Annotated in this window: 63 protein-coding genes (1 of these 63 cut by a window edge); 22 read left to right on the top strand and 41 right to left on the bottom strand. The window is 68.7% G+C overall.

All coding sequences use genetic code 11. The features are described 5' to 3' along the window. Positions 1–483 carry the 3' portion of a hypothetical protein gene (locus tag CSIV_RS17925; protein WP_175627528.1) on the top strand. The gene continues 213 nt to the left of window position 1, outside the view, so the window shows 483 of its 696 coding nt (coding positions 214–696); its start codon lies beyond the left edge, outside the window; the stop codon is at positions 481–483. A gap of 279 nt (positions 484–762) precedes the next feature. Here CSIV_RS17925 and CSIV_RS00320 read toward each other — a convergent pair whose 3' ends face one another. Genes CSIV_RS00320 through CSIV_RS00310 form a run of 3 tightly spaced genes read right to left on the bottom strand, consistent with a single transcriptional unit; the run spans position 763 to position 2,815 of the window. Next, complete coding sequence (locus CSIV_RS00320; protein WP_202969662.1) at positions 763–1,500, bottom strand: ABC transporter permease; 738 nt, start codon at positions 1,498–1,500, stop codon at positions 763–765. A 20-nt stretch (positions 1,501–1,520) separates the two neighbouring features. Further along, positions 1,521–2,249: an ABC transporter ATP-binding protein gene (locus CSIV_RS00315; RefSeq protein WP_077049449.1), complete on the bottom strand. Its 729-nt coding sequence runs from the start codon at positions 2,247–2,249 to the stop codon at positions 1,521–1,523. Continuing rightward, entirely contained in the window at positions 2,246–2,815 is a 570-nt protein-coding gene (locus CSIV_RS00310) for a TetR/AcrR family transcriptional regulator (RefSeq protein WP_238592308.1), read from the bottom strand. The genes CSIV_RS00315 and CSIV_RS00310 overlap by 4 nt, the downstream gene beginning before the upstream one ends. A gap of 92 nt (positions 2,816–2,907) precedes the next feature. Here CSIV_RS00310 and CSIV_RS00305 point away from each other — a divergent pair, with 92 nt between their 5' ends. From CSIV_RS00305 to CSIV_RS00290, 4 genes are read left to right on the top strand one after another with little or no spacing between them, the layout of a single operon-like run. Further along, positions 2,908–4,269, top strand: coding sequence for a TrkH family potassium uptake protein (locus CSIV_RS00305; protein WP_077049495.1), 1,362 nt, complete (start codon positions 2,908–2,910; stop codon positions 4,267–4,269). Then, positions 4,262–4,966, top strand: a complete 705-nt coding sequence (locus CSIV_RS00300) for a potassium channel family protein (RefSeq protein WP_202969661.1) — start codon at positions 4,262–4,264, stop codon at positions 4,964–4,966. Before CSIV_RS00305 ends, CSIV_RS00300 begins: the two co-directional genes overlap by 8 nt. A 28-nt stretch (positions 4,967–4,994) precedes the next feature. Beyond that, positions 4,995–5,321 (top strand): hypothetical protein, encoded by a 327-nt coding sequence (locus tag CSIV_RS18195; protein ID WP_077049447.1) that lies wholly within the window; start codon positions 4,995–4,997, stop codon positions 5,319–5,321. Continuing rightward, positions 5,318–6,034 (top strand): alpha/beta fold hydrolase, encoded by a 717-nt coding sequence (locus CSIV_RS00290; protein WP_077049446.1) that lies wholly within the window; start codon positions 5,318–5,320, stop codon positions 6,032–6,034. Before CSIV_RS18195 ends, CSIV_RS00290 begins: the two co-directional genes overlap by 4 nt. An 82-nt stretch (positions 6,035–6,116) precedes the next feature. On the opposite strand, the gene CSIV_RS00285 is transcribed toward CSIV_RS00290, so the two are convergent. The 3 genes from CSIV_RS00285 to CSIV_RS00275 are packed head-to-tail and all read right to left on the bottom strand — an operon-like array spanning position 6,117 to position 8,625. Next, positions 6,117–6,947, bottom strand: a complete 831-nt coding sequence (locus CSIV_RS00285) for an ABC transporter permease subunit (RefSeq protein WP_077049445.1) — start codon at positions 6,945–6,947, stop codon at positions 6,117–6,119. Beyond that, on the bottom strand, positions 6,944–7,864 hold the full coding sequence (locus CSIV_RS00280) for an ABC transporter ATP-binding protein (protein WP_077049444.1): 921 nt from the start codon (positions 7,862–7,864) through the stop codon (positions 6,944–6,946). Before CSIV_RS00280 ends, CSIV_RS00285 begins: the two co-directional genes overlap by 4 nt. 41 nt (positions 7,865–7,905) lie before the next feature. Next, on the bottom strand, positions 7,906–8,625 hold the full coding sequence (locus CSIV_RS00275) for a TetR/AcrR family transcriptional regulator (RefSeq protein ID WP_083734897.1): 720 nt from the start codon (positions 8,623–8,625) through the stop codon (positions 7,906–7,908). 246 nt (positions 8,626–8,871) lie between these two features. Between CSIV_RS00275 and CSIV_RS00270 the strand changes: the two genes are divergently transcribed. Next, positions 8,872–9,390 carry a hypothetical protein gene (locus CSIV_RS00270; RefSeq protein ID WP_077049442.1) on the top strand — a complete coding sequence of 173 codons (519 nt, stop codon included), beginning with the start codon at positions 8,872–8,874 and terminating at the stop codon, positions 9,388–9,390. Positions 9,391–9,423: 33 nt separating this feature from the next. Here CSIV_RS00270 and CSIV_RS00265 read toward each other — a convergent pair whose 3' ends face one another. Then, positions 9,424–10,800 (bottom strand): TrkH family potassium uptake protein, encoded by a 1,377-nt coding sequence (locus tag CSIV_RS00265; RefSeq protein WP_083734896.1) that lies wholly within the window; start codon positions 10,798–10,800, stop codon positions 9,424–9,426. 255 nt (positions 10,801–11,055) lie between these two features. Between CSIV_RS00265 and nhaA the strand changes: the two genes are divergently transcribed. Next, complete coding sequence (gene nhaA / locus CSIV_RS00260) at positions 11,056–12,399, top strand: Na+/H+ antiporter NhaA (RefSeq protein WP_077049440.1); 1,344 nt, start codon at positions 11,056–11,058, stop codon at positions 12,397–12,399. A 169-nt stretch (positions 12,400–12,568) separates the two neighbouring features. Here nhaA and CSIV_RS00255 read toward each other — a convergent pair whose 3' ends face one another. Genes CSIV_RS00255 through CSIV_RS00230 form a run of 6 tightly spaced genes read right to left on the bottom strand, consistent with a single transcriptional unit; the run spans position 12,569 to position 20,395 of the window. Then, the gene (locus tag CSIV_RS00255; RefSeq protein ID WP_077049439.1) at positions 12,569–13,312 is read right to left on the bottom strand and encodes a response regulator transcription factor; all 744 of its coding nucleotides are present in this window, start codon (positions 13,310–13,312) and stop codon (positions 12,569–12,571) included. Beyond that, on the bottom strand, positions 13,309–15,819 hold the full coding sequence (locus tag CSIV_RS00250) for a sensor histidine kinase (RefSeq protein ID WP_077049438.1): 2,511 nt from the start codon (positions 15,817–15,819) through the stop codon (positions 13,309–13,311). Before CSIV_RS00250 ends, CSIV_RS00255 begins: the two co-directional genes overlap by 4 nt. 3 nt (positions 15,820–15,822) lie before the next feature. Continuing rightward, on the bottom strand, positions 15,823–16,437 hold the full coding sequence (gene kdpC / locus CSIV_RS00245) for a K(+)-transporting ATPase subunit C (protein WP_077049437.1): 615 nt from the start codon (positions 16,435–16,437) through the stop codon (positions 15,823–15,825). A 29-nt stretch (positions 16,438–16,466) separates the two neighbouring features. Then, positions 16,467–18,629 (bottom strand): potassium-transporting ATPase subunit KdpB, encoded by a 2,163-nt coding sequence (kdpB, locus tag CSIV_RS00240; protein ID WP_077049436.1) that lies wholly within the window; start codon positions 18,627–18,629, stop codon positions 16,467–16,469. 3 nt (positions 18,630–18,632) lie between these two features. After that, a complete protein-coding gene (kdpA, locus tag CSIV_RS00235) occupies positions 18,633–20,306 on the bottom strand; it encodes a potassium-transporting ATPase subunit KdpA (protein WP_077049435.1) in 1,674 nt (557 codons plus the stop codon). Beyond that, complete coding sequence (locus tag CSIV_RS00230; protein WP_077049434.1) at positions 20,306–20,395, bottom strand: potassium-transporting ATPase subunit F; 90 nt, start codon at positions 20,393–20,395, stop codon at positions 20,306–20,308. Before CSIV_RS00230 ends, kdpA begins: the two co-directional genes overlap by 1 nt. Positions 20,396–20,811: 416 nt before the next feature. Between CSIV_RS00230 and CSIV_RS00225 the strand changes: the two genes are divergently transcribed. The 3 genes from CSIV_RS00225 to CSIV_RS00215 all read left to right on the top strand — a co-directional run bounded on the left by CSIV_RS00225 (position 20,812) and on the right by CSIV_RS00215 (position 22,518). After that, positions 20,812–21,423 (top strand): hypothetical protein, encoded by a 612-nt coding sequence (locus tag CSIV_RS00225; RefSeq protein ID WP_139340550.1) that lies wholly within the window; start codon positions 20,812–20,814, stop codon positions 21,421–21,423. A 100-nt stretch (positions 21,424–21,523) separates the two neighbouring features. Then, positions 21,524–21,994: a hypothetical protein gene (locus tag CSIV_RS00220; RefSeq protein WP_077049432.1), complete on the top strand. Its 471-nt coding sequence runs from the start codon at positions 21,524–21,526 to the stop codon at positions 21,992–21,994. A gap of 107 nt (positions 21,995–22,101) precedes the next feature. Continuing rightward, entirely contained in the window at positions 22,102–22,518 is a 417-nt protein-coding gene (locus CSIV_RS00215) for a hypothetical protein (protein ID WP_175627527.1), read from the top strand. A gap of 65 nt (positions 22,519–22,583) precedes the next feature. Here the strand turns inward: CSIV_RS00215 and CSIV_RS00210 are convergent, their stop codons facing one another. Further along, positions 22,584–23,102, bottom strand: a complete 519-nt coding sequence (locus CSIV_RS00210) for a DUF6611 family protein (protein ID WP_077049430.1) — start codon at positions 23,100–23,102, stop codon at positions 22,584–22,586. 374 nt (positions 23,103–23,476) lie between these two features. Between CSIV_RS00210 and CSIV_RS00205 the strand changes: the two genes are divergently transcribed. The 8 genes from CSIV_RS00205 (at position 23,477) to CSIV_RS00175 (ending at position 29,565) form a co-directional block, all read left to right on the top strand. Beyond that, positions 23,477–25,948 carry a DNA translocase FtsK gene (locus CSIV_RS00205; RefSeq protein WP_077049429.1) on the top strand — a complete coding sequence of 824 codons (2,472 nt, stop codon included), beginning with the start codon at positions 23,477–23,479 and terminating at the stop codon, positions 25,946–25,948. Positions 25,949–26,044: 96 nt separating this feature from the next. Beyond that, on the top strand, positions 26,045–26,338 hold the full coding sequence (locus CSIV_RS00200; RefSeq protein WP_077049428.1) for a hypothetical protein: 294 nt from the start codon (positions 26,045–26,047) through the stop codon (positions 26,336–26,338). A gap of 4 nt (positions 26,339–26,342) precedes the next feature. Further along, positions 26,343–26,912 (top strand): hypothetical protein, encoded by a 570-nt coding sequence (locus CSIV_RS00195; protein WP_077049427.1) that lies wholly within the window; start codon positions 26,343–26,345, stop codon positions 26,910–26,912. Then, positions 26,912–27,076: a hypothetical protein gene (locus CSIV_RS18190; RefSeq protein ID WP_175627526.1), complete on the top strand. Its 165-nt coding sequence runs from the start codon at positions 26,912–26,914 to the stop codon at positions 27,074–27,076. The genes CSIV_RS00195 and CSIV_RS18190 overlap by 1 nt, the downstream gene beginning before the upstream one ends. Continuing rightward, entirely contained in the window at positions 27,076–27,618 is a 543-nt protein-coding gene (locus CSIV_RS00190) for a DUF6611 family protein (protein WP_077049426.1), read from the top strand. Before CSIV_RS18190 ends, CSIV_RS00190 begins: the two co-directional genes overlap by 1 nt. Next, on the top strand, positions 27,615–28,424 hold the full coding sequence (locus CSIV_RS00185; RefSeq protein WP_077049425.1) for a hypothetical protein: 810 nt from the start codon (positions 27,615–27,617) through the stop codon (positions 28,422–28,424). The genes CSIV_RS00190 and CSIV_RS00185 overlap by 4 nt, the downstream gene beginning before the upstream one ends. Further along, complete coding sequence (locus CSIV_RS00180) at positions 28,424–28,960, top strand: hypothetical protein (RefSeq protein ID WP_077049424.1); 537 nt, start codon at positions 28,424–28,426, stop codon at positions 28,958–28,960. The genes CSIV_RS00185 and CSIV_RS00180 overlap by 1 nt, the downstream gene beginning before the upstream one ends. Before the next feature lie 2 nt (positions 28,961–28,962). Beyond that, positions 28,963–29,565: a hypothetical protein gene (locus tag CSIV_RS00175; RefSeq protein WP_139340548.1), complete on the top strand. Its 603-nt coding sequence runs from the start codon at positions 28,963–28,965 to the stop codon at positions 29,563–29,565. Between the two features lie 7 nt (positions 29,566–29,572). On the opposite strand, the gene CSIV_RS00170 is transcribed toward CSIV_RS00175, so the two are convergent. From CSIV_RS00170 to CSIV_RS00100, 15 genes are all read right to left on the bottom strand, one after another. Next, positions 29,573–30,007, bottom strand: coding sequence for a hypothetical protein (locus CSIV_RS00170; protein ID WP_077049422.1), 435 nt, complete (start codon positions 30,005–30,007; stop codon positions 29,573–29,575). After that, a complete protein-coding gene (locus tag CSIV_RS00165) occupies positions 30,004–30,360 on the bottom strand; it encodes a DUF3846 domain-containing protein (RefSeq protein WP_077049421.1) in 357 nt (118 codons plus the stop codon). The genes CSIV_RS00170 and CSIV_RS00165 overlap by 4 nt, the downstream gene beginning before the upstream one ends. An 87-nt stretch (positions 30,361–30,447) precedes the next feature. Next, positions 30,448–31,509: a nucleotidyl transferase AbiEii/AbiGii toxin family protein gene (locus CSIV_RS00160; protein ID WP_077049420.1), complete on the bottom strand. Its 1,062-nt coding sequence runs from the start codon at positions 31,507–31,509 to the stop codon at positions 30,448–30,450. Next, the gene (locus tag CSIV_RS00155) at positions 31,502–32,161 is read right to left on the bottom strand and encodes a type IV toxin-antitoxin system AbiEi family antitoxin domain-containing protein (protein ID WP_077049419.1); all 660 of its coding nucleotides are present in this window, start codon (positions 32,159–32,161) and stop codon (positions 31,502–31,504) included. Before CSIV_RS00155 ends, CSIV_RS00160 begins: the two co-directional genes overlap by 8 nt. Positions 32,162–32,336: 175 nt before the next feature. After that, positions 32,337–32,615 carry a hypothetical protein gene (locus CSIV_RS00150; RefSeq protein WP_139340547.1) on the bottom strand — a complete coding sequence of 93 codons (279 nt, stop codon included), beginning with the start codon at positions 32,613–32,615 and terminating at the stop codon, positions 32,337–32,339. A 2-nt stretch (positions 32,616–32,617) separates the two neighbouring features. After that, positions 32,618–33,316, bottom strand: a complete 699-nt coding sequence (locus tag CSIV_RS00145; RefSeq protein ID WP_077049417.1) for a hypothetical protein — start codon at positions 33,314–33,316, stop codon at positions 32,618–32,620. Next, positions 33,313–33,555 (bottom strand): hypothetical protein, encoded by a 243-nt coding sequence (locus tag CSIV_RS00140; protein ID WP_077049416.1) that lies wholly within the window; start codon positions 33,553–33,555, stop codon positions 33,313–33,315. Before CSIV_RS00140 ends, CSIV_RS00145 begins: the two co-directional genes overlap by 4 nt. Then, positions 33,552–34,085, bottom strand: a complete 534-nt coding sequence (locus tag CSIV_RS00135; RefSeq protein WP_077049415.1) for a hypothetical protein — start codon at positions 34,083–34,085, stop codon at positions 33,552–33,554. The genes CSIV_RS00140 and CSIV_RS00135 overlap by 4 nt, the downstream gene beginning before the upstream one ends. Positions 34,086–34,223: 138 nt before the next feature. Beyond that, positions 34,224–35,504 (bottom strand): Y-family DNA polymerase, encoded by a 1,281-nt coding sequence (locus CSIV_RS00130; RefSeq protein WP_139340546.1) that lies wholly within the window; start codon positions 35,502–35,504, stop codon positions 34,224–34,226. A gap of 75 nt (positions 35,505–35,579) precedes the next feature. Beyond that, entirely contained in the window at positions 35,580–36,008 is a 429-nt protein-coding gene (locus CSIV_RS00125; RefSeq protein WP_077049413.1) for a LexA family protein, read from the bottom strand. Positions 36,009–36,257: 249 nt separating this feature from the next. Continuing rightward, a complete protein-coding gene (locus CSIV_RS00120) occupies positions 36,258–36,602 on the bottom strand; it encodes a hypothetical protein (protein WP_077049412.1) in 345 nt (114 codons plus the stop codon). After that, complete coding sequence (locus CSIV_RS00115; RefSeq protein WP_139340545.1) at positions 36,599–37,393, bottom strand: hypothetical protein; 795 nt, start codon at positions 37,391–37,393, stop codon at positions 36,599–36,601. Before CSIV_RS00115 ends, CSIV_RS00120 begins: the two co-directional genes overlap by 4 nt. Positions 37,394–37,614: 221 nt before the next feature. Next, entirely contained in the window at positions 37,615–38,094 is a 480-nt protein-coding gene (locus CSIV_RS00110) for a hypothetical protein (RefSeq protein WP_077049410.1), read from the bottom strand. A 2-nt stretch (positions 38,095–38,096) separates the two neighbouring features. Beyond that, positions 38,097–38,453 (bottom strand): HNH endonuclease family protein, encoded by a 357-nt coding sequence (locus tag CSIV_RS18585; protein ID WP_238592310.1) that lies wholly within the window; start codon positions 38,451–38,453, stop codon positions 38,097–38,099. Positions 38,454–39,074: 621 nt separating this feature from the next. Beyond that, on the bottom strand, positions 39,075–39,422 hold the full coding sequence (locus tag CSIV_RS00100; RefSeq protein WP_077049409.1) for a hypothetical protein: 348 nt from the start codon (positions 39,420–39,422) through the stop codon (positions 39,075–39,077). A 162-nt stretch (positions 39,423–39,584) separates the two neighbouring features. On the opposite strand from CSIV_RS00100, the gene CSIV_RS00095 reads away from it, so the two are divergent. After that, positions 39,585–40,895 (top strand): hypothetical protein, encoded by a 1,311-nt coding sequence (locus tag CSIV_RS00095; protein ID WP_077049408.1) that lies wholly within the window; start codon positions 39,585–39,587, stop codon positions 40,893–40,895. A gap of 18 nt (positions 40,896–40,913) precedes the next feature. On the opposite strand, the gene CSIV_RS00090 is transcribed toward CSIV_RS00095, so the two are convergent. Then, the gene (locus CSIV_RS00090; protein WP_077049407.1) at positions 40,914–41,261 is read right to left on the bottom strand and encodes a hypothetical protein; all 348 of its coding nucleotides are present in this window, start codon (positions 41,259–41,261) and stop codon (positions 40,914–40,916) included. Next, entirely contained in the window at positions 41,258–44,059 is a 2,802-nt protein-coding gene (locus CSIV_RS00085; protein WP_077049494.1) for a DNA methyltransferase, read from the bottom strand. Before CSIV_RS00085 ends, CSIV_RS00090 begins: the two co-directional genes overlap by 4 nt. A 245-nt stretch (positions 44,060–44,304) precedes the next feature. On the opposite strand from CSIV_RS00085, the gene CSIV_RS00080 reads away from it, so the two are divergent. Both CSIV_RS00080 and CSIV_RS00075 read left to right on the top strand, forming a co-directional pair. Beyond that, entirely contained in the window at positions 44,305–44,577 is a 273-nt protein-coding gene (locus CSIV_RS00080; RefSeq protein WP_077049406.1) for a hypothetical protein, read from the top strand. A 9-nt stretch (positions 44,578–44,586) separates the two neighbouring features. Next, positions 44,587–45,609 (top strand): hypothetical protein, encoded by a 1,023-nt coding sequence (locus CSIV_RS00075; RefSeq protein WP_077049405.1) that lies wholly within the window; start codon positions 44,587–44,589, stop codon positions 45,607–45,609. A 104-nt stretch (positions 45,610–45,713) separates the two neighbouring features. On the opposite strand, the gene CSIV_RS00070 is transcribed toward CSIV_RS00075, so the two are convergent. Continuing rightward, positions 45,714–46,640, bottom strand: a complete 927-nt coding sequence (locus CSIV_RS00070) for a DNA-processing protein DprA (protein WP_077049404.1) — start codon at positions 46,638–46,640, stop codon at positions 45,714–45,716. A gap of 163 nt (positions 46,641–46,803) precedes the next feature. Beyond that, positions 46,804–48,039: a hypothetical protein gene (locus CSIV_RS00065; RefSeq protein ID WP_077049493.1), complete on the bottom strand. Its 1,236-nt coding sequence runs from the start codon at positions 48,037–48,039 to the stop codon at positions 46,804–46,806. Positions 48,040–48,191: 152 nt separating this feature from the next. Here CSIV_RS00065 and CSIV_RS17920 point away from each other — a divergent pair, with 152 nt between their 5' ends. Continuing rightward, entirely contained in the window at positions 48,192–48,776 is a 585-nt protein-coding gene (locus tag CSIV_RS17920) for a hypothetical protein (RefSeq protein WP_077049403.1), read from the top strand. Positions 48,777–49,145: 369 nt separating this feature from the next. Here the strand turns inward: CSIV_RS17920 and CSIV_RS00055 are convergent, their stop codons facing one another. The 8 genes from CSIV_RS00055 to CSIV_RS00025 all read right to left on the bottom strand — a co-directional run bounded on the left by CSIV_RS00055 (position 49,146) and on the right by CSIV_RS00025 (position 54,002). After that, positions 49,146–50,153, bottom strand: a complete 1,008-nt coding sequence (locus CSIV_RS00055) for a DUF4192 family protein (protein WP_077049402.1) — start codon at positions 50,151–50,153, stop codon at positions 49,146–49,148. A gap of 142 nt (positions 50,154–50,295) precedes the next feature. Next, entirely contained in the window at positions 50,296–50,853 is a 558-nt protein-coding gene (locus CSIV_RS00050; protein ID WP_077049401.1) for a hypothetical protein, read from the bottom strand. A gap of 144 nt (positions 50,854–50,997) precedes the next feature. Next, complete coding sequence (locus tag CSIV_RS00045) at positions 50,998–51,480, bottom strand: hypothetical protein (protein WP_077049400.1); 483 nt, start codon at positions 51,478–51,480, stop codon at positions 50,998–51,000. Next, the gene (locus CSIV_RS00040; RefSeq protein WP_077049399.1) at positions 51,477–51,821 is read right to left on the bottom strand and encodes a hypothetical protein; all 345 of its coding nucleotides are present in this window, start codon (positions 51,819–51,821) and stop codon (positions 51,477–51,479) included. The genes CSIV_RS00045 and CSIV_RS00040 overlap by 4 nt, the downstream gene beginning before the upstream one ends. Before the next feature lie 57 nt (positions 51,822–51,878). Beyond that, positions 51,879–52,052: a hypothetical protein gene (locus CSIV_RS18185; RefSeq protein ID WP_175627525.1), complete on the bottom strand. Its 174-nt coding sequence runs from the start codon at positions 52,050–52,052 to the stop codon at positions 51,879–51,881. Positions 52,053–52,201: 149 nt separating this feature from the next. Then, on the bottom strand, positions 52,202–52,648 hold the full coding sequence (locus CSIV_RS00035; RefSeq protein ID WP_077049398.1) for a hypothetical protein: 447 nt from the start codon (positions 52,646–52,648) through the stop codon (positions 52,202–52,204). A gap of 148 nt (positions 52,649–52,796) precedes the next feature. Further along, positions 52,797–53,273: a hypothetical protein gene (locus CSIV_RS00030; protein ID WP_077049397.1), complete on the bottom strand. Its 477-nt coding sequence runs from the start codon at positions 53,271–53,273 to the stop codon at positions 52,797–52,799. 105 nt (positions 53,274–53,378) lie between these two features. Further along, positions 53,379–54,002 (bottom strand): hypothetical protein, encoded by a 624-nt coding sequence (locus CSIV_RS00025; RefSeq protein WP_139340544.1) that lies wholly within the window; start codon positions 54,000–54,002, stop codon positions 53,379–53,381. Positions 54,003–54,466: the final 464 nt, after the last annotated feature.

Below are 54,466 nucleotides of genomic sequence, written 5' to 3'. Positions count from 1 at the left end.
CGCGTCGCCGAACGCGTGGCTGCGCTCGGCGTCGATGAGCTCAGCTCCGAGACCGTCTTTCTCGTCGCGTATCCGGAGGTCGTGAACCTGACGACCGTCCTGACCGATCTGTCTTTCGCGAGCTACCTACTCAGCCCGCGGTTCAGCCTCGCAGAGCAGGTCTGGGCGCTCGAGGCCGCGGTCATCACGATCATGCGAGGCTCCACCACGCCACGGCTGCACCACGTGGCCGAGAAGATCGTCTCCCGCGGCAAGGCCGCCGTCGAGACCGCTTTCGGGATGCGTCAGAACGCGCACAACAAGCGGCCCGCGACTCTGGAGAAGGCGCTGATCGCCGCATCGCAGCGCCACCGCAGCTGCTTGCTGCGACACCTCAGCTCAGTTCGCATCCAAGTCCCGCCGTTCGAGCCCGGGGTGGCGGCACCAAGGAACGATGTCCTGGTGCGACGACGGCCGCTTCCCGATCTCGCGCTTCAGGAATAGGCGCTTCGCCTGCCGGTGTCGACTGTGCACCGGGGCGCTGCACAGTCTTGAGTGCGATCCCGGTCGGTTGCTCTCGAGGACATAGTCACGACGGAGGATCCGCCCACGCCGATCATCCCGATTGCCACGAAGGCTGGCGAATATAGCGAAATCTAGGGATGTCTAGCGTTTCCCTAGATTCTCCTAGACCTTGCTCCACCTTGGCGATGGTGCCGAAGATGCTCGGCCCGATGATCAAGCACGACGGCGGACGTTGCTCATGCTCGCAGCGACCGGTGGCTACTTGTCGAGTTGGAGGCGGTGCCAGGCGACGAGCGTCAGTGCTCCGAATAGGAAGGGGACGCTGGGGATCAGGGCGAGTTGTCCGGCTGTGACGCTGTCGGGGTTGATGGCCCAGAGTGCGGGGGTGACGATGGGGAACCATGCTCCGACGCCGATGAAGGCCATGACCTGTGCGATGACGAGGAGGCCGATCGCGGTCGCGATCCCAGGGAGCAATCCGCGGCCGAGGGTGGTGGCCCAGGCGGCGGGTGTGGCGGCGAGGCCGACGAAGATGGTCACCGGGATCTGGCGGGCGAGGGCTTGCCACTCGGTGGGGTCGGGCGCCCCGTGACCGAGCAGCAATCCGAGCGTCAGGAGCGTGGCACACAGTGCGAGCGAGACTGCGATCGTCCAGGCGAGGTAGATGAGCAGCTTGGCCAGGGCGATCGCCCATCGCGGCACGGGGAGGGCGAACAGTCCGGTGATCGTGCCGTCCGCGAACTCGCGGCCGATCATCCAGCTGAGCCCGATGCCGAGCGCGGGCATGACGCCGGCGGCGGTGATCTGCGCGGCGATCGCGAGCAGCGCGGACCACCCGTCGAGGTCCGCGATCGGGCCGAGCTTCGCCGTCAGTTGGGGGTCGCCGAGCTTCATCGCGGCGAGGATGCCGGCGACCAGCGCAGTCACGCTGACCAGGAGAAGCCCCGTGGTCCACCGCAGGACGCGGGACGTGACGGCCTTGCGTGTCTCGGTCACCAATGCAGAGCGGAAGATGCTCATGCCTGCCCCCGTTCCTGGTCGTCGGCGAGAACCGACGCGAAGAACGCCTGCTCGAGGTCGGCGCCCGTTGGGTCGAGCGTGCCGATGACGCGGCCGGCGTTGAGCACGGTGATGCGGTCGGCGATCCGGGCGACCTCGTCCAGGTGATGGCTGGACACGAGTACAGCGGCACCGGCGGCGCGGCGGGTGCGCAGTGCGTCGCGGAGCAGCAGCACCCCGGCGGGGTCGAGGGTGCTGGTGGGCTCGTCGAGCACGACGACGCGCGGGTGGTGCTGCATGGCGGCGGCGAGTCCGACCCGCTGCCGGTTGCCGGCGGAGAGCTGCCGTACCCTCACCTCGGCGTAGGGTTCCAGGCCGAACGCTCCGATGGCGGTGTCGACGGCTCCGGCGGCGACCCCAGCGGTCAGGCCGTGCAGCCGCGCGGATAGCAGCAGGTTCTCCCGTGCGGTGAGGTCGCCGTAGGCAAGCGGGTGCTCGATGACGTGGCCGACGCCCGACCATGCGGCAGCCGGCAGCTTTCGGAGGTCGGTCCCGCCCAGCAGGACGCGCCCTGCCGTGGGCCGGAGCATTCCGAGCAGCACCTTCATGAGGGTGGTCTTGCCGGCGCCGTTGAGCCCGACGAGCGCGTGGATCGTGCCCGGCCGCACCTCGATGTGGACGTCATGGATGCCGGCGCCGCCTCGGAACGTACGGGTCACGGCGGAGGCGCTGAGTCCGGCGCTCATCGTGTCACCGTGCGATCGAGGACGTCGAGGGCGAGCCGTATCGCGTCGTCGAGCGGGCCCGGGTCGTCCGTGACGGCCCAGGCGGTCAGCGACTCCATCAGCGCGGCCAGCGTGGCCGCTGCGGCGATCTGCGCGACGGTCGGGTCGGCGCCGGTGTCGGTGAGGGCCTGGGCGATCGCGTTCTCGGTGGCGCGGGTGTTGGCGCGGATGGCGCCGGTCAGCCCGGGGGTGCGGGCGGCGATCCGCATCCGCCGGCGCACCGCTTCTTCCGCGGGCCCGGGCACGGTGCGCCACGCGACGCGCACCCCGGCCGTCACCCGCGCAAGGGCGGGCATTGCTGGCGGCTGCGCGGCGACGGCCTCCGCGATGAGCGGATCGTAGGGGTCGTCCAGGAGCAGGCGATCCTTCGACGCGAAGTGACGGAACAGGGTCATCTCGCTCACCCCCGCCGTTGCGGCGATCTGCGCCGTCGTCGTCCGGTCGTAGCCGTGCGTCTCGAACAGCTCGAACGCTGTCTCGAGGATGCGCTGCCGCGTCCGGTTCCGCTTCGTCGGCTGCTCCGTCACGCCCATTATGTTAGCAACTAACAATCGCGGTGAGCGACTCGCCCACGGTGTCGTGGCTCGGGTGCTTCATCGATCACTACTATTGGCGGGTGCTGTTCGCTCGTGCGACGCGCGACGGGTCTACTTCGACCCGCCGGCTGCGTCCGGTGCAAGTCATCTTCCTGGGCTTCTTCGGCGCCGGCATCGTCGGCGCCGGACTACTGATGCTGCCTGTCGCGAAGACCGGACCGGGCGGGGCGAGCTTCCTCGAGGCGCTGTTCACCGCCACCTCCGCATTGTGCGTGACGGGCTTGGTCGTGGTCGACACGCCGACCTACTGGACCGGATTCGGGCAGGCCGTCATCCTGGCGCTGATCCAGGTCGGCGGGTTCGGGGTGATGACCTTTGCATCGGTGGTGGGCCTGGCCGTGCTGCGCCGGTTCTCGCTCCGCTCCCGCCTGGTCGCGGCGGCGGAGGTGAAGAGTCTCGGCCTGGAAGGTGTCGGATCGCTCGTTCGCGGCGTCGTGCTGATCTCACTGACGATCGAGGCCGCGGCGGCGATCATCCTCACGGCGCAGTTCGCGATCGCCTACGGATACGGGTTCGGCGAGGCCGTCTGGCTGGGGGTGTTCCACTCGGTGTCGTCGTTCAACAACGCCGGGTTCGCGTTGTACAGCGACAGCATGATGCGCTACGTCGCGGATCCGGTGATCTGCCTGACGATGTCGGCGGCGATCATCCTCGGCGGCCTCGGGTTCCCGGTGCTGGTGCAGCTGCGCCGTCACCTGCGTGAGCCGCGGCTGTGGTCGATGCACACCCGCCTCGTGCTCTGGGGGACGATCCTGCTGCTCGTCCTGGGCGCCGTCTACGTCACCGCACTGGAGTGGGCGAACCCGCGAACGCTGGGCCCGCTGGAGTGGCCGGCCAAGCTGCTGGCCGGGTTCTTCCAGTCCGTCCAGACCCGCACCGCGGGGTTCAACAGCGTCGACATCACCCAGCTGCACGAGGCGACCTGGTTCGGGATGGACGCGCTGATGTTCATCGGCGGTGGCCCTGCCGGCACCGCGGGCGGGATCAAGATCACCACGTTCGGGGTGCTGCTGTTCATCATCATCGCCGAGCTGCGCGGCGACGGGGTGGTGAACGTGTTCGGCAAACGGCTCTCCCGCGCCGTGCACCGACAGGCGATCACCGTCGCACTGCTCGCCGTCGCCCTTGTCGCCGGGAGCACCGGCCTGATGCTGCTGGTCACCGACCACCCGCTGGACAAGGTGCTGTTCGAAGTCACCTCCGCGTTCGGCACCGTCGGACTCTCAGCCGGGATCACCGCCGACATCCCCCCGATCGGGCAGGTGCTGCTCATCCTGCTGATGTTCATCGGCCGGCTCGGGCCGATCACCTTCGCCTCAGCGCTCGCCCTACGAGAGCGCCGGTTGCTGTACGAGCTCCCCAAGGAAAGGCCGATCATTGGCTGACAAGAAGATCCGCCTGTTCGGCGGCACCGACCCGTCCCGCGTCGCGTCCGCGAACGCCGTCGCCGTGCTCGGGCTGGGCCGGTTCGGCAGCTCCCTGGCACTCGAGCTCATGGCCAACGACACCGAAGTGCTCGGCATCGACACCCGGGAGGAGGTCGTGCAGGCCCTCAACGGCCGTCTCACGCATGTGGTCGCCGCCGACACCACCAGTGAGGATGTGCTCCGTCAACTCGCCGTACCCGAGTTCGACCGTGTGGTCGTCGCGATCGGCAGCGACCTGGAGGCGAGCATCCTCACCACGTCGCTGCTGCTGCGCTTCGGGATCCGGGATGTCTGGGCCAAGGCGGTCAGCGGCGCGCACGGCGCGATCCTCGAGCAGCTCGGTGTGCCGCATGTGATCTACCCGGAGCAGGACATGGGGCGCCGGGTCGCACACCTGGTGCGCGGCAGCATGCAGGACTACATCGAAGTCGACAACGACTTCGCCCTCGTGCGCACCACCCCGCACCGCGCGATCACCGGCATCCCGCTCGGCCAGACCGACCTGCGCGCCAAGCACGGCGTCACCATCGTCGCGGTCAAACCCCTCGGCAAACCCTGGACCCACGCGACAGCGGAGACGGTGCTCCGGCCCGAAGACGTCATCCTGGTCTCGGGACGAACCCGCACCGCTGAGGCGTTCAGCCAACTGCGCTGACAACTCCCTCTCTTGAGATGATCGGGCTGTGAAGATCCGCGCGGCGGCAATCGGGGCAGCAGTCGTGGCCCTGGCCGGTCTTGCCGGCCTGGCGCTCTGGTTCCTGCGCGGTGGGCCGAGGCTCCCGCCCGAGACGGACGCGATCATCGAGCGGGTGTCGGCGAGCGACCTGTCGCATGTCGTCGCCGGCGAGGCAGGGTATGCCGACTCGAGCGGCGTGCGCATCTGGTACGAGAGCATCCCTGCCGAGGCGCCCGAGAAGGGCGTGGTGCTGCTCAACATCTCGATGGCCGGGAACTCCCTGTTCGGCCGCCCGGCTTCATCCGAAGCCTCCGGCAGGCGGGGTATCGGGTGATCCGCTACGACCAGCGCGGCACCGGCGCCTCGGACTGGATGCCCGCGTGGCGCCGTGCGCACCCGTACGCGCTGGTCGACATGGCCGCCGATGCGACCGCGGCGCTCGACGCGCTGCGTGTCGAGCGGGCGCACGTCATCGGGCTCTCCCTCGGCGGATTCGTCGCCCAGGAGATCGCGATCGGCCATCCCGGCCGCGTGGCGTCCCTCACCCTGATGTCGACGGCCGCCGACCCCACCGACACGAGCCTCCCCGGGCCGCGGTTCGGCCGCATGCTGCGCGCCGGGCTCGCTGGCATCCCGCTGCTGCGATACCGCCTGCTCGGTGGCGAGAGGAACCTCGTCAAAGAGGTCGTGGCGAAGACCATCATCGGGATCGGCTACGAGAACCTCGACATCGAGGAGACCGCCGAACTCGTGCTCTACGACCTCCGCTACCGGCGCGGCATCAACTTCCGGGCCATCGGCCAGCACCAGGCCGCGGTGGCCGCCACCCGCTCCCGATACGAACTGCTTGGTGGTCTCCGGGTTCCCACCCTGGTCATCCACGGCACCGCTGACGACTTCCTCCCGATCGAGCATGCACGAAAGCTCGTCGAGCTGATCCCCGGCGCCCGGTCCCTCTGGCTCAAAGGGGTGGGGCACCTGTTCCCGTACCCCGATATGCCTGCGGTCACGCAGACGATCGTGTCGCATCTCGACGGCGCACGCTAGGCCGTGTTGAACCGACGCGAGACTAGCTGAGAAGAGGTGGGAACTGGGGTGGGCCGTCACACATGACGACTCACCCCATTCCTTAGCCGAGGATGTCGCGCCGTGCCAGTGCCGCGGTTCCGATCGCGACCAGCAGCGCGGAGCCGCCCCACAGCAGGACGAGGCCGGGCCAGTCGAATCCGTTGGTCAGCGGCGCTTCGCCGTACGCCCAGTGGAAGGGCGAGAGGACGCGCAGCCAGTCGAGGTCTTCGCTGTTGTTCGCGACAGCTTGCATGACGTACCCGGCGACGGCGACGCCTGCGCCGACTCCGACGCCCCACGACCGTCGGCCGGTGAGCGCACCGGCAGCGAAGCCGGCTGTTCCCGAGAAGAGGCCGAGCCCTATCCATGCCGTGGTGACGGCGACGAGGTTGCCGGCGTCGAGTTCCAGTTCGCCCGGGCCGTTCATCGCCCAGATGAGCAGCCATGCCACGACGCCCAGTACGAGCATCTTCGCCAGCAGGGCGAGGGCGCTTTCGAGAGCGTATTGCACGCGCCCGACGCCGTGGGCGAGGGTGAGCTCGAGGCGGCCGGATTCCTCGGCGCCGCCGGTGAACGCGCCGCCCCAGGTGATCGAGGCGATGGTGATGAGGAAGAAGCCGGTGAGGCCGAAGAACGTCGCCTGCGCGTAGCCGGCGCCGGTGGTGATGTTCTCGTATCCGATCGTGCGAACGAGTTCGGGAGGCAGCGAGTCCATCAGTCCGATGAGCTCGGGCGACTTCATGGCCGGGTACAGCGGTAGATAGAGGAATACGACGGCGGCCAGGCCGGCCGACCAGCCGATGAGTCCTCGCCACCCTTCGCTGAGCCAGCGGCGGAACACCGGGAGTGGGGTGGGGTGAACGGATGCGGTGCGCTGTGCGATGGCGGTCATGATGCTGCTCCGTTTCGGGCGTACAGATCCAGCACGGACTCTTCGAGGTCGGGTTCTTCCACGGTGAGGTCGCGGATCGTTCCGGCGGCGATGGCCCGGATCACGGGGTCGATGTCGCCGCGTGCGGTCGCGGAGACACGGACCAGGTCGCCTGCCGCGGCGACGTCCACGTCCTCGATACCGGATGCCGCGGCCAGAGCGTCGGCGACGGTCTCGGCCGCGACACCGGTGACGGTCGCGCGGACGCGGCGCACGCTCGCGATCCGCAGCGATGAGACCGGGCCCTCCGCGACGATGCGTCCCTGCGCGAGCACCGCGACGTCGTCGGCTGCCTGCTGGATCTCGCTGAGCACATGGGAGCTCAGCAGCACGGTCTGCCCCGCGTCGCGGGCCTCGCGCACCATCGCGAGGAACTCCCGCTGCACGAGCGGATCGAGGCCGCTGGTCGGCTCGTCGAGCACCAACAGATCGGGCCGGTGCATGAACGCCTGGACGAGTCCGAGCTTCTGCTTGTTGCCCTTCGACAGCGTCCGCACGGGCCGGGCCAGGTCGAGTCCGAGCCGCTCGGCGAGCTGCTCGATGGTGCCGGGTGCAACGGGGCCGCTGATCTCGGCGAGGTGGCGCAGCAGGGCGCGTCCTTTGACGCGTCCTTCCAGGCGCAGCTCGCCGGGGACGTACCCGATGCGGCGGCGAAGGGCGGCGCCGCCGGCTCGGGGTGATGCGCCCAGCACCGTGATGTCGCCTGAGGTGGGGCGGATGATGTCGAGCAGCGTCCGCAGGGTGGTGGTCTTGCCGGCCCCGTTCGGGCCGATCAGCCCGAACACCGAGCCGGACTGGACGGTCAGGTCGAGTCCGTGCAGCGCGGTGTGCGAGCCGTAGCGCTTGTGCAGCGCACGGGTGTGGATCGCCACGGTCATGGCGGTGGTTCCTTTCGAATCAGGGATGAGGATCGAGGACGCTACCGCGCCGCCGGGGGATCCGGATCCTGATTCGGGTCGCCGTCGCCCTTGTCGCTGCGGGGCCCGGCGGGCCGGGCGAGTGCTTCCTTCGCCGCCGTCAGCAGGCTGTCGTCCTGGAACAGCCCGTGGGTGAACAGCTCGAGGCCGGGAAGCGCCAGCCGCCGCGCCCCTTCCGGGCCTAGTGGGTCGACGCCCAGCACCCGAGCGATTTGACCCTGCAGCAGCAGCGGCGCCAGCCCGTAGGCGGTCAGCAGCAGCGCGGTGGCCTCGGGGTCGGACATCGTCTGCGTCTGCCACTTGTCTCCCACATCACGGAGCATCTTGCGGGTGTGCTCCAGGAACGCGTCGAACACCCGCCGACCGGCGTCGCCGGGATCGGCGAGCAGCCGAACCAAATAGCCCAACCTGCCCGCGTGGACGCCGACGCCCGCCAGCACCGCGTCGATCCCTTGCGCGGTGGGGTCGTCGATCGCGATGGTGCGGTCCGCGAGCAGTGTCGAGACCACGTGCTCATCGCACTCTTCACGCAAACCGGCCTTGGAGCCGTAGTGGTGCAGCACCAGGGCGGGGCTCGCGCCCGCGTGCGCCGCGATCTGCCGCACCGTGGCCCGATCGAAGCCCGCCTCGGCGAAGACCTCGATGGCGGCATCCCGGATGCGCGCACGCATCGTCAGGTCGCCAGCATCCCGGACTGAACTCACGTTCAGCATACTAATCATGCGTTCACCAATCTGTCCAGTGATGTCGTCCAGCTGCGGGGTTTCGTTGCGGAACGCCGCACCCGGCCTTGGCGGGCCGGGTCGCACAACGCAGGCTTCTTCTCACAGCACAGCCGTGGCGCGGTGTTTCTCGCGCCCGCTGCGGGTAGGGTGTCGTGGATCCCCCTCCGGGGTCACGGTGAGCCGGGAAGTCTGGTCGGCAGCGGTCGCGCGACCGCTCCGGCACACCGAACAGACGGAGAAGCGGTGACACACACCGTCGTCGCCCTGGGCGACCATCTCGATTCCCTACGCCAGCTGACCCCGCACCGCGGCGTGATCGACTCCGACGAGGACCTGGAGCCACGCGGCGGCGTGCGTGGGCTGGTCGTCGGGGTGGACCTGACGGGCGCCCGGTCTGCACGAGAGGTGCGGGCGGAACTGAAGCGACAGGTGACCCGGTGGGCCGAAGCGGCGCGCCGGTATCCCGGAGCGATCCACCTGCTGATCGCCTACCAGATCCCTCGGGGCCTGGACCCGAGCCGCGTTCAGGGAGCCGCCGACGGTGCCGCCCTGCGGGCGCACGCGATGCTGGAGCGCAGCGCCGCCCGCTACGTCGATGTGACCCTGCTCGATGTGACCGAGTGCGACGACACGACGGTTCTGGCGGATCGGATCATGGAGCGGATCAGTGGCCGGGCCGGTGCTTACTCGGCGGCGGCGCTGACGTGGGCGGATATCCGCGGCACTTCGATCGCGCGTGCCACAATGGCCGACTACTACTGACCAGCCTCTCACCCGCGACAAGGCCTCCGGGGTTCAGCCGATGATGGGGCGTTCCTCGGGGAGGGTGTAGAGCAGGTTCCGTTGCCGTAGCGCCAGGGCGGCGGCCAAGCCGATGGGGCCGATGCGGCCGGCGAGCATGAGCAGGCTGAGCACGTACTTCCCGAACGGCTCGAGCTCGGCGGACAGGCCGACCGAGAGTCCGCAGGTCGCGAACGCGGAGATCACCTCGAACAGGATCCGGTCCAGCGGCGCGGTGCTGACGGTCATCACCAGCCCGGTGGCGACGAGCACCAGGGTGGCGCCGAGGAAGGTGACGCTGATCGCGAGGCGGAGCGAGCCGTCGGGGATGTGGCGTCCTGCCGCGATGACGTGCCGGTCGCCGCGTGCTTCGGCGATGATGCCGAGGAACAGCACCGCGAGGGTGGCGACCTTGATGCCGCCGGCGGTGGACGCCGAGCCGCCGCCGACGAACATCAGCGCGTCGGAGACGAGCAAGGTGATCGGGGTGGACTCGTTCGTGTCGGTGAGCGCGAACCCGCCAGAGCGCATCATGACCGAGGCGAACAGCGCGTGGAACGCTTTCTCGGCGGGGTTCAGGTGGCCGATGGTGCGGTCGTTACCCCACTCGAGCAGACCCCACGCGAGCGCGCCGACCGCGAGCAGGATGGTGGTCGTGGTGAGGGTGAGTTTGGTGTGCAGGCTCCACTTGCGCCGGTGCCACTTGTGGATGATGAGAGTGAGGAACACTGGAAATCCGAAGCTGCCGACGAACACTCCGATCATGATCGGGACCAGGATCCACAGGTCGCCGTCGAACGGGGCGAGCCCGCCTTCGTGGATGGAGAACCCGGCGTTGTTGAACGCCGAGATGCCATAGAACAGGGCATTCCACAGCCCCTCCCACCAGTGTTCCTCGATCATCACGAACCGGGGGACTAGCGCGAGGACCAGGATCGCTTCGATGGTCAGGGTCGTGACCACGACGATGCGCAGCAGTTGCCCGACCTCGCCGAGCTTGGAGGCGCCGCCGATGCTCTGCTGCGCGAACAGCTTCCCTCGCACCCCGAGGTGGCGGGTGACGGCCCTCATCAGCAGCAGCGCGATCGTCACGATCCCCAGCCCGCCGGCCTGGATCGCGAGCAGGATCACGACCTGCCCGAAGAAGGACCACTGTGTGGCGGTATCGACACTGGTCAGCCCGGTGACGGTGACGGCGGAGGTGGCGGTGAACACGGCATCCTGCAGCGGCGCGGCGCGCCCATCTGCAGAGGAGACCGGCAGCGTGAGCAGGCCGGAGAACAGCACGGCGGCGAGAAAAAAGATCAGCACCGCCATCCGCGACGGCGACCGCTTCGCCAGGTCGCGGAGATAGCGACCCGGCCGCAGCACCGTCTCGGGCAACCATCGCATACCGCGGTCTCGCGCCACCGGGGTCTCCTCATCAGATCAGACGACCCGAGGGTCGCCGCCGACCAGGCTTCCCGGCACTCCGGCGACAAGCATAGTTCGGCTGATCCGAACCCCCTCCATGCCGCGGGGTTTTGGACCGCCGAGGATGTTCTGAAGACCTGCCAGGGCACCTCCATGCGGCCTCTTGTAGGCTGGGGGAGGCGCGTCGGGAAGCCTGGTCGACACCGTCCTTCGTCGACCCGATCGGAACCGCCTATGACCTCTCCCGACCCTGCCCGGAACACTCCCGCGAGTGCGCAGTTCCCTCTCCGCGGCAGCTACGCCGAAGCGCTGCGCATCGGCACACTGCTACGCAAGGAGACCGTCGGCGGCGGGCTTCTCGTGCTCATGGCCGCGATCGGCATCCTGTGGGCCAACTCGCCCTGGGCAGAGGCCTACTTCACCCTCCGCGACCTCGAGGTCGGCTACGAGCCGTGGCATCTGCAGCTCAGTCTGGGCGCGTGGGCCGCCGACGGGCTGCTGGCGATCTTCTTCTTCCTCATCGGCCTCGAGCTCAAACGCGAGTTCGTCGCCGGCGACCTGCGCCGCTTCAGCACCGCGATCGTCCCGGTCGTCGCCGCGGCCGGCGGCGTGATCATCCCCGCCCTGGTCTACGTGGCCATCGTCGCCCAGACTCCCGGTCTCCTGCGCGGATGGGCGATACCGACCGCGACCGACATCGCGTTCGCGGTCGCCGTTCTCGCGCTCATCGGCTCTCACTTGCCGGGCCCGCTGCGGATCTTCCTGCTCACCCTCGCCGTCGTCGACGATCTCATCGCGATCAGCATCATCGCGATCTTCTACACCGAGACGATCGCCATCGTGCCGCTGCTGATGGGCCTGCTCACGATCGCCGTGTACGCCGTACTCGCGCAGCGGTACCGGCAGTTCTTCCACCTCAAGCCCGCCGCCGCATGGCTGATCCTGCTGCCCATCGGCGTGGTCGCGTGGGCATTCGTCCACGCCTCCGGCATCCACGCCACCATCGCCGGCGTGCTGCTCGGCTTCACCATCCCCGTCATTCACCGCCGCCGCGACCAGGTGCCCGACACCGAACCAGGTCTCGCGGAGGAGTTCGAGCACCGTTTCCGCCCGCTCTCCGCCGGGTTCGCCGTACCGGTGTTCGCATTCTTCTCCGCAGGGGTCGCCATCGGCGGGGCGGAGGGCTTCCTCTCCGCGCTCACCGACCCGGTGACCATCGGGATCATCGCCGCACTGGTCGTCGGGAAGCCGGTCGGCATCGTCCTGGCGACCTGGCTGACCACCCGAGTCCGCGGCATCCGACTTGACCCCTCGCTGAGGTGGGTCGACATCACCGGCGTCGGCCTGCTCGCCGGGATCGGGTTCACGGTGTCGCTCCTGGTCACCGAACTCAGCTTCACCGCGACCGACCCGCACCACGACCACGCCAAGGTCGCGATCCTGCTCGCCTCCGTCGTCGCGGCCGTGATCGCCTCGGCCCTGCTCGCCAGCCGGAACCGCCGCTACCGCAAGATCGCCCAGAACGACGCGGAAGACACCGACAACGACGGCATCCCTGACGTCTACGATCGGCCGTAACTCGAGTGCGCCGAGCGACTTGAGAAGCTCCCCGGGGTCATCGGCGAGGGTCGCGCGTATACGCCCCATCACCCGTGTGGGGTGCGGTGGCGCGGACTGTGAGCACGGTGTCGTCCTCCTGACCTGGTCTCCTAGCGGATGTCCGGGGGCGACGTGTCGGGTATTCCGATCAGGGGTTGAGCGGCGGCGTGGTGTCTTCGGCCGTTATCGCGGCCGCGGTGTTGGGTCTGTCGATGTGGAGGCGGTAGCCCATGCCTGCTTCGGTGATGAGGTAGCGCGGGTGGGAGGGTTCGGGCTCGAGCTTCTTGCGCAGTTGAGACACGTAGAGGCGGAGGTAGCCGGTGTCGGTGGCGTGCTCGGTGCCCCAGATGCTGGTGAGCAGGGTTTGCCTGGTGACGAGGTTGCCGGTGTTGCGGATGAGGATCTCGATGACCTGCCATTCGGTCGGGGTCAGGCGGATCGGCGCGTCGTGTCCGTCACGGGTCCGTGTGGCGCTTCGGGCGGCGAGGTCGATGACGATGTCGCCGAGGTGGACAGCGGGGTTGCTGTCGTGTGGGGAGAGGCGGCGGGTGAGGGCTCGGATGCGGGCGAGGAGTTCTTCGACGGAGAAGGGTTTAGTGACGTAGTCGTCGGCGCCCGCGTCGAGGGCGTCCACTTTGTCGGCGGCGCCGGTGCGGCCGGAGACGACGAGGATGGGGGATTCTGACCAGCCGCGGATGCCGTGGATGACGTCGATGCCGTCGAGTTCGGGCATGCCGAGGTCGAGGAGGTAGATGTCGGGCTTGTGGTCGATAGCGGCGCTGATGGCTTCGGCGCCGTTGGTCGCGGTGATGATTTCGTACCCTTTGGCGGTCAGGGTGATGCGAAGGGCTCGGAGGATCTGAGGGTCGTCGTCGGCGATCAGGATCTTCATGACGGGGTGTCCTCTGGCTGGGCTGTGGTGCTGTTGTGGGTGGGGAGAGCGACGACCATGGTGAGTCCGCCGCCGGGCGTGTCTTCGGGGGTGAGGGTGCCGCCCATGCCCTCGACGAACCCTTTGGAGAGCGCGAGGCCGAGGCCGAGGCCGCTGGTGTTGTCGGTGTCGCCGAGGCGTTGGAAGGGAACGAAGACGTCGTCGATGCGGTCGGGTGGGATTCCAGGGCCGTGGTCGATGACGCGGATCTCGACGATGTCGTCTAAGGAGCTGGTGGTGATCCGGACCTTGGAGTCGTCTGGGGAGTGGCGCGTGGCGTTGGCGAGGAGGTTGACGACGACGCGTTGCAGCAGGCCTGGGTCGGCGGAGACTAGGGGGATCTCGGGGTTGAGGTCCAGCTCGAGCTCGTCGGGTCCGAGGCCGAGCTCATCGAGCGCGGGGACGATGACGTCGGCGGCGTCGACGTGGGTGGGGAGGATGGCGAGGACCCCGGCTTGAAGACGGCTGACGTCGAGAAGGTCGGTGACGAGGACGGAGAGGGTGGTGAGGCTTTCGCCGGCGGTGGTGACCAACTCAGCCATATCGGCAGGGGTGAGGGAGTCTCCGGCGGCTTGGAGGCCGCTGACGGCGGCGGTCGCGGCGGCTAGTGGCCGGCGGAGGTCGTGGCTGAGTGCGGACAGTAGGGCAGTGCGAATCTTGTCGGAGGCGGCGAGTGGGGCGATGCCGCTGGCAGTCTCGGTGAGCTCACGGTGTTCGAGCGCGACGGCGATTTGCGCGGCGACGACGGTCAGGAGGCGTTGTTCGCGGGCTGGGAGGTCAGGGCCGTGCAGTTCGAGCACGGTGCGTTTGCTTACTGGGACGGTCGAGTATCGGCCGTCGGCGAGGGGTTCGCCGGATGTTACCAGCACCGTGTCCCCTTCGCGCAGTCGCACGCCAGCCAAGGCGAACGCTTCGCGGGTGCGCTCCACGAGCGCCTCGATGGCGTTCTGTCCTCGCAGGACACTTCCGGCGATGGTTTGGATGAGTTCGGATTCGGCGGCAGCGCGACGTGCGACGCGTGTCTGTCGAGCTGCGCGGTCGACGATGAAGCTGACCAGCACTGCGATGGTGACGTACAGGGTGAGTGCAAGAAGATGGAGGGGATCGTCGATGGTGACGGTGTAGAACGGTTCGATGAAGAAGAAGTCCAGGGTGAGCCCGGACAGCACGGCAGCGAACAGGGCGGGCCAGATCCCTCCGACGAGAGCGACGATGACGACGAGCAGCTGGTAGCTGAGCACATCGCTGGTGATGGACTCGGGGCTGCGGAAGGTCGCGAGCAGCCAGGTGAGAGCGGGGCCGCCGATCAGGGCGAGGATCATCCCGGCGATGCGGCGTTTCATGGTCAGCGCGCCGCCGCTGCGGGGCAGGGCGAGGCGTCCGCCGGCGGCGGAGTGGGTGACGATGTGCACGTCGATGTCGCCGGACTCGCGGATGACCGTGGCACCGATACCGGGGCCGGTGAGCGCCGCGCTGAGCCGGCTGCGGCGGCTGACGCCGATCACGAGTTGTGTCGCGTTGAGGGACCGGGCGAACTCGACGAGCGAGTGGGGGATGTCGTCCCCGATGACCTGGTGATACGTACCGCCGAGCTTGTCAACGAGGGAGCGTTGCGCCGCTAACGCGGTGGGGCTGGAGGTGCGCAGTCCGTCCTGGCTGGTCACGTGCACCGCGATCAGCTCTCCGCCGGCGGAGCGGGCGGCGATACGGGCGCCGCGGCGGAGAAGGGTTTCACCTTCGGGTCCGCCGGTCAGGGCGACCACCACGCGTTCCCGGGCCTCCCATTGGCTGTCAATACCGTGCTCGTTGCGGTAGCTTTTCAGCGCCTGATCGACCTCGTCGGCGAGCCACAGCAGTGCGAGTTCGCGCAGCGCGGTCAGGTTACCGAGCCGGAAGTAGTTGGACAGGGCGGCGTCGATGCGTTCGGCGGGGTAGACGACGCCGCTTGCGAGGCGGTCTCGCAGGGCCTGCGGGGCGAGGTCGATGACTTCGACCTGGTCGGCTTCGCGGAGGATGCGGTCGGGGATGGTCTCTCGTTGGGGTACTCGGGTGATCTTTTCGACGACGTCGTTGAGAGATTCGATGTGTTGGATGTTGACGGTGGAGATGACGTCGATGCCTGCGTCCAGCAGTTCGTGGACGTCTTGCCACCGCTTTTCGTTGCGGGATCCGGGAGCGTTGGTGTGGGCGAGCTCATCAACGAGAGCGACAGCCGGGTTGCGTGCGAGGGTGGCGTCGATGTCCATCTCGGTGAGCTCGACGCCACGGTGGGAGACGACGCGGCGGGGGAGGATCTCCAAGCCTTCGGTCATCGCGGACGTGGCGGCGCGCCCGTGGGTTTCCACGACCGCGACGACCACGTCTTTGCCTTCGCTGAGAAGGCGTCTGCCCTCCTCGAGCATGGTGTAGGTCTTGCCGACGCCGGGGGCGGCGCCGAGGAGTACGCGAAGCCGCCCCCGTGTGCTCATCTGTCAGTCCTCCAACTGGTCTAGCGCCAGGTTAAGTTCCACGACGTTGACTGTCGGTTCTCCCAAGTATCCGAGGTCTCGACCTTGGGCGTGCTCGTCGAGGATGCCTTGCACCTGGTCTACGGTCAGGCCCCGCGCGTCGGAGACGCGCTGCACCTGCAGCTGTGCGTACTGGGGGCTGATGTGCGGGTCGAGTCCGGAACTGGATGCGGTGACCGCGTCCGCGGGGATCTCATCGGGAGAGACTCCGTTGAACTCGGCGATCTGTGCCTTGCGTTCCTCGATCGCCGCGATCAGGTCCTCGTTCTCGGGACCCCAGTTGGAACCTGAGGACGCGCCTCCGTCGTAGCCGTCGCCGGCTGCGGAGGGCCGGGGCTGGAAGTACTCCGGTAGCGGCTCACCGTCAGCGGCGGTGAAGTTCTGGCCGATCAAAGACGACCCGACGACCTCGCCTTCAGCGTTCCGGACGAGGCTTCCGTTGGCTTGTGCAGGGAAGGCGAGTTGACCGACCGCGGTGATCAGCAGGGTGTAGCCGATGCCGAGCACCACGGTGAACAGCAGGAGGGCACGGGTGGCGACCCAGAGGCTGCGGCCGGTGCTGCGGGTAGCGGTGTTCATGAACGTGTTGTCTCCTTGACGATCCCGGGTCAGAACCCGGGGATGAGGCGCACGACGAGGTCGATGAGCCAGATGCCGATGAAGGGGGTGATGATCCCGCCGAGTCCGTAGACGAGCAGGTTTCGGCCGAGGATCTTGGATGCGTTCGCCGCGCGGTACTTCACGCCGCGCAGCGCGAGGGGGACCAGGACGATGATCACGATCGCGTTGAAGATGATCGCCGAGAGCACCGCAGAGGCGGGGGAGTGCAGCCCCATGATGTTCAGCGCCGCCAGGCCCGGGAACACACCCATGAAGATCGCCGGGATGATCGCGAAGTACTTCGCGATGTCATTGGCGATCGAGAACGTGGTCAGCGCCCCGCGGGTGATGAGCAGTTGCTTGCCGATGCGCACGATGTCGATGAGCTTGGTCGGGTCGGAGTCGAGGTCGACCATGTTGCCGGCCTCCTTCGCGGCCGACGTGCCGGTGTTCATCGCCACCCCGACATCCGCCTGCGCGAGCGCGGGCGCGTCGTTCGTGCCGTCGCCGGTCATCGCGACGAGGTTGCCGCCCTCCTGCTCCTTGCGGATGTAGGCGAGCTTCTGTTCCGGAGTGGCCTCAGCGAGGAAGCCGTCCACGCCCGCCTCCCGTGCGATCGCGGCCGCGGTGAGCGGGTTGTCGCCGGTGACCATCACGGTGCGGATGCCCATCGCACGCAGTTCTGCGAACCGCCCGGTGAGTCCCTCCTTCACGATGTCCTTGAGGTGGACCACACCTAGCACCCGGCCCTCGCCGGAGGGGTCCTTCACGGCGACGACCAGCGGGGTGCCGCCGGACTGTGCGATGCGTTCGGTGTGGTCCTCGAGCTCGGCCAGCTCGCTGGACGGCAACCTCCTCCCCTCCGATTCCAACCATGCGGTGACGGCGGACCCGGCGCCCTTGCGGATCTGAGCACCGTCGGGAAGGTCGAGACCGGACATGCGGGTCTGCGCGGTGAACGGGACGATCTCGCCGGCGGTGCTCGTGTCGACGTCCTCGCCCTGGGCGCGGGCAAGGTCGACGATCGAGGTGCCTTCCGGTGTCGGGTCCGCGAGGGACGAGACGGCGGCAGCGTGGACCAGTTCTTGCTCACGCACCCCGTCCATCCGGACGAACTCGCTGGCGCGCCGGTTGCCGTAGGTGATGGTGCCGGTCTTGTCCAGCAGCAGGGTGGTCACGTCGCCGGCGGCTTCGACGGCGCGTCCGGACATGGCGAGCACGTTGCGCTGCACGAGCCGGTCCATGCCCGCTATGCCGATCGCAGAGAGCAGTGCACCGATCGTCGTTGGGATGAGGCACACCAGCAGCGCGATCAGCACCGTGATGCTGGCCGGGCTGGCGGCGTAAGACGCTATGGGGTTGAGGGTGAGCGCGACGACGACGAACACGATCGACAGGCTCGCCAGGAGGATGTTCAGCGCGATCTCGTTCGGCGTTTTCTGTCGAGCAGCGCCTTCGACCAGGGCGATCATGCGATCGACGAAGGTTTCGCCGGGCTTGGAGGTGATGCGCACGACGATCCGGTCGCTGAGCACCCGGGTGCCGCCCGTGACGGCGGAACGGTCGCCGCCCGATTCGCGGACCACGGGTGCGGACTCGCCGGTGATCGCGGACTCGTCCACGCTTGCGATTCCCCACACGATGTCCCCGTCCCCGGGGATCAGTTCACCGGCGGAGATCACCACGATGTCGCCGAGGCGCAGGTCCGCGGAGGACACATCAGTGGTCGTCGCCTGTTCGGCGCCGGCATCCGTGGCGGAGTCGTACCCATCGATTCGGTGGGCGGTGGTGCTGGTGCGTGTCTTGCGGAGCGTGTCCGCCTGCGCCTTCCCGCGTCCTTCCGCCACGGACTCGGCGAGGTTCGCGAACAGGACGGTCAGCCACAGCCAGATCGCGATCACCGCGGTGAATGGCCACGGCACCTCGGTGCCGCCGGAGGGTGCTGGACCGCCGAGGAAGGGTTCCGCGATCGCGAGCACGGTGGTCAATGCCGCACCGACCCACACGAGGAACATGACAGGGTTACGCCATTGGGCGCGCGGATCGAGCTTGCGGAACGCGCCCGGGAGGGCAGCCCGCACCTGTGCCCAGGTAAAGGCCTTCCGCGGTGCCCGCGGGGCATCGCCCCGGGAAGGGGCAGGGGATTCGGGGGTGGGTGTGATGGTGGTCATGGTTTACAGCAGCCCTTCCGCTAGGGGACCCAGCGTGAGAACGGGGAAGAAGACGAGCGCGGTCACCAGGACCGCTGTGCCGACCACGAGGCCGATGAACAACGGTCGGTGGGTCGGGAGGGTGCCGGCGGTGGCCGGTACCTTGTCCTGTGCGGCCAGGGAACCGGCCAGGGCGAGAACGAGGACGATGGGCACGAACCGGCCCAGCAGCATCGCCACGCCCAGCGCGGCGTTCAGCCACGGCGTGTTCGCGGTGAGGCCGGCGAACGCGGACCCATTGTTGTTGGACGCGGACGCGAACGCGTACACGAGCTCCGACAGGCCATGGACGCCGGGGTTCCATATCGAGGTCGTTTCCACGTCCTCTCGGACTCCGGGGATCGCGAAGCTGAGGGCGACACCTCCCAGGAGCAGGGTCGGCATGACGAGGATGTACAGGCTGGCCAGCTTGATCTCGCGAGGCCCGATCTTCTTACCCAGGTACTCGGGGGTGCGTCCGACGAGGAGCCCGGCGATGAACACGGCGATCACTGCGATGATGAGCATCCCGTACAGACCCGCCCCGACACCTCCAGGGGCGATCTCGCCGAGCATCATGTTCAGCATCGGCATCATGCCCCCCAGCGCGGTGTAGGAGTCGTGCATCGAGTTGACCGAACCGGTGGAGGTCAGTGTGGTGCCGCTCGCATACAACACGGATTGGACCAGACCGAACCGGGCCTCCTTGCCTTCCATGGCGGCACCCGCGAGTTGCGGGGCGGTGCCGTTTCCGGCGAACTCGAACGCGGCCAGCGCGCCGAGCGAGACGACGAACAGGGTGCTCATCGCGGCGAGGATGGCGTAGCCCTGGCGGTTGTCGCCCACGATCCGCCCGAACGTGCGCGGGAGCGAGAACGGGATGAGCAGCAGGAGGAACACCTCGAAGATGCTCGTCCACGCCGCGGGGTTCTCGAACGGGTGGGAGGCGTTGGTGTTGAAGAACCCTCCGCCGTTCGTGCCGAGCTCCTTGATCGCCTCCTGCGACGCGACGGGACCGCCGGGCAGGACCTGTGATCCGCCGGATACGGTGGTGATGTCAGTGAACCCGGCGAAGTTCTGCACGACCCCTCCGGCGAGCAGGACGATCGCCGCGATCACGGAGAACGGCAGGAGGATGCGGAACGAGCCGCGCACCAGGTCGACCCAGAAGTTGCCGATCGTTCCGGTGCGTCGATAGGCGAACCCGCGCACGAGGGCGATCGCGACGGCGATGCCGGTCGCGGCGGAGACGAAGTTCTGCACCGTGAGTCCTGCGAACTGCACGGTGTAACCGAGGGTGAGCTCGGGGGAATATGCCTGCCAGTTCGTGTTCGTCACGAACGAGATCGCGGTGTTGAACGACAGCCCCTCCGGGACAGCGGGGAGACCCAGAGCGTAGGGAAGCCACTGCTGGGTGCGCTGCAGCAGGTAGAGCAGCAGGACCCCGACAAGGGAGAACAGCAAGACTCCGCGCAGATACGCTTGCCAGGTCTGCTCGGACCTGGGGTCAGCGCCGATGACGCGGTAGATCCCGCGTTCGACCTTCCAGTCCTTCCGAGAGGTGAAGACCCAGGCCATGTAGTCGCCGACGGGGCGGTACGCGACGCCCAGGAACAGGATCAGAGTCGCCAGGCTGGCGGCAAGGAACAGCCACTCCATCAGAACTTCTCCGGCTTCACCAGAGCGGTCACCAGATACACCAGCGCCGCGAGGCCGAGGGCAGCGGCGAGCAGGTCGAAGACGATCACAGCTTCTCCACCGCCTTGCCGATCAGACCGACCAGCGCGAACAGGACGATAACGCCCAGCACGTACACGATGTCGAGCACGAGGAACTCCATTCGAAAGCTGTCGAACCCCCGGGCGAGGGCCGCGCGTCGTTCAGACGCAACTCCCGATCAAACACCTGCGCTCACGGCGAAATCACAGCCCTAACGAAACGCATACGGCCACCCGTCGAAAGCTAACGGCCGTCCATACATCCCCGACGTCCCGCGCCCTCCCCGATGCCGGCGACCACCTCCGCCCCGAGTGCTCATACCCCGCCCGGCTTCTGCTCGTCATGTCAGCAGACCGTGAGCAATCCGGGCGAAGCGGGCCGTTCCGCGCATGTATTCCGTTCGGACCCCACCGATCGTGCGGATGGGCGGGCTAGGACAGACGGTGTGACTCTCACCGATATCGTCCCCACGCTGCGACGCACCCTTCCCGTTCCACTTCGGGCGAGGGCTTGGCCGGATCACACGACGCCGACGACGACCGACGTGGTCGTCGCCGGAGTGTCGATGCGGCGTCTGGCCGAGATGTGCGGCACCCCCTGCGTCCACAACACTGACCGCATCATTCGCACGAACCCCCGCCAGGCCGAGGTGCTCCGCTCGGACGTGTCGGTCGTCATCACCCGTGTCGTGATGACAGTGAACAACCTCGACTCCCAACGCGTCATCCTCATCGACGCGAACTTCAGCGACGTCCCTGCGGTGTGGTCCGAGGCGCGCCTGATCGACCGGATCTCCGCCGCCGCGTCGGCTCCTGGCATCTTGCTGGCCGCGGAAGCAGCCGCCCCGGCCTACCCGTCTCCTCCGGTGCGGCTTCCCGCCGACCTCGCCGAAGGCGACCTGCTGGCACTGCCGTGCGAAGGCACAGTGCCCCTGGGGCGCGTGCGTCCGGTGCCACTGCCGCGCCATGACACAGCACCGTTGTCTCCGGCTATCGCGGTGTCCCCGGCCATCGACATCGCCCCAGGTCTCTTGTCCGCCCTGACCCCCCAGCTCTGAAACGGAGACAGTTGACGTGACTCTGTTACACACCATCCTCAGCGCCCGACTCCTCCGGAACCGGATCCCTGCAGCGACGCCGCGGGCACACGGGTGGCCCATGGACACCGTTCACACTCGCGAGGACGTGCTGGTCGGTGGGCACTCGCTGCTCGGACTCGCCACGACGCGGGGCACACCCGCGGTACTCATCCACCCCGCCGGACACCCCGAACGGACTGGAGGTTCTGACGCCTATGTCACCCTCGTAATCACGCGTGTCCTCGCTGTCGCCGGGGACACGCGCGGCGCGTTGCACGTCCGCGTCGACGGCGACATGACGGAAGTCACCCCGGACTGGGCGGGGTCGACCGTGCTCGGCCGCCCCGACGCTGGCAGTCGGGCGCCCGCCAGCATCGAAACGATCGGAGCAGCACCGCTGCCGGGTGAGGTGCCCCAGGAAATCCAGGCTGGGGATCTTCTGGTCGTCCCGTGCGCGGGAACGATCGCGCTGGCCACCGTACGGCACCACCCCGCCACGACCCCAAACGAAAGAAACTCGATGGAGACGTGGACGCGATGCGCGAAATGACCTTCCGCACCTCCACCTCCGGCAGGATGTGCTTGCTGACCGGCGGATCTCTACATGGACCCGACGCAGAGCAGCCGGCTACGGACAAAGGTGCGAGCTCTTCGTTCGTGGGCGGCATCGTGTGGGGGATCCAGCTGGAGGACAGCGCAGCGGGGCTACAGGTACGCAACCGCCTCCGCGGTTCCTGGCGGCCCATTCGCGATGTGCTGCGTCGCTCGCCGACCGTGCATCATGTGATCGTGCTGTACCGGCGGGGTCCCGGCCATCGCCCTCGCTCCTGCAAACGGTTCGCTTACGCGGCGGCCACAGACTTTCACGCGCGGGCCGAGAGAGAACTGGGGTGGGACGTCGATGTCGTCTTTATCGACGTGACCGACTGCGCGTCCCACGCGCGGCTGAACGCTCGGCTTCTCCAGTACGTCCGCACGCACCCTTCCCCCAATATCTGGGGCGCGCTCTCGCTGGACTGGGCGGACGTCCGTGACCGATCCGTCCACGACGTGGCCGCGGAGATCTTCGCCTGATCGCGGCCACACCGCGATCGAAACCAGGCGGGGGCGATGTCCTCTGCCCGACGGCCAGCCGATGGCTAGCCGTTTCGTTGCAGACTGAGCAGTGTCACCTCGCCGAACACGTTACGCCAGGCTCTCGTGTACTGGTCTGCCGTGATCGTTCCCGCGCGACGGGCGCTCGCTGCTTCCGTCATCGTCTCCGCGAGAGCCTCGAGATGAGTCTGCGCCCGGGAACGATCGTGGTCGGGCGAGATCGCCGACGTGCACACCCAGATGGATGCGGACTTGCGACGGACCCCGATCGTCCGGGAAGACAGAACCACCCGGCCGATCACGAAGAGGCCTGCGATCGACAGCAGCGTCAGCTCGGGCGACGCCCCGGTTCCCAGCAGAACGATCGCGGCGATAACCGCGCCGCCTATGCCGAGGGGGGTGAGTGTGCGAGACGCGTCGGCCCAGAGACGTTCCCGGTCGAACGAGTCGGGCGGGTATACGACCAGATGCGTCGTGACGCTGCCATATCGGCCGGTGGACCGGGATATGTGCCCCCACCGTTGCGTGCCGACAACCTCCGTGGATGAGTACTGGCCTGCCATGGGGAAGTGAGGACTGTCGGGGTCCGCGCGTTTCGACACGCATACAGCTTTGTCGCCCACGTGGCTTCCCCGCGTGCGTCCTCACACAACCCATGCGCGAATCCGCCCAATACTCACGTCGATCCAAACACGGGCCGTTCGGCCGAGGTGACTCAGATGCATATGCCGCTTCGACGAACTACACATCCGCTGGCGCTGATACCGCCACCGTCGAGGTGCCCCCAACGGCCAAGCAGCGCGAAGACGCGGAAGGCGATCACAGGATCGGTGGCACGGACGACAGAATCACTGTCATCGGACAGTCCGATCTAGAGGGGTTGGCGATACCTATGCATCTATGAGGCGCCATGTTGGCGTCGGGATGCGAGGAGACGATGTTGCGCACCGAGATCCGGCCCGAAGTGGTCGAGGAGATCGCCGTCCGAGCGCTGCCGCGGCGCCCGTGGATCTGGCCCGGGAGGCTCGCCCTGATCCTCGGCGCCGCGGTCATCGTGATCGGGATCTACGGCGTCACCGGCAACGACAAGATGATCCCGATCACCATCGCCGCCACGGTGATCGTCGCCGCGCTGGTGGTCGTCTTCGGTGTGCGCCGCTGGATGCGCGGCCGCTCCATCGACAAGATGATCGAGGCCGTCAACGCCGTCGTCCGCGCGGCCGCCCCGACCCGCGACCTGGTCCGCCCGTCCCGATGGAAGGGCGGATGGATCGGATACCCGACCCGGATCAAAGTGACCTACCCCGCCGACGTCGTCGACGCCGACCCGAAGTTCCTCGAGTCGCTGGTCGGCCAGGTCACGAACCGGATGGGCATCCCGTACCGGATCAAGAAGAACAACTCGAAGACGTGCGTCGTCACCCTCGAGCTCGACACCACCGAGGAGGCCGCCGCCCCGGACCGCGACCACGCGAAGATGGAGAGCATCGTCCAGTCGATCGTGCCGGGCATGACCGTCCGGGAGATCACGCGCAGCGAGACCGACGAGATCTCCGCGATCCAGCTGCGCTGGCCTTCGTCGCAGACCTCCCGCGTCAGCACGAGGTTCATCCAGAAGAAGCTGACCGACGCGATCCAGATCGCCGTCGGCGAGCCCTTCGACACCGAGTTCGACTTCACCCAGGAGCGGGCCGTGTCCGCTCCGCTCGTCCCGTTCCCGGATGTCATCCCGCACCCGGCCCGCGATGACGCCGAGCCGATGAAGGTCGCGTTCGGGCAGTTCCGTGACGGCACCCCCTGCATCTGGAACCTCGACGACCCGCTCCCGCACGTGCTCATCGTCGGCGGCACCGGAGGTGGAAAGACCGTCCTGCTGCTGTCGATCCTCACCGCCCTCCCGAACGGGCTCCGCCGAGACGCCTTCGGTCAGTGGGTCCGCGACGAGGAGGCGATCGCCGCCGAGGTCTGGCCGATCGACCCGAAGAGGCTCGGCCTGTTCAACCTGGACCTGATCCCCGGCGCCAAGCGTGCCGCCACCCGAGAGTCCGCGATCGTCGACTACATCCTCGGCGTCAAGCAGAAGATGGACGACCGGTACGAGTACCTCGAGAAGAACGGGCCGCACCTGCGCGCCGAGCTCAACCCGCTCATCCTCGTCGTCGACGAGGGCGAGGAGATGGTCGACATGCTCAACGACTGGTGGCGATCCGGCGACGGCAAGCTCGACTGGATGATGCGGTTCGGCCTCGAGAAGGCACCCACCGGCAGCACCCACCCGGTGATGACCGCGTTCGGATCCATCCTCCGCCTCGGCCGAGAGGGCCGGGTGCACGTCATCCTCGCTTCGCAGCAGGCCGCCTCGTCCTGGCTGAGCACCTCGAGCCGATCCCAGTTCGCGGTCCGCATCGCGCTGCGCAACCTCGAGCAGTCCACGTCGATGATGACCTTCGGCAGCCTCGCCGCCGTCTCCGGTCTCGAGAACCGGCCCGGCCGCGCGTGGGTCAGCGTCGGCATGGGCATGCAGCCCGAGCACGCGCAGATCTACTGGACGCCGAAGCTGGCACCCGGCATCAACGACGCCGACCGCGAGATCCTCCACGGTCTCGGCATCCTGCTCCCCGACGATCCCGGGTTCGTGGATCCCCGCGCACGTGTGGTCGTCGACGACGAGCTCGACGACGATGACGATGAGCTCGACGACGTCGACGGGGCCGACGACCAGGTCGACGACGTCGACCAGGAGGCCGACGACCAGGAGAGCGCCGAACCGGTCGCCACCGGCGAAGACCTCGAGCTGCTGCTCGCCGCGGCCGAGCTCATCATCACGTCGCAGTTCGGATCCACCGCCATGCTGCAGCGCAAGCTCCGCGTCGGGTTCGCCAAGGCCACCCGGATCACGGAGCTGCTCGAGGAGCAGAAGATCCTCGGCCGCGCTCGAGGGTCGAAGGGGCGCGAGGTCCTCGTCGGACCTGACGAGCTCCCCACCGTTCTCGCCCAGCTGCGCGGCGAAGCACCGCAGCCCGCCGCCGAGCCGCCGGCGCCCGTCCAGCCGCCGGCGCCCGTCCAGCCGCCGGTGCCCGTCCAGCCGCCGGTGCCCGTCGAGCCGCCGGCGAAGCGGCGCCGCCCCCGCCCGTCCGAGAACGTGCGATTCGTCCCGACCGAGGTCGAGGAGATCACCAACCGCGGTGGCGCCGACATCCAGACCTTCGACGTCGCGGTCGCAGAGCTCGAAGTGGGAATGGACATCCTCGTCGACGTCGACGGGATCTCGTGCCGCGCCACGATCGACGGCATCGACGTCGACACCAACGCACCCGACTGCCTCTCGATCTCCTACATCACCGAGGACGGCGACGGCCGGACCCTGACCGTCCCCGAAGCCGAGAGCGTCTCCGCGATCCTCTCCTGAAAAAGACGAAACCGGCTGTCCGATCTGAGCCGATCCTCGCACCTATGGGTGGTGAGGTCGCACCCGCGGCCTCACCACCAAGAGGAAGACCGGACCATGGCCACCACGCAGCAGCAGCCTGACACCACAGACGACTGGATCGCCCTCCTGATGCTCCTCACCGGAGTGTCCGGCATGGGCCTGTTCTCCCTCGGCACCTTCGTCGCCCCGGCCCGCGACCTCGCCGTCCAGTGGGGACTCCTCGTTCGCGGCGATGCCGTGCTGATCCCGCTCATGGACGGTGTCGGCCTCGACATCTGGCGGACCCTGATCCTCGCCGGCATCTTCGTGCTGTTCGTGGCCGGGTCGATCGCGATCGCCCGATCCCGCCGCCGCCGCGAAGGGCGGTAATTCGATGTGCGATCCGCGCCCCGGAGCCCGCTGCAGCGCCGACACGATCAAGGAGCTGCAGGCTGCTGAGCAGCGCCGCACCACGGCGCAGCTTGAGGCGACCGAGCGACCCGACGACGTCGGCGCCCAGCAGCGACTGCAGCTGGCGGAGGAGAAGGTCGCTCGCAAGCTCGCCGCCTACGACTCCTCACCTCGGGGCCAGTCCGATCTGCGAGCCGCGATCGCTGCAGCCGCCGACCCCTCCGCGGTCGACGTCGACGAGCTGCGCACTCGGCTCGTCACCGGGCGGATCACCCGCGTCGACCAGAAGCGAGCACTCGCCCGCTCCCGCGGCGGATCCGGGCTCGACGAGGCACGCGAAGCCGACAAGGCGCTGCGTCGGCTCCGCCACCCGGCGCCGCCTGCCGAGATCACCGAGACGCCGGCGCTCGGGTTCTACGTCCTGACCGAGTCCGGCGCCGACCGCTACACAGACGCCGGCGCCGCCCGCGCCGCCGCGGCCGCCGCGGGCGCCGCCACCTTCTACGACGCCCAGACCGGCGACCAGGTCGCCACTCACCGAGGAGAGCACTGATGAGCGAGAGCAAGATCCACGGACCCATGGAGGGCAGCCGCGCCGCGTGCGGGCGACGGGACTCCGCCATCGACCACAGCTGGGCCACCGTCACCTGCGAGGACTGCAAAGCCGCTCGCCGGTCGGACGAGGCGCAGCTCGCTCTCGCAGGGGCGGCGCGCTGATGGTCACCTTCCACAACCGCGACCCGCGCCCCGCACGGCCGAAGGAATCGTTCCGCAGCGGACGGATCGACTTCGACCGCATCAGTGCGCAGACATTCGGCAGCGCCACCATCCAGCTGCTCGTCTTCCGTCCGGGAACGACCGCGGCCGAGCGCATCAAGGTCGGCGTCTACTGCCAGCTCGTCGTCAACAAGCTGTGGGCCTTCGTCGCCGTGCTCGCGGTGCTCCTCACGCCGGCGCCGATCCGCGCCGGCGGAATCTGGTGGTCGCTCGGGTTCGGAGCCTTCGTCACCGCCGCGATCGTCGCCGGGGCGTGGCTGCTCGCCCGGCCGACGCTCGCCGACGCGCACGGCATCCGTGTCCGAGCACGGGGGACCAAGCGCGGCCCCCAGTTCTCCGGCGACATGGACCTCCTCGAGCAGTACGCCGACCGGCTCAGCGCGCTCGAGTCCGCAGACCTCAACCCGGTCGACCACGAAGCCGAATGGGCGCGCATCTACGACGACCTCTCCACCACCAACCGAGCAAGGAGCAACTCATGACCGACCGCATTCAGACCTGGCTGGACGCCCACCCGCGCACCCGCTTCACCGGCCGCATCGCCGTAGCCTCCGCCGGGGCGCTGCTCTACATCGGGTTCTTCACGTTCGGGTTCGGGATCCTCGGCGCGGTCGCCGCCGGGCTGATCATCCTGGTCGTGAACCTCGCCGGCCCCATCCCGTTCACGACCTTCGACGCGGTCTGGGGAGCGTGGTCCGGCTTCCTCTGGCTGGGCGCGATCGTCGGAGCGATCGCCGGCCTGATCCGCACCCTGCTGCGCGTGGTGCGCACCGACCCCACCGAGCGGCGCGGGCGCGCCGTGATCGCCCGCGACCTGGTCGCGCAGGCAGTCGTCGCGCAGCGGATCGGCGCCGAAGACATCGACCTGCAGCTCGGGATCCTCGACGGCGGCGACGTGCAGTGGTCCCAAACCGTGACGCTCGCCGGCGGTCCCTCCGCAGCCGATCAGGCCTTCGACCGCCTCACCGTGCAGCTCGCCAACCCTTCGCTCGCCAGCCAGGACTGGCTGGGCTACGAGCAGCGCCGTGCCTGGTTCGAGGAGATCTCGCGCACGGCCGAGGAGATCGTCATCCGCCGTGCCGCGGCCGGATCCGCCACGGCCGACGCCGCCGCGCTCATCACGTCCGCCGCGCAACGCGCCCGCACGATCCTCGACGAGACCGACGATCTCGTGATGACCGCAATCCGTGCGGAGCTGCGCGCCGCCGGCAGCATCCGCAACGCCCGATTCCAGAGCCTCATGCGCCCGATGATGGAGGAGCGCGTCGAGGCGGAAGCGTTGTTCTGATGACCACGTTCACGGAGCCGGTGCGCGTCGTGCCGCTCGGCTACACCACCCGCACCGCTGCCGGGATCCGACTCACGATCGGCGATCGCCCCGGCGCGACGAAGCACGAGTACACGATCAGCCCGGACGTCGACGAGTACCTCACTGCGCTCGACATCCGGGCCCTCTACCGAGATCTCACCGAGACCGACCGTGACCTCCTCGGCGCGCTGCACGACAGCAGCATCGTGGCGGTGTGCCCGATCTCGGACGGGCTGCCGGTCGTCCCCGTCGCTCGCCGCCAGCTGACCCTGGCCGAGCACCTCGGCGCCAACTGCACCGTGAGGTTCGGTGACGCCGGCGAGGAGACGGTCGTGTCCGCGATGGGCGGCCGCATCCTGCGTCTGGTCGACGGCGACCGCACGCTGCAGCAGCTGGTCGACGAAGTCGAGCACACCAGCGCCGTCGGCGTCGCGGTCGACGTCCTCGCCGAGGCCGCGGCGCTGGCCCAGACCATGCGCACGGCCGGCGCCCTGACCTTCGAGCCGGCGAGGTGATCGTGTCCGCCCTTCACCACTCGGCCGCCGCGGCCGTGAGCGACGAGATCTATCGAGACTGGTCCGCTGACCGCTGGGCAGGCTCGCGAGTCCCGGCCTACTGCGACTGGCCCACCTGCGCTGCGGAGATCAACCGTGGCCGCGACTTCCGCTGCACCGCTCACGGCGTCGACGGCGGCTGCGAACTGTTCTTCTGCGCCCGGCACCTGGTGCAGATCGCCGTGCATGACCTGGTCCGTCCCAAGCCCGATCACTCAAGATGGGAACTGATGATCCTCACCGACGACACCCTCGAGCCGTGGCGGCAGACCCACCCCACGGAGCTCGAGCAGGAACGCCGCCGCCAGGAGCACTCCTCCCTGCGTGAGACGGTCGCCGACCTCGCGCAGTCCGCCGACCGGCAAGCTGCCCGCGCCGCGGCACTGTCCGGCCTTGCCCAGAGCTCACGTCTCTTCCACCTGGCCGACGAACTGCGCCGCGCTGCCGCGGCGCTCGGCGGAACCATGTCCCGAGACGACGTGCTCGAGCTGCTCGACGGGGCGCAGCGCGTCATCGTGACGGCGATGCTGCAGCTGGACGCTGCCGAGCGCGCCTGCGAGAACTGAACCTCGGCTACGCCTTGGCGGGCTGCTGCAGGATCAGCCGGGCCCGTTCGCCGGAGATCCCGGCATCTGCCGCGATCTCGGCCGTGCTCATCGTCGGCCCGAGCTCACGCATCACCTGATCGCGTTCTGCTCGAGCGTCGCCGGCATCCTGCTCGAGCTGAGCGATCTCCTCGCGGATCTCGCCCGCGCGCGCGATCGCCCTGTCATGAGTCGCCGGGTCGTCGACGGATCCGCGCTGCAGGTGCAGCTCGATCTTGTGCAGGTACGCGCGGCTCAGCCCGCTCGCCTGCGCGACCTCGCCGATGGTGCCCCGGTGGGTGAGTGCGATCCGCAGCTGCTCGAGCTGCTCCTCGCGGAGTGCCCGCTGCTGGTCGTCGATCTTCTTGAGGGCGGCGCTGAGGCCGCGAAGCCGCGACCTCAGCGCTGTCGTGTCGATGCTCATGCGTCGTCCTTCTGTGTGATCTGGAAGCCGAGGAACTCGATGGTTCCCGCGGTGGAGTCGGGCACCGAGATCCAGTCCGGACCGTCGACCCCGACGAGGACCGTGTCGCCGGCGATGTAGTCGCCGGGCAGCAGCGGGATGTCGAAGTGCCGCAGCAGCCGGCCCGCGACCGGGTTGGCCTTGTGCCCGCGGATGAACTTCGCCTCCTCGTGCATGACGAGGTCGACCTTCTCGGTGAGAGCGATCGACTGCACGTCTCCGCCGACGAGCTGCTGCAGGCCGGTGAGCTTGTGCTCGTCGTCGATGGTGAGCTGCTCGACCGTGCCGTCTGTGCTGAGCTTGATGACCTTCATGATGAAACTCCTATCCGGTAGTTGACTTGACATGAACCAATATAGGGATAGTTGATTCGACTGTCAACCCGGTTGGAGGATGTGCGGTCAGCTGCGCCCGGAGCCGCGCGCCCCACGCCAGTGCTCGGTGACCGGATGGCCGCCTCGGACGTGGCTGGTCACGTGCACGTCGCCACCCGGCGGCGCGGGGTCAGGCCGGCCCCCGGCGATGGCGTCGGGGTCATCGGTCCAGCCGCGGCCGGGCACCCAGGTGATGTCGGCGGCCACGGGCTCGTCGACGAGCGCCGGGTCGACGAGCTGCTTGGCCAGCGCGACGGCCTGCTGCGCGTCGACGTCGCGCGCGGCCGGAGTCTTCATCGCGAGCGGGCGATAGCTGCGCTCCCAGTCGGCGGGCACGGCGAACTCGTCGAACGCCGAGGTGCGGGAGAGAGCGCGCTTGGCGTCGATCGCCATCTGCAGCTCCCGCAGGTTGACGGTCTGGGTGTTGGCGATCGTGACCAGGTCGACGAGGTCCTTCACCCGGCTGCTGGGGCGGCCAGCGTAGGTGTCCATCGTCGCGGTCACCTTCTCCGCGATCTGATCGGCGATCGGGAACAGGCGGTAGGGGTGCGTCTGGATCGGGCGCCCCAGCTGCAGCCGGTTCGACGGATCCGCGGTCTCCACGGTCCCGATCGGGGGAGGCCCCACGACGACGTCGATCGGCACGTCGAACAGCTTGCGGCCGGTGCCGGCGTCCTGTGCGGTGAACACCAGCCGGCGGGTCTCGACTCCGGGCTGGTTCTGTCCGAGCCCCGTCTCCCGGGCGCCGGTCAGCTGGAACCGGATGTGGTCGCCGAGATCTCGGGAAGCCGCGCGCTGCAGCGCCTCCTGGGCGGCGTCGAGATCGGCGGCATTGGTCGCTGCCAGGTCCAGGTCCTTCGTGGCCCGGGCCTTCGGCACGCGCGCGAGCATCGCGGTCCCGCCCTTGAGCAGCCATTCGGAGTCGGCGCCGTCGGCGAAGACGCGGGAGAGGAACCTGTCGTGGTTCGCCTGCACGATCTGCTCGTTCACGTTGAGGCTGCTCTCGCCCGCCTTCGCCGCACGGCCGGCCTCCGACTTGATCGCCTGAGCGATGCCCTGCCAGCTGCGGTAGCCGCCCTCGTCAGCCACGAGACGCCACCCCGGACGCCAGGCCGGCTTCCTCCATTAGCTGCGCGGCGAACTCGGCGCCGGACTCGGCGCTGTGCGCGGCCGCGATCGGCTCGAGGAACTCCGCGAGCCGCCGAGGCGAGAGCAGCTTGCCCTGCTCGGCGGCCTGGCGCAGAGCGTCGACGACGAGAGACTGATCTGCCCACTGCTCGAGGAGATCAGCGATCGTGCGCTCGACGGTGAGCGTGGGCAGCCCGTTGAGGAACACGACCTCGTCGGGGGAGAGGCGACGGGTGCGCAGCCGGACGTCCGGAAGTCGAGTGGTGCGCCGCGCCGGCGTCATCACGTCGACGACACCGGGGAACCAGTCGCCGATGCCGTGCGCGATCGCCGCGCTCTCGCCGGCCACCACAACCGCCGGCACGCCGGTCTCGGTGGGGGGCAGCGTCGCGCCGCCGAGGGCGAGCCATGGCGCATAGATGAACTCGTGCTCGGGTTCCGGCGCGCCAGCCATCCGGTAGACGCCCTGCGCGACGCGATGGATCGCCCCCGAGGAGGTCAGACCCGAGAGGGTCTTGCGTGAGACGCCGACGCGCGCCGCCTGAGCGGTGGTGAACATGCCCCACCGCTCAGCAGCGAGCTCACCGAGCTCCGCGATCGTCTTTCCAGCCATGTCGACAATTGTACCGGAAAAAGGTAACAAATGCTGTAGCTCGATTCGGAGAGCCGGCAGCCATCAACACGTTCCGGATTGCCTGCGGGGGCTTGAGGACGGATAAGACATATGAGACACTTTGAGAGCCCATTCATTACCAAGACCCCCGAGAGGTGCTGCATCCTCTCGGGGGTCAACTCTGTTCGGTGGGCGTTCCGTCGCGGCGGGTTGCGGGGTCGGGCTCGCCACCGCCATGGGCGATCACGTACAGCTGCGTGAGCCGGATCCGCAGATGCCCGTTCCGCGCCATCGCCGACTGCAGCTCCTCGAGCGTCGGCGGGCGAGACTCGTCGTCAGGGGACAGCGTCCCGATCGGCAGCGAGCGAAGCGCCCACGTCGCGATCGCGAGCTCGTCGACGTCGACGGAAGCTGTGTGCTCCTGTCGGGTCTCCCATCGGATGGTGACGTGCATGATCACACCTGCTTCGGCTGGTGCCCGCTGATCTGGTGATAGGGGACCGTCTCCGCCCAGGAGCCACCGGCACCACTGGGGACGGAGACCGACTTCGCGTTGACGCGCAGGACCGGGAACCACTCGCCGCGATACTCGACGAGATCTCCCGGGGCGACGTCATCGCGCGTGAGGACGAACGCGGCACCGTCGGCGATCTGCTGCGCGCGCACCCGTGTCCAGTGCGCGAGATCCTCGTCGACGTGAGCGAGCTCGTCCTTCAGGCGGATCAGCTGATCGCCGGCCGCCGGCGGGAACTCGCGGCCGAGGTGGTTGCGGTAGCCCGCGATCGAGCGGGAGATCTTCCGTCGCTGCGTCTCGAGCATCACGAGACGATGGGCGACGGCCTGCGGCTCGACACGCACGGCATCCGCGGCCGCCGTCACCGCCGCCCGCTGCTGCTCGACGTCGTCGGCAGCGTGCGAGGCCTCGTCGATCTCGACCGCCACCGTGAAGCCCGCTTCCTCGAGCAGCTGCACGGTCCGGGCGATCAGATGCCGGCTCGGCGCCCGACCCCGCGATCGGGGGACATACCAATTCGCGAATCGGGCTGACCACCGCCATCCGGTCGCGTGCAGGATCTCCCAGGTACGGTCGCTCCTCTCGGTGCCGTCGAGGAACGTGCCGGCCGCCACGGTGTGCGTGAGGGCGAGCGCCGTCATGAGTCGTCCCGGAAGAAGCTCGTCGCGCTGACGATGATCAGCGCGAGGCAGACGATCAGGATGACGAGCAGGATGCCGGCGAGCACGATGCGCCAGATGTCGGTGCCGAAGACGAGCGCGAGCAGGATGCTCACCGCCGCGGTGAGCAGGAAGATCGCCGTGGTGCCGGTCTTGCGGATCCAGGACTGCAGCGCAAGCTGCTGGGCCTCGTTCGCCCTGTGCTGGGGGAGCGCGGTCACGATGCCTGCTCCTGCGTCGTCGACGAGCGCAGCTGCGGGAACCCGGAGCTGCGGGTCCACCGCGGCAGCGCGTTGCTGAGCCCACGGAACTCGAGCACGCCGGGATCCTCGCCCGGGCCGGTCGGCCACCCGCGCAGCCGGGACTCGACGGCCGAGCCGAGCTGCTCGAGGAACAGCCGTGCCGCGGAGTCATCCCAGTCGGGGTGCTCGCGGGAGTTCTCGCTGAGGAACAGCCGGCAGCGCTCCACCTGCAGCGTCTGCTGCGGGGTGAGCGAGTAGTCGGGCTGGTCGGTCGAGGCCTGCCAGATGAGGTCGAAGACCGGCTCCCAGCTGTACGCCGGCGCCGGCAGCTCCATCCCGCGGGCGTAGCTCGCCGAGGCGTAGTTCGCATCCCACAGTTGCTGGCCGATCTGGTCCGCGCGCTGCACGAGCTGTCGGGTGTGGTCTGCGTCGTCGTCTCTGCGGGTGCCGAGCACCGCGGCGGTGACGATGAGGTCGATGGTGTCCTTGGGTGCCAGGAGGATAGCCATGGCGGAACCCCTCTCAATTTATAGTTGACTTGACGTGTACCAATATAGGCAACAAATACGAGATAGTCAACAGGGTTGGTTCCAGAGGGGGCGGATCCAGTCGCGAAGTCGTTCGCGTGGTGGGGGTGCGGGTGGCTGCTAGGCGCGGACGCGCACGAGCTCGTCCCAGTGCGTCGTCGCGCGCGGCGTGAGCATCCCGCGCTTCATCTGCCATGACGGGCCCGGGCGGAATCCGCCGTAGCCGAGGCCGAGCGCCTCCTTGCCGGCCTTCTTCTGGACGCCGTCGAGGAGGGCGGCAATGCCGGCGTCCTCATGCTTGCGGCGGAAGGGCTCCAAGGGCAGGTGCACGCCGGCTGGCAGCAGATCGGTGAGCATCAGGCCCGCCCGGGCGTATCGGGTGCCGTCCTCGATCTGGGGCAGCAGCTGGTGCGCGGCGCGTGTGAGCTCGACGGGGTCCGCGGTGGGGAATGGGAGCTGCACGCGCACGCTCGGGTAGTGCTTCTGCTCGGTCCAGTGGCTCGTGCCGGCGAACACGTCGACTCGACGCGCGACCTGCGAGTGACGCACCAGGCGCGCGGCCGCCTGCTGTGCGTAGATCGACAGCGCCTGGCGGATGCCATCCTGCGTCGTGACCTTCTCGGAGAACGATCTCGAGACGATCAGCTGGTCCTTCTTGCCGGTGCGGTCCTCCTCGGGGCCGATGCACGCGACGCCTCGCAGCTCCAAGGCGGTGCGCATCACCACGACGTTGAACCACTTGCGCACCTGGACGGGGTCGGCTGTCGCGAGATCCCAGATCGACGTCACGCCGTAGCCGCTCAGGCGTCGCTCGAGTCGGGAGGCGATACCCCATACCTCCGACACCGGCAGCCGCCGCATGAGGTTCTCGCGCCACTGCGGCCGCGTCGCCGGCCAGACGCAGACGCCGTCGAAGACATCCAGCTTCTTCGCGGTCCGGTTGGCGAGTTTGGCCAGGGTCCGGGTCGGTGCGATCCCGACGCAGACCGGCACCCCGACGAGCCGGCGCAGCTCGTCCTTGATCTCGCGGCCAAGGCGAGACATCGCGTCGACGTCGGCGGCCGTGCGCCGGTCGACCGTCAGGAAAGCTTCGTCGATCGAGTAGACGTCGAGCTCGTGCGTGAACCGCTCGAGGATCTCCATGACACGGCGGCTCATATCGCCGTACAGCTCGTAGTTGCTCGACACCGCGACGACGCCCAGCCGCTGCGCGTGAGGGCGCAGCTCGAACCACGGCTTCCCGAGATCCAAGCCGAGGGCCTTCGCCTCTTTTGACGCGGCCACGACCATGCCGTCGTTGTTGCTGAGCACCACGAGAGGGCGCCCCTCGAGCGATGGATCAAACACCCGCTCGACGCTGGCATAGCAGCTGTTGATATCGACGTGGGCTAACACGGCCAGCCCCGATGATGCATCTGGTGCAACAGGCCACGTTGTGATCGCGGCCGGTGCATGATCGCCCGCTCGCTCATCGGGCTACCGCAGGTGATGGATGCAGTACATGGCGACTCCCCACACCTGAAGGTCGCTCAGCTCCGGCACGGTGATGTCCGGATGCTCCGCGTTCTCGGAGCGCAGCACGACGCCGGCCGGCGTGAGTTCGAGGCGCTTCACGGTGAGCTCGCCATCGAGCACGGCCACGACGATGTCCCCGTGCTGCGGGTGCTTCGAGCGGTCTACGAGCAGCTCGTCCCCGTCGCTGATGCCGGCGCCCGTCATCGAGTGCCCCGAGGCGCGGACGATGAAGGTGGCGGCGCGATCGTCGACGAGCATGTCGGTCAGGTCGATCGGCCCGTCGTAGTAATCCTGCGCCGGAGAGGGGAAGCCGCAAGCGACCGCGACCGGGGCGGCGAGGAGCGCCAGCCGTGCCTCCGCGTCGACGAGCCGCGGCAACATCGCGAGCATGTCGCCTCCCGCACACTCAGAACATAGAACCGATAACCAAGTATGCGCGCATGGCCCGACCTTCGAAACATTCACCAGATCGGGGAGGGCGTCCCGGGCGTGCCGCGGAGGGTGCGGGTGGGCAAAGAGAAAGGCGCCCGGCCGGAGCTAATCAAGTGTCAAGTCAACTAACTCGAGAGGAGATCCATGAAGGAGTTTCCGCTCAACGGCCGGGCGCCAGGTCTTCAATTTATCAGGTGGCTCCACTGCTCACGAGGGGAGCTGAGTAGCCCATCGACGGACTTCGTCGAGCGAGAGGAGCCCATCGCCGTCGGGAACCGCGTTGCCCGAGTCGTCCAGGATCTCCCACCCCCACCCCGGTCCGTTGTCGAGCAGCCAGAAGCGCTCTCCGGCGGGGTCGATGAACCAGCGCGACCGTGCCCCGAGCGGGCCAGGCTGCGCTCGGTGGATGACGACGCGGCCGCCATCCAGGCCGCGAGCCTCGCGTCGGGCGCGGCAGGCACGATCGTTGCTGCACTCCCACCCCTCGGACCCCCACGGGGAGAATCCGCGAGTGCCGATGCGGTGGCACAGCCGGCATTCCATGGTCTTCATGCTGCGACCTGCCGCTTCGTCGACCAGAATGGCCGGGCGAGATCGAGCCGGTCGTGGCGTTCGGCGAGCTTGGCGATCGCGTCGGGTTTACGCCCCAGGATGATCGCCACCTGCTCGGGTGCTTCGCCCGAGTCGAGCAGAAACTCGACGTCCTCGAGGAACACGTCTGCCTTCGTCATCTGCAGCTGCTCGTCGACGACCGCCGGCGCCGGGTCGGTGTCGATGTCATCCCAGGCGAGCGGTGATCGCCACTCGCGCCGTTCGGCGATCCGCCGCGCATGATCTGCGAAGTAGCCCGTCTGAGGCTGGTCCCACAGCTCGGCGAAGATCTCGACAGCGCGTGCGGCGGTCGCCGCGGTGACGCGAGACCGCATCCCGCAGACGATCCGCCAGAAGTTCCCTACGCCCATGCTCATCCGCTCCGCCAGCTGGGTCTCCGTCCACCCGATCGCGACGAGCGCCTGCAGCCGTCGTGAGGTCCCGACGGAGTCGATCAGTGCACGTTCGATGTCGTCGACGGTGAGCGCGAGCAGCTGATCCGCGTACTCGCGCCGCACCGACTGAAGAATCCGGTTGGTGCCCTCCCAGCGCTTCCCGCGGCGTCCGAACTTGAGATCGAGGCACACCGAGCGGGGGATGCCGGCGGCGTCTGCGATCCGCTCGAGCCCGATCCCGTGGCTCAGGAGGAGCACCAGGTGATCGCGAACCGGGCCTGCGGCGACGTGCTCACCGCGGATCTGATCTGCGCGGTCGTAGGCGATGAGGCGGTTGCGCCGACGTTGCCGCTCCATCTGACGATCGTGCCGGCATCGGTCGCATCGGCAGTTGTGCTCGAGCCAGCACGTGTCGTGCGTGTGCGGGTGATCAGAGGGGCACACGTGACGAGTTCGATCGCGCAGCGGGTGATCGTCGAGGGTGCGGGCGCGATGGGCTTGGAGGTAGTGCTTCCGGCACATCCCGCGCGCGACGATCGCGCGATCGCAGTCGTCGACGCTGCAGAGCTTCGCATCGCTCATCGTGGCCTGCCGAGGATCTGGCTCTCGACGAGCGGGAGGAGCGCTGCGCGCTGCGAGTGGTTGAGCCGGGCAAAGTGCCGGGCGAGGGTGTCAACCGCGTCCTTGAACTCGTCCGGGAGGCCGTCGAGGTCCTTCTTGGCGCGCTTGCTGAGCGCGAGGACCTGAGCGTCGGCGAGATCCTGCATCCGCCACTCGGCGACCAGGTCGGCGTCCTCCCAGGCCGCGACGAGCCGCGGCCCGCGAGGACCGGAGGTGTAGAGCCGATCGGGCGCATCGCTCGGTCGGCTGATCTCCACGACGCCGCCGACCGGCAGGCCTGAACGGTACGGCTTGTAGGAGCCGGCCGCCTTGTCGGTGAGCTCGCCGTCGACGAGGGGCAGATACCAGTAGCCGATCCTGTTGTCGCCGGTGAGCCGGCGGCCAATGTAGACGACCTTCTCGACCGTGACGTCGCTGTCGGGGTTCTTGGCGGCCATGATCACTCGCCTCCCGTGCAGCTGCTCAGCTCGCTCTGCAGAGCGGCGTGATCCTCGGTCGTAACGGTCAGGTCGTAGGCGTCGAGCACCTGGACGAAGCGCTCGACGTAGGAGCAGCGGTAACCCTCACTCGGCGGCATCCACAGCGCCGGCCCCTGGTCGCTCTTGGAGGTGTTCGTGGGCCCGTCGACGGCGAGGAGGTTCAGCGGGTCGTTCGCGAGCTGCTGACGCTTCTCCTCGGTCCAGTCGGCGGCGCCCTGGCGCCATGCCCATGCGAGGGGGCACGATGTGGTCGATCTGCACGAGCTCGCTGGTGCCCTGGCCTCGAGTGAAGTTGATCGTCTGGCCGGTGTACGGATCGTGCAGCACGCCGGTGAGGACGACGCAGTCGCGCGTGCCGGGCTTCAGCGTCGTGTCGACGAGGTCGCGGCGCAGAACGTCGTTGCGGGTGTCGCAGCCGTTCCGGTCGACGTCCGCCCAGGCCTGCCCGAACTGGCGGCGGTCGTAGGGGGTCTGATCCGGGAGGGCGATGGTGATCTGCTCGAGCGCGGCGATCGCCTGTCCAGCCTCCGGGGTGACAGGTCCGGCCGGCTGCTCTGCCGGCGGCGCCGACGTCGGCGCTGCGGTGTCGATCGGCGCCGGCGCGGCGAGGGGCCCGACGATGGCGGTCAGCGTCGGCGCGACCATCCGCATGACGATGAAGAGGGCAGCGATGCTCAGGATGACGAAGGCGATGGACTTCTTGCTCACGGGGATCTCCTCGGTGTTCTCGGAGCCCATAGGTACGAAACCTGGTGCCTGATCGGACATCGGCCCGGCTGCCGGTGGCGCTGGTGCGGGGAGTCGAGATCGGTGATGGACTCTTTTAGTTGACTTGACAGGTACGAATATAGGGCATGCGGGAGCGGGATGCAAGCGCACTTCCCGTTGTGGTCTCGCACCCGGGCCGGGCGAGCGCCGGCGGCCCGGGCGCGAGCGCTTCAGTCGGAGTTGGCCGCGTACTCGAGTCGCGACTCGCTGCGGTCGTGCAGCGGGTAGTACGCCGCCGGGAGGCCGAGTGCCGTCGCGAGCTCGCTGCGCACCTGGATGAGCGCGCCGCCGTACATGTAGCCGACACGGTCCGCGGGGACCTGGTCGACGGGAACGAACTTGTGGGTGACGTCGCCGAGGTACTCGAACCGGTCGTGACGCACGACCGGGAGCTCGAACGAGACGACCGGGCCGTGGGGGTGCTCGACGAGGACCTGCATCGCCGTGGCGCTCAGGCCCTGCGAGCCGGGCGCGTGGAACTCGGTCCGGATGATGGGGGCGACGAATCCGCGAGCCATGATGATCTCCTCTGATTGGTGATTAGTTGACTTGACATGTACTAATATAGAGTCAAGTTCAGAGGTTGTCAACTCGGTTGGAGAAACTGCCGAGATTCGGCTGCGGGGGCGAACGTCGGTCGCTCCTCGTACCATCGACCACGACGAAAGGGCAGATCAGACATGGACTCGCTGTGGACCTACCTCCCCGTGTATCTCGCCGGTGGGCTGTTCATCGTCGGCTTCGTCTATGAGCGCCGGCACCCGGGCACCGAGCGCGCCCGGCGGCTCATGTCGATCCTGCTGGGCGTCGCCGTCGTGCTCTGCTTCGGCACCGTCCTGGTGAGCATGGGGCGGGCGATCCTCGACGGCGCGACCGGGCTGATCATCCCGCTCGTGCTCATCACCGCGCTCATGCTCCTGTCGGCGATCACCACGTTCAAGGGGCTGCAGCCCCGACCGGCCACGACGACGGATGCCGAGCAGGAGGGGCGGAGGTCGTCCGTGCGGATCACTCTCACGCTCGTCGTGTTCGTGGCACTGATGTCCTACGGCGCGGGGTTCCTCGCCGGCTACTGGATCACGCTGCTCAATCCCGAGCTCGAGGGGATGACTCTCATCCTGGGGACCGCCTCCGTCGGCATCGTCGCGCTCACGCTTGTCCCGTGGGCGATCGCCAAGTACCGCACTGCCCTGCGCCGCCGCGCCGTGACGAACGGGCATCCCGCCAGCGCCGAGGGCGTCGAGCACGTGATGAAGAAGGCGACAGCTGCCCGGCTCGCGGCTGATCTCAATTACGGCAGCTTCAGCCCGTTCCGGCCGCTGATCCTTGGCGCGGTCGCCGTCTTCGCCGTCCTGATCGCCCCGGCCCTCATGCGCCTGGTGATCACGACGCTCGGCGAGGCCACGGGGGAGCCGTCGTCGGCCTTCGACTTCGCCACGATGCAGACGATCTCGATCGCACTAGCGCTGTTCGTGGTGCTCGTCGGCCTGATCGGCTACATGCTCGTGCCCGTCCTGCTCGAGGTGAGGGTCGAGTACCAGCTCGCTGCGCTCTCCCCGCAGCAGCGCATGCAGTGGGAGGAGCAGCGGCGCGCCGGCCGCACGCCGCGACACCGGTTCTCCACCCGGCTGACCGACCCGAACCGATCCATCCGCGTCCTCACCCTCACCGAGGCCGGCGAGGTGCGCCTCGAGCAGATGGCTGCAGGCGACCTGCTTCGCGAGCGCAGCCTCGCTCCCGATGAGGTCTTCGGCGACGAGCCCGCCGACGTCGACGACGCGATCGAGGACTTCATCGACTTCGAGGCCGCCTCGGATGCCGAGAAGTCTCTCCTTCGCGTGCTCGAGCTGCTGCGCGTGCACATGGAGGATCACGAGCTCGACATCTTCGAGCCGGAGCACGGCCGCGAGGTCCACCTCGTCGAGGTCGGAGCGGACGACTACCTCGACTTCCCCGAGGACCTCGCCGCGAAGCTCATCGCCGCAGCCTGATCGGCTGCTGGCGAGCGCTTAGAGAGGGTCCCCATAAGCGTCGTGGTTGTACCGACGGAGATCCTCGATGAATGCCGGACTGGTCGTGTCGTAGCGGGCGATCGCCGCGGCCGTGCTGCCCTGCGCTTCGAACAGCGTCACGTTGGGGTACACCCGTCCGCAGACAGGGCACACTGCGAACTCTGACGGGTCAGAGGAGCCATCAGCCATCCACGACAGTCGCCCGTCGCTCGTGGCCTGGCACCAGCATTCGGTCTGGGAGTCGTTGCCGCACTCGCACGTCTGGTTCTCGCCCTCCTCGTCGACGGTGATCTCTCCGTCGACGGGAACGGTTGGGTAGGGCCAGTCTGTCGTCGGGGTGCTCATGATGCGGCTCTCGCCCGCCGTTGGCGTGCGGGCTTTGCGGGCATAGCCAGCTCGCCGGCGGTGATGAGCTGCTGATAGTTCGTGAACAGCGCGCGCAGCCTTGAATCCTCGGTCGCCGTGCCGCGCAGCCCCAGCGCCTTGTCGATCGCCGCGTCGAGCTGACGGTGGGCGCGCAGGAGATCCGGCGCCATGGCCAGCGGGTTGTAGTGATCGGCGAGAGAGCGTTCGGGGTGCAACGCGCGCGCATCCAGCACGGCCTGTCCGCCTGCGATGACCGCAGCTCGCTGCTCATCGCTCAGCGTGGGCAGCGGGAAGGTGTTCCATGTGAGAGTGCTCGAGAACCGCAGGTCGGACTTGATGCGCCCGCCCACGGCCTTCTGCCAGGCAAGGAACGCCGAGGACGACAGCACCGCGAACGCCAGGCCCTCGGGATCCGCGATCGTGAAGTTCGCGTCGCCGCTGATCGACTCGGGCTCGAGGTAGGCCACAGGGAAGAAGGTGCGCGCCTCGGAGACGTGCCGGGGCACGCACACGTAGTTGCTCGTCGGCCGCTTCGAGTTGGGGCGGAACAGGTGCGGGGTGAGGCGCAGCTTGTAGGCGTCGCCGGTGGGAGTCTGGGCGGACCTCCACTCTCGGCAGCCTTCGACCCGCTCGCGAAGGAACGCCGAGTGGCGCAGATCCGACGGATCGAGATCCTCAAGCCAGAGGCACCACCGCGACTTGCCCTGCACGAGCTCTTTCGCGCCGAGGAACGGCCTGACGTACTTCGCGGCGATGGGATCGGCGATCGCGATCGCGTGCGCGTCTTCGTCGATCAGCAGGTTCCCTCCGTCCGCCGGCATGGTGCCGAAGGATGCCACCGGCAGATCGGCGAGCGGCTTCTCCCGGGTGTCGACGTAGACGTTCGGTGCGTCATGCAGGTAGCCGTTGATCTGCTCGGTGACCGGCACCCGGTGAGGCTCGCCCCGCGGCTCGTCGTAGTCGAACAGGACCGCCGGCCGACCCTTGGTGATCCGATCGAAGCCAGTCACCACGCAATGCACCGCCGCGGCGCTCGGGGCCTCCGACGTCCAGGCGAACGTGCGGTGCGCGAAGGCGACGCGCCAGCCGGCGTCGATGAGCGGCCGGAACAGCGCGGGGACCGGCTGCCCCTGCACGATCGAGTTGGTCGACACGAAGGCGAAGTGCCCGCCGCGGTCGCCGAGGAAGTCGGCAGCCTTCTTGAACCACCCGGTCACGTAATCCAGGTAGCCGTCGAACTGCGCGCCCCAGACCACGCGGAGGTCATCGCGCTGCGCCGTGGCCTTGGTCTTGTGCCCGATGAACGGCGGGTTGCCCATGACGTAGAGATCCGCGCTCGGCTCGACGACGTCGGCCCAGTCGATCCGAAGGGCATTCCCGACGACGATGCTCTTGATCTTGTCGAGCGGCAGCGAGTCGGGCGCGGCGCCGAGCGCCAGCTCCATCGCCTGGTTCGCCTGATGCTCCACCAGGTGCAGCGCGGTCGCCGCGATCTGCGCCGGCCATTCCTCGAGCTCGATGCCGTGGAAGCTGGACAGCTTCACGGCGAGGTGCTCCTCGGTGAAGAACATCGTCCGAGCGGTCTCGCCAGACAGCTCCTGGATCCGCAGCAGCACCTCGAGATCCAGCGCGCGCATCTGGCGGTAGCCGACCACCAGGAAGTTCCCACACCCGCACGCCGGGTCGAGGAACCGCATCCGGCTCATATCCGCGCGCAGCTTCTTGAGCTTGGCGGTGTCGTGATAGCCGTCGGTGAATCGCTGGCGGAGCTCGTCGAGGAACATGGGCCCGATGACCTTCATGATGTTGGTCTCGGTCGTGTAGTGCTCGCCGAGCTCACGCCGTGCGGTCTTGTCCTTGACGGCCTGGAAGAGGCTGCCGAAGATCGCCGGCGAGATTGCTGACCAGTTGAACATGGCTGCGTCGGTGAGGCGCTTGCGCATGCCGGCATCGAACGACGGGATGGAGAGGGGCTCTTCGAAGACGCCGCCGTTGACGTAGGGGAAGCGGGCGATCAGCTCGTCGAGGTTCGACTGCCGGCGGCCCGGCTCGCGCCCCATCACCTGGTACAGCAGCGACAGCTGCGGGCCGAGGTCTGAGCCGTCCTCGGCGGTGCGGGTCTCGAGGAACTCGAGGAACAGATCTCGGTCCCAGAGGCCGGCGTCGTCGGCGTAGAGCGCGAACAGCGTGCGCACGAGGAACACGCTGGCCTCGTGATCGTCGTACCCGGATCCCTCAAGCGCCTCGTACAGCGATGCCATCAGCTTCGCGGCCTTGATCGACGCCGATTCCTGAGCTTTCGAGCCGAAGGTGCGCTCTCCGTAGCCAGCGAGGAACGCGAGCTTGTCTGCCTGCTCCCGCAGCTCGCTGAGCTCGAACTCGAGCGGCACCGTTCCGGTCTCGGATCGGAGGTCCAGCAGCCGGAATCGGCGGAAGTCGCTCGTGATCACCCATCGGGGCACTTCGGGATCGGGGAGATCGTCGATGTAGTCGAGCGCCTGCTGCTCGGCTGCGGCGAGATCCTTGCCGGCCGACTTCATCTCGATCAGAGCGAGACCCGGGATCAGTGCGTCGATATAGCCGCGCGATCCTGTCGATGAGCGCTTGACCCGCTTCTCGTAGAACGCGGCTCGGGTCTCGGTGATCCCGTAGACGCCGAGCAGGTCTCGAACGAAGGATTGGGCCTGCTGCCGTTCGTCGCCCGGCTCGTCCTTCCAGTCGCGCGCGAAGCGCGCGGCGCGCGAGCGGATCTCATTCATCGACAGGGTCTTGGCCACATCCACACGTTATCGGGGACATACCATTCCGCCCGGGACGCAGGGTTATTCCGCGCGGTCTATGTAGTTATGATGAAATGCACTAATATAGGTTCAGGAGTGGCGAAGCTGTCAACTTGGTTGTCCGATCTGAGCTCGTGATCGTACCTATGGGCATCATGGGCACCGACATCGCAGACAGCCGAGGCATCCTTCGACACCCAGCTGCAGCTGCAGCAGAGATCTTGAGAGGAGGTGAAAGACAGATGATTACCGTGGAGTTCCGCGAGCGTGACCCGAACAGCGAGGCCCGCCGCGTCGTCGCGACCCTCACTGTGGCCGATGACCGCACGTACACCGTGGCCGGCGCCCTTCCCCTCGAGGAGATCTCGATCCTCGATCGCGCAGCGCCTGGTGGGCGGCTCACCCTGGCCGCGGATCCCGTGCGGTGGGCTCGCAGGAGCCACAAGGCCTTCAGGGCCGGCTACATCGTCCCGGTGATCACCGAGGACACCCTGCCGGCCGACAGTGAGAGCTGAGCGCCCGTCATGTGCGACTCGTGCGCCGAGGGCGGTCGCCGTTGCCCCGGCTCGAACAGTCCGGAGGCTCGCGCCGCGCACAACACCCGCCGGCGTGAGAACAGGTCCGCTCGCGCCGCCGTCGTCTCCTGGGCACGGCAGCGCGATCTTCCCGAGCTCGCGCTCGACGTGCTCGCCGTCGCCCCGCCCACGGTCGCGAAGGAATGGGCAGAGCACGCCGGCGCGCCGACCGCGCAGCACGGCGAGCAGACGCGCCTCAAGCCCACCTCCACCGGCCTACGGGATGCCAGCTGGGCCAGTGCCGGCATCGTCGACCAGGTCGCGGCGATCGCCCGCGCGCAGGGCGCGCACCCGGATGAGGCCGCGCTGCTGAACGTGAACGTGGTCCACGACGACTACGAAGACGAGGGTGTGAACACCACCCGCCGGCTCATCCTCGACGACGGCAGCGACGCCTATTTCAAGCCGATCGACGGGATCGACGAGGAGACCGCCGAGGACTACGGCCATGAGCAGCCCTGGCAGCCGATCCACGAGGTGGCGGCATGGCACACCGCCCGCGCGCTCGGCCCGGAGTGGGAACGCCTCGTGCCGCCCTGCGTGCTCACCGTCCGCGACGGATCCCTCGGCTCGCTCGCGCTCGGCCAGCCCGGCACCACGGCCGGCCCTGTGCAGGTGCCCGACAGCGACGTGCACGCGGCCGCGTTCTTCGACGCGCTCACCGGCCAGCAGGACCGCCACACCGGGAACTTCCTCACCCACAACAACGGCGAGGAGCTGCACCTGATCGACCACGGGTTCGCGTTCGCTCGCCCGGACGACCCGGTCAACATGTCCGTCTTCCAGCTGCGCCGCTTCAGGACCGCGCCGGAGTTGACGACCTACGAGCTCGACCGGCTCGTCATCCTGCTGCGCACCCCGGATCTGCACGGGCTGCGCCCGATGCTCGCACCCGACCGGGCCGCGGCGCTCGAGGACCGCGCGCGGCTCATGCTCGTCACGGGCAGGATCCTCCCCGAAGGCCACTTCTGACCGGTCGGGGGACATACCGTTTCAGCAGAGAGGGCCTGCCGAGCTCGACGCCGGCAGGCCCTCCGCATGGGCCGGGCGGAGATCTCCCCGCCCGGCCCGCCGTGTCACGTGGTGATCAGCTCGAGCGCCTCCGCGCCGGTCGTGATCACCCGGGCGTCGTACTCCCGCAGGAGCCGGTGGCATCCGGCGCTCGCGGCGCTGGTGACGTTGCCGGGCACCGCTCCGAGCGGACGGCCGAGGCTCGCGGCGTGCCCGGCGGTGTTCAGGGATCCGGAGCGAAAGCCTGCTTCGACGATCACGGTCGCCTGCGTCGCGGCCGCGAGCAGACGGTTCCGAGAAAGGAAGCGCCAGCGGGTCGGCGACGACCCGGGAGCCACCTCGGAGACGAGGGCGGATCCGGCGGAGCTGGCGATCCGGTCTGCGAGCTGCGCGTGCCCGATCGGGTACATCCGATCGACGCCACCGGCGAGCCAGGCGACGGTCGCGCCGTCGCTCATCAGCGCTGCGCGGTGAGCTGCGCCGTCGATCCCGTAAGCGCCGCCGCTGTGCACGGTGACCCCGGCCGCGACGACGTCGCCGGTGATGTCCGCGCAGACGCTCTCGCCGTAGCTGGTGGCAGCACGTGCGCCCGCGATCGCGAGCCGACGCTCGGCGCCGAGGGCGTCGATGTCTCCGCGGACCCAGAGCACGTGCGGGGTGTGCGGGCCGAGGTCGGCGAGGCCGGGGACGGTGGCCGGGTCGACCAGGCGGATCCCGTTGTCCTCGGCCTTGCGCAGCGCCGTGGCGATCGCGTCGGTGCGCAGACGCGGCATCCAGCGCTGCGCCTGCGCGGCCAGGCCGGGGACGATCTTGTCGAGATCCGCGCGCTTGCCCTCGAGCGCGGCCAGCGCGGCGACGTGTCCGAGCTGCTGGACCAGGGCACCGGCGTGGCCGTCGCCCGGCTCGGTGATGATCGACCAGGCCGCGCGGGCGTGGCGCTCCTTCGCGTCGGTGATCTCGGCGACCTTGGGGGTGATCGTGGCGGTGGTCATGGCGTCCTCCTCAGAACGGGTTTTAGTTGACTTGACATGTACCAATATAGGGGAGGGCTCAGACATTGTCAACCCGGTTGGAATCCACGCAGCTGCGGCGAGCGCATGCATCCGCCCGTGTCCCCCAAATGGGGGACACGGGCGGGTGTGGTTCGGGCGCGGGTTATGCGGTGGGGTCGATGCGCTTGGGGCGGGTGAGGACGGTCTCTTTGGTGTCGTTGTACTCCTCGTGTGCCTTGACGGTGCCGGTGATGGTGACCTCGTCGCCCTGCGCGACGTCCCAGGCCCAGGAGGCTGCGGTGAAGGTCTTGGCGACGGTGGTGCCGGACTCGATGATGACGAGCATCGAGGTGGTCGGGGTGTAGCCGTAGTTCTGCTCGATCGGCTTGAGGCGGGTCACGGTGCCGGTGATGGTGAGCTTCTGGCCGATCTCGCCGGCGTAGGCGGATTCCTTGCGGTTCTTCTCGGCGGCCTGGCGCTGGACGCGGTCGCCGATCATGCGCTCGTAGGCGGCGACGGCCGAGACGGTGATGCCCAGGTGGCGGTGGGAGACGGATGCCGCGCGCAGGCACACCTTCAGGTTGGCGACGTAGTCCCCGGCGCCGGTGAGGCCCTCGAGGAGAGCGGCGACGATGGTGGCGCCCATGCCGGCGGCCTCGGCGACGTCGGCGGCGACGTCGGCGCGCAGCTCGCGATCGGCGCGGCTCGTGCCGTACAGGTAGCTGCTGACGAGGTCGCGGGTCGAGCGGCCGAAGGTTGCGGAGGCGGGGACCCAGCCGAAGCGCCGGCTGATCGCCCATGCGGCGGCGACGACGGTCTCGGGCGTGTACTCGTGCCCGCTCGAGGCGAATCCGCCGAGGAACTCGTGCAGCTCGTCGGCGACGTCGTCGGCCCAGATGAAGACGGGGCGGCCGGCCCAGCCGGTGAAGTCCTTGATGCAGGTGGAGCCGACCTGGCGGACCTCGCCGGTCTCGGTGTGGCGCACCAGGTAGGTGTAGCGGCGGTTCGCGCGGACGGTGTTGCAGTGCTCGCAGCGGCCTGCGGCGAGCGCGGTGCGGTCGACGCCGGACTCGTCGACGCCGGGGGCGGTGCGGAGGATGAAGTCGGTGCCGGTGGCGGTCTCGACGGTGTCGACGGCGGCGAGGAAGGTCCAGCCGTTGTAGCTGGGGGCTTCGCCGGTGATCTGGACGTCGTAGACGAGGCGGGTGCGGGTGAGGCCGGCCTCGTCGGTCTCGGAGATTTCGCGCGGGGTGCCGGTGACCTCGAGGCGGCCGGTGAAGCCGCGCTTGGTGGCGCGGGCGTTGATCTTGGCGGCGCGCTCCTGGGTGGCGGCGAGCTCGGCGGGGCTGAGTGTCCAGCTGGTGGGCTGCTGCTCGAGCTGCTGCTCTTCGGTGTCCATGTCGGCCTCCTGCATTCGATCCGGTTAGTTGACTTGACATTTACCAATATAGGCGCAGGGTCGGGCATTGTCAACCCGGTTGGAAATTTCGGAGCCGGCCGCCGCCGGCCGCGGGAGGATGGGGGAGCGCCCAGACGATCCGAGGAGAGCCCGTGATCCTGCCATCCCTTGAGAACCTCGCCTACCCGGCTGGCGACGACGGCGAGCACCCGGGCGGCGGTCACTGCGCCTGGCTCGGCGGCGCGACCCGGGAGGAGGACCGGGTCGCGATCGTCGATCAGTACGCCACCGCGCTGCGCGTGCTCGTCGACGCCGCCGAGGCATCCGGCGACGGATGGAGCCTCAGTCGGCCGATCCTGTTCGCCGTGCACCAGCTCTGCGAGGACGCCCTCGACGTCGCGAACGCTCGCGCGGGCGTGACCGTGCCCCAGAGCGGCAAGCAGCGGCACTCGCTCGCCGTCAAGATGGCTGGCGCCGTCGCCGGCGGCGTTTATGCCGGCCTCTCGCTCGAGGAGCGCCAGTGGTGCGAGCGCTTCATCGCGGAGATCGTGCCGCTCACCGGGAACGGCTTCCCTGGCCGGTACGCGGACGGCGCCGTGTCCGGCCGTCGCCTGGATGACGTGTGGTGCTGCATCAACCCGGCCGCGCTGCGCGATGCCGCGACCATGTTCGCCGGCCTCACCATCCTCCGCGCCGCCGAGCTCGACGAGCCCGCTGCGGAGATCTCCGCGTCCTGACCCCTGCGGCGAGCGCGGCGTGCCGGCGGTGCCGGCGGTGCCGTGCAGGGGCGGGTGGCCGGTGCTGGTCGCCCGCCCCTGGTCTCTACAGCCGGCCGTCGCTGTCGACGGGGTCCGGAGGGCCGTCGTACTCGCTGGCCGGGACGGTGCTGTCCTCGAGGCAGATGCTCTCGGGGCGGGCTCCGTAGCCGCAGATCTGGCACATGTCTCGTGCTCCTCTCTTTAGTTGACTTGACACTTACCAATATAGGGCAGGGGTCGGACATTGTCAACCCGGTTGGATCAAGTTGTGAGCTGCGGCGAGCGCGGCCCGCTCGAGGAGGGTGCCGGGGGAGGGCCCCTGAGCGGTTCTCAGGGGCCCTCGGTGACTCACTGGATGAAGATCCAGGCCGGGAGGGTTCCGGTCGCCAGGAGGCGGCTCAGGACGTCCACGATGGTCAGAGCGGGGTCAGCCTGCGCGGCGTGGTCGAGGTAGTGGCCCGCGTGCGTCGAGCGGCCCAGCGCCCAGGACAGCCACGCGGCCGCGGCGAGCAGCGCGGCGTGCTCGTGGCCGGTGACGTGCGCCGCGGCGATCCGGCACGCGGCGAGCGCGGCGCCGAGGCGGGCGGGCTCGGGGCGGTGCATCGTGTCGCCGACCATGATCCGGCCGAGGTGCTCGGGGATCGCGGTGCCCGCGGTGGAGTAGGCGGTCTGCGCGGCGACGGCCTCGCGTCCGGTCTGCTCGTCGCTGGCCCACTGAATCAGGGCCGCGTCCCGCAGCGCCGGGATCACCATGACGGCCGCGAGGTGCGCGAGGGTGCTCGGCTCCGGGGCGTCGAGGTCGGCGGTGAGCACGCCTTCCAGCATCGCGGTCAGGCTCGCCTCGTCATCCGTGGGGAACGTCGCCGAGGCGACGGCCGCGGCGAGCGCGGGATCGGTGACGGGAAGCTCGATCCCGGCGTGCTGGTCGCCCGCGGCGAGCGCAGGGGCGTTGGCGAGGGCCGGGGCCGGCTCGGTGTGCTCCTCGCCGGTGAAGTACTCGCCCCAGGTGGCGGGGGTGGCGTAGAAGATCGCGGCGACGTCGAGGCCGAGCAGGTCGCACATGGTGCGCAGGGTCTCGGCGAGCAGCGCGTGCCGCGCCTGGTCGCCGTCGGTGTAGATCGCCGCGGCGATCATCGTGACGCCGCCGAGGCGGACGACCGTGCCGAGCCATTCGGCGGTGTACGCGGCGAGCGCGTCCGCGTCGGTGGCGGTGGGGAGGTCGACGCGCAGCGCGCCGTGCGAGCGGGTGCCGCGGAACGGGGCGATGACGAGCGACTCGGTCGGGGTGTAGCCGAGCAGCGTGGTGACGGCGGTGAGCAGCTCGCCCTTCTCGACGGCCTTCAGGATGGTGGTCATGGTGTCCTCCTCAGAACATCCGGTTAGTTGACTTGACATTTACTAATATAGGGGCAGGGTCGGACATTGTCAACCCGGTTGGATCGGCGGTGCCGGATGCGGCGAGCGCGGGCCGAGGATCTCGCCCCGGCCCGCGCTGCGATCAGGCCGCGGCGATGTAGCTGCAGGGCACCTGCGCGCCGTGGTGCCAGCCGTCGCACTCGATCCGGCCGAGCTTGCGGGCGTCGTCCCGGCAGGCACGGCGGGCGTCGGCCTCCTCGGCGTCGAGCCGGGCGGCGTGCAGCGCCTCGATGTGGTCGAGCTTGTCGGCGAACTCGTCGTGATCGGGCAGGCCTGCGGCGATCCACAGCCGCGCGCACAGCCCGAATCCCTCGTGCGAGAGCGGTGCCCGCTCCGCGGCCGCGAGAAGGCCGATGACGACCTCGACGGCGGTGCCGGGGCGGGTGTCCTCGCCCGCGGCGACCCGCTCGAGGATCTCCCGCGCGTGCGCCCGGTAGACGGCCTCAACGCTCATCCGCGCGGATGCCTCGCCGCCGCTGAGCAGCGAGAACGAGTGAAAGAGCGTGTCGGCCTGCTCGGGGTGCCGGGCCTGCGCCTGCGCGATCTCATCCTCGGCCCAGCTCATCCGCTCGAAGATGCCACCGAAGCTCTGCTCGAACCCTGCCAGGATCTCGGCTGCGGTCGTGGTGGTGTCGGTCATGATGTCCTCCTCAGAACGTCGGTTAGTTGACTTGACGTTTACCAATATAGGGAGGGGGTCGGACATTGGAGCGCGGGCACGAAAATGCGGGGCGAGGGTTGCCCCTCGCCCCGCTAGGGAGGACTGCGGCGAGCGCCGCGGGTGCTACGTTGTGCGCCGGGATCGGGTGGCGGTCACCGCGGCGCGCACGGCGTTCCACACGAGGTTCTGCGGCGGCTCGGGCTTGCCCCGTTCCACGTAGACGGCGAGGGGCGGGAGGTCGAGCGATCGCACCACGGCGGCGGCGATCGCCTCGGGGGATGCGTCGGCGGGGATCGCGCTCGCCGCGGTGCCGCGGGCGTACCCGTTCGCGTAGGCGGCGTGCGCGATCGCGCGGATCAGCTCGAAGGTCTCGAAGTACTCGACGGCCTCGCCCGCGCCGATCTGCCGGGCGAACTGCTCGCCGAGCGGCTCGCCCGGGTCGGGGGCGTGGTCGTCCGGCCAGATGCCCCAGGCGGCGAGCGTGCCGAGCATGACGGCATCGGGGACGGCGAGCGCGGCGGGGTCTCGCCAGCCGTTCGCGTCGGCGAGGTCGGCCGCGGCGAGCGGGGCCGGCTTGGATGTCGGGGTGGGGTGTGCGGTGCTCATGGGCGGGTCTCCTCGTACCAGATTTCGTAGGTGCGGCCGGTGATGGATGCCAGGTGCGCGGCGAGCGCCGCGGCGGCCTCGATGTCGCCCGCGTACTCGCGACAGTCGTCGTGCGCCTCGATGCCGAACTCGCCATTGCACGGGGCGAAGACGCCGGGGAGGATCGCCCACGCGATGCACTCGCAGTCGTCGGCGGCCAGCGATCGCGGCTCGGTCGGTTCGAACGGGCGGAGGTCGACGCGCTCGCCGGTGGCGGCATCCTGCAGCCACGGGTCGGTGTCGGCGGCGATGTGCGCGCCCGGCGCCAGCGGGCCGGTGTAGCGCTTCGTGGCGGTGGTCATGGTGTTCCTCTCGGTCGGGGCCGGCGAGGCCGGGCGCCCGGTCTCGCCATGGTCTGGCTACGGGCGGAACCGCAGCGCGGTTTCCGCCTTGATGGCGGCGTTGTACTTGCGCCGCAGGGTGCGGAGGGCCTGGTCGCTCTCGCCGGCGGCGATGGCGTAGGCGAGGGTCTCCCCGGTCTCGTTGACGAGATCTCGAGCGGCCACCATTTCGGCGAGAGTTGCGGCGGTCATGGCGTCCTCCTCAGAACGGGTTTTAGTTGACTTGACACCTACTAATATAGGGGAGGGGTCGGACATTGTCAACCCGGTTGGATCGGATCGGCTGCGCTCGCCGCGGGGCGGATGCCGGGAGGGGCGGGCGGCCCGCCCCTCCCGGTCGATCAGTCCTCGATGATGTCGTGCTCCTCGACCGTCATGTCGCGCCAGCCGGGGCCGTGCAGGATCGTGGCGATCCGCTCGGGGGTGAGCATGGGCCGGGCGGCCTCCTCGGCGGTCTCCGTGTTGATCGCGGTGACCTCGACCGGCACGTCGACCTCGACCGTCACGCGGTAGGTGACCGTGTACTTCCGGTCACGCTGGACGCCGCCCAGCTCCTCGGCGAGCGTGTCGTAGTAGGTCTCGTAACCGGCGTGGTCGGCGATCCGGCGCACCTTCGCCCAGAGCATCGTCAGGCGCGGGTCGCTCGCCTCGATCTGGTCGTTCTGCAGCCGTGCCAGCTCGGCCTCAAGGGTGACCACGCGGGCGAGCGCGGCCCGCTCGGACTCCTGCGCCCGGGCGAGCTCGGTCTGACCGGCGACCCGGTTGTCGGTGGTGGTGATGTCAGTCATGATGTCCTCCCTAGAACGTCGATTAGTTGACTTGACATGTACAAATATAGGGGAGGGCTCCGACATTGTCAACCCGGTTGGATCGGCGCTCGCCGCAGGGCACGAAAGAGGGGCGAGGCCGAAGCCCCGCCCCTCGCGCGATGCCGGATCAGACCGGCTCGGCGCTCGACCCGTTCCAGTCGATGTCATCCCAGCCGTTCTCGCGGATCGCCTCGGCCACGTCGTAGCGGTCGACGTCCTCCTCGGCGGCCTCGATAGCGGCGTCGTAGTTGGTCGCGGTGACCGTCCGGTAGACCCGCAGGCTGATCGTGATGTCCATACCGACCTCGAACTCGCGCTCGCGGGTGATGCCGTCCACGGCGGCGACCATGCGGTCGTACTCGCCGCACATGTCGTGGTCGGTGGCGATCTCGCCCGCCGCCTCCCAGAAGTCCACGAGACGGGCGTCTGCGCCGTCCGTGATCTCCTCGGCCCGCGCCGTGGCGATCTCCGCCTCGAGCTGCTCGGCGCGGGCGAGCGCGGCGCGCGTGGAAGCCTCGACCCGCGCCAGCTCGCCGATGACAGCCGGGCGGGGGAGGGTGAGACCCTCGAAGCCGGTAACCGCCTGAGTGGTGATGTCAGTCATGATGTCCTCCCTAGAACGTCGAATAGTTGACTTGACGCTTACGAATATAGGGGGAGCCTCCGACATTGGGAGACTCCCCCGTTTTCTAGGGAGAAATCGCGGGTCTCAGGCGGTCTCGTCGGCCTCCTCCCATGCCTCGGGATCGGCCTCGCGGCAGCGCTCGCGGATCATGGCAGCGCGCTCCGGCAGCGCGGCGGCCTCGAACACCTCGGCGAGCCGGGAGCCTTCCAGGTAGGTGAAGTGCTCCCAGAAGTCCTCACCCGGGAACGTCATCATCAGCGCGTCCCCGAGCGAGCCCACGGCCGCCAGGATCGCCGCCAGCGCGGTCTCCGGCGTGCGGCCCAGCGCGTCCACCGGGATCAGCGGCCCGTTCGAATCCCGCTTCGCGACCACGCGGCCGCCCTGCCAGCGCTCGCGGGTGACACTCGGCTCCTCGCCCGTCCATTCCTCCTTGAGGGTGAGGGACAGCCCCGGCAGGGATGCCGTCAGCTGCTCGGCGAGTTCACGCAGCCCGAAGGTCTGCACCTGGTCTGAGTACTGCACGTAGGCCGATCCGGCCCGGTCGATCCCGATCTGCGCGTCGATCCCGTAGATCCGCGCGCGGCCGGTGTCGATGTCGATCTGGTGCTCGGTGTCCGCGTTCGCATTCCACAGCGCGATTAGCCGGGCGAGCGAGGGCAGCTCGGCGCCCTCCACGGCATCCACCGATACACACGTCCACATGCTCATGAGAACCTCCACGGTTATTGAATAGTTGACTTGACAGGTACTAATATAGAGATAGCCCCAGACACTGTCAACAGGGTTGGAAACGGCCCGCCTCCCGGGCGCAGCCCGGACAGAACCCGCCCCGGAACCCCAACCACGAGGAACCGCCCCGCAGAACGGCCCAGGAAGCCCGCCACAGGCCGCGAAAGCACCGGGATAGGCAACTACAGCCGAACGGCACCCCAGGCCGGGAGAGAGCCGCACAGGGCCGGGAAGCGCTAATCCGCAGGAAGCCCCAGGAAGCCGCCTAAGCCCCGCAGGGTCGATCCGGCACCTGATAGCCGGCTACCCGATCCCAGGCCGCCACGCACCCCACCGCAGCCCGCCCCGAGGGTGGCGCGCAGCGCCGCCCCGACCTCGCTCCGGCCCGGCCTGCCGGGACGCCCGGAGGAGGCGGGCGCAGCCCGCCGGAGGCCCCTAGCCGG

The organism is Microbacterium sp. CSI-V (assembly GCF_001984105.1).
Lineage (GTDB): Bacteria > Actinomycetota > Actinomycetes > Actinomycetales > Microbacteriaceae > Microbacterium.
This window is presented reverse-complemented; position numbering and strand designations above follow the sequence as displayed.

Excerpts from the sequence above, each read along its gene's own strand:
- CSIV_RS00065 (WP_077049493.1), bottom strand. The coding sequence starts at position 48,039 with ATGGACACCGAAGAGCAGCAGCTCGAGCAGCAGCCCACCAGCTGGACA.
- kdpA (WP_077049435.1), bottom strand. The coding sequence starts at position 20,306 with ATGGAGTGGCTGTTCCTTGCCGCCAGCCTGGCGACTCTGATCCTGTTC.
- CSIV_RS00210 (WP_077049430.1), bottom strand. The coding sequence starts at position 23,102 with ATGGCAGGCCAGTACTCATCCACGGAGGTTGTCGGCACGCAACGGTGG.
- CSIV_RS18185 (WP_175627525.1), bottom strand. The coding sequence starts at position 52,052 with ATGACCGCCGCAACTCTCGCCGAAATGGTGGCCGCTCGAGATCTCGTC.
- CSIV_RS00220 (WP_077049432.1), top strand. The coding sequence starts at position 21,524 with ATGGACACCGTTCACACTCGCGAGGACGTGCTGGTCGGTGGGCACTCG.
- CSIV_RS00255 (WP_077049439.1), bottom strand. The coding sequence starts at position 13,312 with ATGAAGATCCTGATCGCCGACGACGACCCTCAGATCCTCCGAGCCCTT.
- CSIV_RS00135 (WP_077049415.1), bottom strand. The coding sequence starts at position 34,085 with ATGGCTATCCTCCTGGCACCCAAGGACACCATCGACCTCATCGTCACC.
- CSIV_RS00145 (WP_077049417.1), bottom strand. The coding sequence starts at position 33,316 with ATGACGGCGCTCGCCCTCACGCACACCGTGGCGGCCGGCACGTTCCTC.
- CSIV_RS00030 (WP_077049397.1), bottom strand. The coding sequence starts at position 53,273 with ATGACTGACATCACCACTCAGGCGGTTACCGGCTTCGAGGGTCTCACC.
- CSIV_RS00275 (WP_083734897.1), bottom strand. The coding sequence starts at position 8,625 with ATGATTAGTATGCTGAACGTGAGTTCAGTCCGGGATGCTGGCGACCTG.
- CSIV_RS00115 (WP_139340545.1), bottom strand. The coding sequence starts at position 37,393 with ATGGAGCGGCAACGTCGGCGCAACCGCCTCATCGCCTACGACCGCGCA.
- CSIV_RS00055 (WP_077049402.1), bottom strand. The coding sequence starts at position 50,153 with ATGACCACCATCCTGAAGGCCGTCGAGAAGGGCGAGCTGCTCACCGCC.
- CSIV_RS00070 (WP_077049404.1), bottom strand. The coding sequence starts at position 46,640 with ATGACCACCGCCACGATCACCCCCAAGGTCGCCGAGATCACCGACGCG.
- kdpB (WP_077049436.1), bottom strand. The coding sequence starts at position 18,629 with ATGACCACCATCACACCCACCCCCGAATCCCCTGCCCCTTCCCGGGGC.
- CSIV_RS00200 (WP_077049428.1), top strand. The coding sequence starts at position 26,045 with ATGGCCACCACGCAGCAGCAGCCTGACACCACAGACGACTGGATCGCC.
- CSIV_RS00165 (WP_077049421.1), bottom strand. The coding sequence starts at position 30,360 with ATGAAGGTCATCAAGCTCAGCACAGACGGCACGGTCGAGCAGCTCACC.
- CSIV_RS00280 (WP_077049444.1), bottom strand. The coding sequence starts at position 7,864 with ATGACCGTGGCGATCCACACCCGTGCGCTGCACAAGCGCTACGGCTCG.
- CSIV_RS00185 (WP_077049425.1), top strand. The coding sequence starts at position 27,615 with ATGACCGACCGCATTCAGACCTGGCTGGACGCCCACCCGCGCACCCGC.
- CSIV_RS00100 (WP_077049409.1), bottom strand. The coding sequence starts at position 39,422 with ATGGCTCGCGGATTCGTCGCCCCCATCATCCGGACCGAGTTCCACGCG.
- nhaA (WP_077049440.1), top strand. The coding sequence starts at position 11,056 with ATGACCTCTCCCGACCCTGCCCGGAACACTCCCGCGAGTGCGCAGTTC.
- CSIV_RS00075 (WP_077049405.1), top strand. The coding sequence starts at position 44,587 with ATGTGCGACTCGTGCGCCGAGGGCGGTCGCCGTTGCCCCGGCTCGAAC.
- CSIV_RS00315 (WP_077049449.1), bottom strand. The coding sequence starts at position 2,249 with ATGAGCGCCGGACTCAGCGCCTCCGCCGTGACCCGTACGTTCCGAGGC.
- CSIV_RS00285 (WP_077049445.1), bottom strand. The coding sequence starts at position 6,947 with ATGACCGCCATCGCACAGCGCACCGCATCCGTTCACCCCACCCCACTC.
- CSIV_RS00090 (WP_077049407.1), bottom strand. The coding sequence starts at position 41,261 with ATGAGCACCCCGACGACAGACTGGCCCTACCCAACCGTTCCCGTCGAC.
- CSIV_RS00180 (WP_077049424.1), top strand. The coding sequence starts at position 28,424 with ATGACCACGTTCACGGAGCCGGTGCGCGTCGTGCCGCTCGGCTACACC.
- CSIV_RS00205 (WP_077049429.1), top strand. The coding sequence starts at position 23,477 with ATGTTGCGCACCGAGATCCGGCCCGAAGTGGTCGAGGAGATCGCCGTC.
- CSIV_RS00170 (WP_077049422.1), bottom strand. The coding sequence starts at position 30,007 with ATGAGCATCGACACGACAGCGCTGAGGTCGCGGCTTCGCGGCCTCAGC.
- CSIV_RS00095 (WP_077049408.1), top strand. The coding sequence starts at position 39,585 with ATGGACTCGCTGTGGACCTACCTCCCCGTGTATCTCGCCGGTGGGCTG.
- CSIV_RS00025 (WP_139340544.1), bottom strand. The coding sequence starts at position 54,002 with ATGAGCATGTGGACGTGTGTATCGGTGGATGCCGTGGAGGGCGCCGAG.
- CSIV_RS00120 (WP_077049412.1), bottom strand. The coding sequence starts at position 36,602 with ATGAAGACCATGGAATGCCGGCTGTGCCACCGCATCGGCACTCGCGGA.
- CSIV_RS00190 (WP_077049426.1), top strand. The coding sequence starts at position 27,076 with ATGGTCACCTTCCACAACCGCGACCCGCGCCCCGCACGGCCGAAGGAA.
- CSIV_RS00110 (WP_077049410.1), bottom strand. The coding sequence starts at position 38,094 with ATGGCCGCCAAGAACCCCGACAGCGACGTCACGGTCGAGAAGGTCGTC.
- CSIV_RS00265 (WP_083734896.1), bottom strand. The coding sequence starts at position 10,800 with ATGCGATGGTTGCCCGAGACGGTGCTGCGGCCGGGTCGCTATCTCCGC.
- CSIV_RS00050 (WP_077049401.1), bottom strand. The coding sequence starts at position 50,853 with ATGACCGACACCACCACGACCGCAGCCGAGATCCTGGCAGGGTTCGAG.
- CSIV_RS00035 (WP_077049398.1), bottom strand. The coding sequence starts at position 52,648 with ATGACTGACATCACCACCACCGACAACCGGGTCGCCGGTCAGACCGAG.
- CSIV_RS00250 (WP_077049438.1), bottom strand. The coding sequence starts at position 15,819 with ATGAGCACACGGGGGCGGCTTCGCGTACTCCTCGGCGCCGCCCCCGGC.
- CSIV_RS00045 (WP_077049400.1), bottom strand. The coding sequence starts at position 51,480 with ATGAGCACCGCACACCCCACCCCGACATCCAAGCCGGCCCCGCTCGCC.
- CSIV_RS00080 (WP_077049406.1), top strand. The coding sequence starts at position 44,305 with ATGATTACCGTGGAGTTCCGCGAGCGTGACCCGAACAGCGAGGCCCGC.
- kdpC (WP_077049437.1), bottom strand. The coding sequence starts at position 16,437 with ATGAACACCGCTACCCGCAGCACCGGCCGCAGCCTCTGGGTCGCCACC.
- CSIV_RS18190 (WP_175627526.1), top strand. The coding sequence starts at position 26,912 with ATGAGCGAGAGCAAGATCCACGGACCCATGGAGGGCAGCCGCGCCGCG.
- CSIV_RS00195 (WP_077049427.1), top strand. The coding sequence starts at position 26,343 with ATGTGCGATCCGCGCCCCGGAGCCCGCTGCAGCGCCGACACGATCAAG.
- CSIV_RS00040 (WP_077049399.1), bottom strand. The coding sequence starts at position 51,821 with ATGACCACCGCCACGAAGCGCTACACCGGCCCGCTGGCGCCGGGCGCG.
- CSIV_RS00155 (WP_077049419.1), bottom strand. The coding sequence starts at position 32,161 with ATGGCTGGAAAGACGATCGCGGAGCTCGGTGAGCTCGCTGCTGAGCGG.
- CSIV_RS00125 (WP_077049413.1), bottom strand. The coding sequence starts at position 36,008 with ATGCTCGCGATGTTGCCGCGGCTCGTCGACGCGGAGGCACGGCTGGCG.
- CSIV_RS00150 (WP_139340547.1), bottom strand. The coding sequence starts at position 32,615 with ATGCACGTCACCATCCGATGGGAGACCCGACAGGAGCACACAGCTTCC.